The 57,671-nt window shown below is 45.2% G+C and carries 49 protein-coding genes and 3 pseudogenes (1 of these 52 running past the window's edge); 24 read left to right on the forward strand and 28 right to left on the reverse strand.

What is annotated here, in order from left to right; all coding sequences use genetic code 11:
• Nucleotides 1-311 precede the first annotated feature (311 nt).
• Nucleotides 312-1,448 (reverse strand): recombinase RecA, encoded by a 1,137-nt coding sequence (gene recA, locus QUB20_RS09560; RefSeq protein ID WP_333245567.1) that lies wholly within the window; start codon nt 1,446-1,448, stop codon nt 312-314.
• Nucleotides 1,449-1,764: 316 nt separating this feature from the next.
• On the opposite strand from recA, the gene QUB20_RS09565 reads away from it, so the two are divergent.
• On the forward strand, nt 1,765-3,384 hold the full coding sequence (locus QUB20_RS09565; protein WP_333245569.1) for a glycosyltransferase family 39 protein: 1,620 nt from the start codon (nt 1,765-1,767) through the stop codon (nt 3,382-3,384).
• Nucleotides 3,385-3,755: 371 nt separating this feature from the next.
• Complete coding sequence (locus QUB20_RS09570; RefSeq protein WP_333245572.1) at nt 3,756-5,291, forward strand: peptide ligase PGM1-related protein; 1,536 nt, start codon at nt 3,756-3,758, stop codon at nt 5,289-5,291.
• Between the two features lie 172 nt (nt 5,292-5,463).
• On the opposite strand, the gene lepB is transcribed toward QUB20_RS09570, so the two are convergent.
• The gene (lepB, locus tag QUB20_RS09575) at nt 5,464-6,072 is read right to left on the reverse strand and encodes a signal peptidase I (protein WP_333245575.1); all 609 of its coding nucleotides are present in this window, start codon (nt 6,070-6,072) and stop codon (nt 5,464-5,466) included.
• An 89-nt stretch (nt 6,073-6,161) separates the two neighbouring features.
• Between lepB and QUB20_RS09580 the strand changes: the two genes are divergently transcribed.
• Genes QUB20_RS09580 through QUB20_RS09590 form a run of 3 tightly spaced genes read left to right on the forward strand, consistent with a single transcriptional unit; the run spans nt 6,162 to nt 8,213 of the window.
• The gene (locus QUB20_RS09580) at nt 6,162-7,484 is read left to right on the forward strand and encodes a dihydroorotase (protein ID WP_333245577.1); all 1,323 of its coding nucleotides are present in this window, start codon (nt 6,162-6,164) and stop codon (nt 7,482-7,484) included.
• A gap of 60 nt (nt 7,485-7,544) precedes the next feature.
• Nucleotides 7,545-7,871, forward strand: coding sequence for a DUF433 domain-containing protein (locus tag QUB20_RS09585; RefSeq protein WP_333159647.1), 327 nt, complete (start codon nt 7,545-7,547; stop codon nt 7,869-7,871).
• A gap of 3 nt (nt 7,872-7,874) precedes the next feature.
• A complete protein-coding gene (locus QUB20_RS09590; protein WP_333245580.1) occupies nt 7,875-8,213 on the forward strand; it encodes a DUF5615 family PIN-like protein in 339 nt (112 codons plus the stop codon).
• Nucleotides 8,214-8,362: 149 nt separating this feature from the next.
• On the opposite strand, the gene tsaE is transcribed toward QUB20_RS09590, so the two are convergent.
• Together tsaE and QUB20_RS09600 are read right to left on the reverse strand one after the other, a co-directional pair.
• Nucleotides 8,363-8,812, reverse strand: a complete 450-nt coding sequence (gene tsaE, locus QUB20_RS09595; RefSeq protein WP_333245677.1) for a tRNA (adenosine(37)-N6)-threonylcarbamoyltransferase complex ATPase subunit type 1 TsaE — start codon at nt 8,810-8,812, stop codon at nt 8,363-8,365.
• Nucleotides 8,813-8,923: 111 nt separating this feature from the next.
• On the reverse strand, nt 8,924-10,324 hold the full coding sequence (locus tag QUB20_RS09600) for a gluconeogenesis factor YvcK family protein (protein ID WP_333056231.1): 1,401 nt from the start codon (nt 10,322-10,324) through the stop codon (nt 8,924-8,926).
• Between the two features lie 164 nt (nt 10,325-10,488).
• On the opposite strand from QUB20_RS09600, the gene QUB20_RS09605 reads away from it, so the two are divergent.
• The 6 genes from QUB20_RS09605 (at nt 10,489) to QUB20_RS09630 (ending at nt 16,371) form a co-directional block, all read left to right on the forward strand.
• Nucleotides 10,489-11,271 (forward strand): ATP-binding cassette domain-containing protein, encoded by a 783-nt coding sequence (locus QUB20_RS09605; RefSeq protein WP_333066584.1) that lies wholly within the window; start codon nt 10,489-10,491, stop codon nt 11,269-11,271.
• A 93-nt stretch (nt 11,272-11,364) separates the two neighbouring features.
• The gene (locus tag QUB20_RS09610; RefSeq protein ID WP_333245583.1) at nt 11,365-12,855 is read left to right on the forward strand and encodes an MlaD family protein; all 1,491 of its coding nucleotides are present in this window, start codon (nt 11,365-11,367) and stop codon (nt 12,853-12,855) included.
• A 179-nt stretch (nt 12,856-13,034) separates the two neighbouring features.
• On the forward strand, nt 13,035-13,790 hold the full coding sequence (locus QUB20_RS09615; protein ID WP_333245586.1) for a Uma2 family endonuclease: 756 nt from the start codon (nt 13,035-13,037) through the stop codon (nt 13,788-13,790).
• Nucleotides 13,791-13,905: 115 nt separating this feature from the next.
• Nucleotides 13,906-14,058 (forward strand): hypothetical protein, encoded by a 153-nt coding sequence (locus tag QUB20_RS09620; protein WP_333245589.1) that lies wholly within the window; start codon nt 13,906-13,908, stop codon nt 14,056-14,058.
• A 212-nt stretch (nt 14,059-14,270) separates the two neighbouring features.
• Nucleotides 14,271-14,663: a tetratricopeptide repeat protein gene (locus QUB20_RS09625; protein ID WP_333245593.1), complete on the forward strand. Its 393-nt coding sequence runs from the start codon at nt 14,271-14,273 to the stop codon at nt 14,661-14,663.
• A gap of 64 nt (nt 14,664-14,727) precedes the next feature.
• Nucleotides 14,728-16,371, forward strand: a complete 1,644-nt coding sequence (locus QUB20_RS09630) for a glycosyltransferase family 2 protein (protein WP_333245595.1) — start codon at nt 14,728-14,730, stop codon at nt 16,369-16,371.
• Here QUB20_RS09630 and QUB20_RS09635 read toward each other — a convergent pair.
• From QUB20_RS09635 to QUB20_RS09655, 5 genes are all read right to left on the reverse strand, one after another.
• Entirely contained in the window at nt 16,355-17,863 is a 1,509-nt protein-coding gene (locus QUB20_RS09635; protein ID WP_333245598.1) for an FkbM family methyltransferase, read from the reverse strand. The two genes, QUB20_RS09630 and QUB20_RS09635, sit on opposite strands and share 17 nt — an antisense overlap.
• Complete coding sequence (locus tag QUB20_RS09640) at nt 17,782-20,073, reverse strand: O-linked N-acetylglucosamine transferase family protein (protein ID WP_333245600.1); 2,292 nt, start codon at nt 20,071-20,073, stop codon at nt 17,782-17,784. Before QUB20_RS09640 ends, QUB20_RS09635 begins: the two co-directional genes overlap by 82 nt.
• Nucleotides 20,074-20,224: 151 nt before the next feature.
• The gene (locus QUB20_RS09645; protein ID WP_333245604.1) at nt 20,225-20,767 is read right to left on the reverse strand and encodes a type IV pilin-like G/H family protein; all 543 of its coding nucleotides are present in this window, start codon (nt 20,765-20,767) and stop codon (nt 20,225-20,227) included.
• Nucleotides 20,768-20,875: 108 nt separating this feature from the next.
• Entirely contained in the window at nt 20,876-22,207 is a 1,332-nt protein-coding gene (locus tag QUB20_RS09650) for a class I SAM-dependent methyltransferase (protein ID WP_333241992.1), read from the reverse strand.
• Nucleotides 22,208-22,576: 369 nt separating this feature from the next.
• Entirely contained in the window at nt 22,577-23,161 is a 585-nt protein-coding gene (locus tag QUB20_RS09655) for a Uma2 family endonuclease (protein ID WP_333291310.1), read from the reverse strand.
• A gap of 144 nt (nt 23,162-23,305) precedes the next feature.
• Here QUB20_RS09655 and QUB20_RS09660 point away from each other — a divergent pair, with 144 nt between their 5' ends.
• From QUB20_RS09660 to QUB20_RS09670, 3 genes are all read left to right on the forward strand, one after another.
• On the forward strand, nt 23,306-23,494 hold the full coding sequence (locus QUB20_RS09660; protein WP_332984302.1) for a hypothetical protein: 189 nt from the start codon (nt 23,306-23,308) through the stop codon (nt 23,492-23,494).
• 109 nt (nt 23,495-23,603) lie between these two features.
• Nucleotides 23,604-24,221 carry a Uma2 family endonuclease gene (locus tag QUB20_RS09665; RefSeq protein WP_333210418.1) on the forward strand — a complete coding sequence of 206 codons (618 nt, stop codon included), beginning with the start codon at nt 23,604-23,606 and terminating at the stop codon, nt 24,219-24,221.
• Between the two features lie 179 nt (nt 24,222-24,400).
• Entirely contained in the window at nt 24,401-25,576 is a 1,176-nt protein-coding gene (locus QUB20_RS09670; protein WP_333245611.1) for an AI-2E family transporter, read from the forward strand.
• A gap of 258 nt (nt 25,577-25,834) precedes the next feature.
• Here the strand turns inward: QUB20_RS09670 and QUB20_RS28670 are convergent.
• Nucleotides 25,835-26,574, reverse strand: a pseudogene (locus QUB20_RS28670) (Uma2 family endonuclease).
• Nucleotides 26,575-26,658: 84 nt separating this feature from the next.
• On the opposite strand from QUB20_RS28670, the gene QUB20_RS09685 reads away from it, so the two are divergent.
• Both QUB20_RS09685 and QUB20_RS09690 read left to right on the forward strand, forming a co-directional pair.
• Complete coding sequence (locus QUB20_RS09685) at nt 26,659-26,844, forward strand: hypothetical protein (RefSeq protein ID WP_333291312.1); 186 nt, start codon at nt 26,659-26,661, stop codon at nt 26,842-26,844.
• A gap of 26 nt (nt 26,845-26,870) precedes the next feature.
• Entirely contained in the window at nt 26,871-28,046 is a 1,176-nt protein-coding gene (locus tag QUB20_RS09690) for a homocysteine biosynthesis protein (RefSeq protein WP_333242003.1), read from the forward strand.
• Between the two features lie 230 nt (nt 28,047-28,276).
• Here the strand turns inward: QUB20_RS09690 and QUB20_RS09695 are convergent, their stop codons facing one another.
• Complete coding sequence (locus QUB20_RS09695) at nt 28,277-29,521, reverse strand: hypothetical protein (protein ID WP_333245615.1); 1,245 nt, start codon at nt 29,519-29,521, stop codon at nt 28,277-28,279.
• Between the two features lie 582 nt (nt 29,522-30,103).
• Between QUB20_RS09695 and QUB20_RS09700 the strand changes: the two genes are divergently transcribed.
• From QUB20_RS09700 to QUB20_RS09710, 3 genes and pseudogenes are all read left to right on the forward strand, one after another.
• Complete coding sequence (locus QUB20_RS09700) at nt 30,104-31,012, forward strand: tetratricopeptide repeat protein (RefSeq protein WP_333245618.1); 909 nt, start codon at nt 30,104-30,106, stop codon at nt 31,010-31,012.
• A gap of 257 nt (nt 31,013-31,269) precedes the next feature.
• Nucleotides 31,270-31,548, forward strand: a pseudogene (locus QUB20_RS09705) (Uma2 family endonuclease); the annotation flags it as partial.
• Nucleotides 31,549-31,687: 139 nt separating this feature from the next.
• Nucleotides 31,688-32,303 (forward strand): annotated as a pseudogene (locus tag QUB20_RS09710) (Uma2 family endonuclease); the annotation flags it as partial.
• Nucleotides 32,304-32,340: 37 nt separating this feature from the next.
• Here QUB20_RS09710 and QUB20_RS09715 read toward each other — a convergent pair.
• The 5 genes from QUB20_RS09715 to QUB20_RS09735 form a co-directional block, all read right to left on the reverse strand.
• Nucleotides 32,341-32,622: a type II toxin-antitoxin system RelE/ParE family toxin gene (locus tag QUB20_RS09715; protein ID WP_172191064.1), complete on the reverse strand. Its 282-nt coding sequence runs from the start codon at nt 32,620-32,622 to the stop codon at nt 32,341-32,343.
• On the reverse strand, nt 32,622-32,846 hold the full coding sequence (locus QUB20_RS09720) for a hypothetical protein (RefSeq protein ID WP_333245621.1): 225 nt from the start codon (nt 32,844-32,846) through the stop codon (nt 32,622-32,624). Before QUB20_RS09720 ends, QUB20_RS09715 begins: the two co-directional genes overlap by 1 nt.
• A gap of 148 nt (nt 32,847-32,994) precedes the next feature.
• The gene (locus QUB20_RS09725; protein WP_333245624.1) at nt 32,995-34,623 is read right to left on the reverse strand and encodes a hypothetical protein; all 1,629 of its coding nucleotides are present in this window, start codon (nt 34,621-34,623) and stop codon (nt 32,995-32,997) included.
• A 98-nt stretch (nt 34,624-34,721) separates the two neighbouring features.
• Complete coding sequence (locus tag QUB20_RS09730; protein ID WP_333245628.1) at nt 34,722-36,449, reverse strand: succinate dehydrogenase/fumarate reductase flavoprotein subunit; 1,728 nt, start codon at nt 36,447-36,449, stop codon at nt 34,722-34,724.
• A 129-nt stretch (nt 36,450-36,578) separates the two neighbouring features.
• Nucleotides 36,579-36,893, reverse strand: a complete 315-nt coding sequence (locus tag QUB20_RS09735; protein ID WP_333242021.1) for a hypothetical protein — start codon at nt 36,891-36,893, stop codon at nt 36,579-36,581.
• 522 nt (nt 36,894-37,415) lie between these two features.
• Here QUB20_RS09735 and QUB20_RS09740 point away from each other — a divergent pair.
• Together QUB20_RS09740 and QUB20_RS09745 are read left to right on the forward strand one after the other, a co-directional pair.
• A complete protein-coding gene (locus tag QUB20_RS09740; protein WP_333242023.1) occupies nt 37,416-38,141 on the forward strand; it encodes a lysophospholipid acyltransferase family protein in 726 nt (241 codons plus the stop codon).
• A 92-nt stretch (nt 38,142-38,233) separates the two neighbouring features.
• Nucleotides 38,234-39,055, forward strand: coding sequence for an alpha/beta hydrolase (locus QUB20_RS09745; protein ID WP_333242025.1), 822 nt, complete (start codon nt 38,234-38,236; stop codon nt 39,053-39,055).
• Between the two features lie 786 nt (nt 39,056-39,841).
• On the opposite strand, the gene QUB20_RS09750 is transcribed toward QUB20_RS09745, so the two are convergent.
• The 12 genes from QUB20_RS09750 to nadA all read right to left on the reverse strand — a co-directional run bounded on the left by QUB20_RS09750 (nt 39,842) and on the right by nadA (nt 50,525).
• Nucleotides 39,842-40,282 (reverse strand): hypothetical protein, encoded by a 441-nt coding sequence (locus QUB20_RS09750; RefSeq protein WP_333245633.1) that lies wholly within the window; start codon nt 40,280-40,282, stop codon nt 39,842-39,844.
• Between the two features lie 75 nt (nt 40,283-40,357).
• Nucleotides 40,358-41,953, reverse strand: a complete 1,596-nt coding sequence (locus tag QUB20_RS09755; RefSeq protein WP_333291314.1) for a tetratricopeptide repeat protein — start codon at nt 41,951-41,953, stop codon at nt 40,358-40,360.
• Nucleotides 41,954-42,285: 332 nt separating this feature from the next.
• A complete protein-coding gene (locus tag QUB20_RS09760) occupies nt 42,286-42,723 on the reverse strand; it encodes a hypothetical protein (RefSeq protein WP_333291316.1) in 438 nt (145 codons plus the stop codon).
• A gap of 238 nt (nt 42,724-42,961) precedes the next feature.
• Nucleotides 42,962-43,783, reverse strand: coding sequence for an RNA polymerase sigma factor (locus tag QUB20_RS09765; protein ID WP_333245642.1), 822 nt, complete (start codon nt 43,781-43,783; stop codon nt 42,962-42,964).
• A gap of 384 nt (nt 43,784-44,167) precedes the next feature.
• Nucleotides 44,168-44,740 carry a DUF2996 domain-containing protein gene (locus tag QUB20_RS09770; protein WP_333212670.1) on the reverse strand — a complete coding sequence of 191 codons (573 nt, stop codon included), beginning with the start codon at nt 44,738-44,740 and terminating at the stop codon, nt 44,168-44,170.
• Between the two features lie 183 nt (nt 44,741-44,923).
• Nucleotides 44,924-45,811: a hypothetical protein gene (locus QUB20_RS09775; protein ID WP_333245645.1), complete on the reverse strand. Its 888-nt coding sequence runs from the start codon at nt 45,809-45,811 to the stop codon at nt 44,924-44,926.
• A 137-nt stretch (nt 45,812-45,948) separates the two neighbouring features.
• Nucleotides 45,949-46,503 (reverse strand): hypothetical protein, encoded by a 555-nt coding sequence (locus QUB20_RS09780; protein ID WP_333245648.1) that lies wholly within the window; start codon nt 46,501-46,503, stop codon nt 45,949-45,951.
• 340 nt (nt 46,504-46,843) lie between these two features.
• Nucleotides 46,844-46,960: a photosystem I reaction center subunit VIII gene (locus QUB20_RS09785; RefSeq protein ID WP_333042098.1), complete on the reverse strand. Its 117-nt coding sequence runs from the start codon at nt 46,958-46,960 to the stop codon at nt 46,844-46,846.
• 57 nt (nt 46,961-47,017) lie between these two features.
• Entirely contained in the window at nt 47,018-47,527 is a 510-nt protein-coding gene (locus tag QUB20_RS09790; RefSeq protein ID WP_333081456.1) for a photosystem I reaction center protein subunit XI, read from the reverse strand.
• Nucleotides 47,528-47,641: 114 nt separating this feature from the next.
• Complete coding sequence (locus QUB20_RS09795) at nt 47,642-48,358, reverse strand: TIGR04283 family arsenosugar biosynthesis glycosyltransferase (protein WP_333242038.1); 717 nt, start codon at nt 48,356-48,358, stop codon at nt 47,642-47,644.
• A 414-nt stretch (nt 48,359-48,772) separates the two neighbouring features.
• Nucleotides 48,773-49,390 carry a TIGR04282 family arsenosugar biosynthesis glycosyltransferase gene (locus QUB20_RS09800; protein WP_333245652.1) on the reverse strand — a complete coding sequence of 206 codons (618 nt, stop codon included), beginning with the start codon at nt 49,388-49,390 and terminating at the stop codon, nt 48,773-48,775.
• Between the two features lie 166 nt (nt 49,391-49,556).
• A complete protein-coding gene (nadA, locus tag QUB20_RS09805) occupies nt 49,557-50,525 on the reverse strand; it encodes a quinolinate synthase NadA (RefSeq protein ID WP_333245655.1) in 969 nt (322 codons plus the stop codon).
• Nucleotides 50,526-50,862: 337 nt separating this feature from the next.
• Between nadA and QUB20_RS09810 the strand changes: the two genes are divergently transcribed.
• The 3 genes from QUB20_RS09810 to QUB20_RS09820 form a co-directional block, all read left to right on the forward strand.
• Nucleotides 50,863-52,377 carry a restriction endonuclease-related protein gene (locus QUB20_RS09810; protein WP_333245658.1) on the forward strand — a complete coding sequence of 505 codons (1,515 nt, stop codon included), beginning with the start codon at nt 50,863-50,865 and terminating at the stop codon, nt 52,375-52,377.
• Entirely contained in the window at nt 52,367-55,783 is a 3,417-nt protein-coding gene (locus QUB20_RS09815) for a pPIWI_RE_Z domain-containing protein (protein ID WP_333245661.1), read from the forward strand. Before QUB20_RS09810 ends, QUB20_RS09815 begins: the two co-directional genes overlap by 11 nt.
• Before the next feature lie 201 nt (nt 55,784-55,984).
• Nucleotides 55,985-57,671, forward strand: partial view of an RNaseH domain-containing protein gene (locus QUB20_RS09820; RefSeq protein ID WP_333245664.1) — the 5' portion only. Its footprint extends 1,544 nt past the window's final position; the window shows 1,687 of its 3,231 coding nt (coding positions 1-1,687); the start codon lies at nt 55,985-55,987; the stop codon falls past the right edge of the window.

Here is a 57,671-nt window from a genome sequence, read left to right on the forward strand (position 1 = left end):
GGGCGAGCGGACTCGCGCCGCTCGCGCTCGACTATTATAATTTACTTGGGGACAATTAATCCACCCTGCTTACTAAGGGGGGTTAGGGGGGATCGGATTCTATGCAACCTCATAAAAAATTGGTATTACTGGTTTACTGGTTGACTGGCTGTGCCTCTTAACCCATTTAAGCGACAAGCGAGCCGAAGCCGAGCGAAAATTAAATTCGAGGCTCGCTTGTCGCTGTTGAGCGTTACTTTCGTTCTTTGCGAAAGTAACGAGTAAAACGAGTAAACAACCAGTAAACGAGTAATAATTGAGGACTAAAAAACTTAGATTTCTTCGTCCAAAACTTCTACATCATCTACATCATCTACATCATCTACATCATCTACATCATCTACATCATCTACCTCAATAGGAGCGACAGAATTAGCAGAAACCAGAGCACCAGTCTCAAGTTTCTTTTTAACTAGCTCCTCAATTTCATTTTTGAAATCGATGTTTTTCTCCATGTGCTGGATCACTTTGTCTCGTCCTTGAGCTATGTTCTCTCCGTTGTAGCTATACCAAGAACCTTTTTTCAGAATTACTCCCATTTCGTCGGCCAAGTCAGTCAGACAGCCTAAAGTAGAAATGCCTTTGCCAAATACAATGTCAAATTCGGCAATACGGAAAGGCGGAGCAACTTTATTTTTAGCAACTTTAACTTTCGTGCGGTTGCCGTATTCTTCTGTACCTTTTTTCAAGCTTTGAATGCGGCGAATGTCAAGCCGCACGCTGGCGTAGAACTTGAGTGCGTTACCGCCGGTTGTTGTTTCCGGGTTGCCGTAAGTTATGCCGATTTTCTGCCGCAATTGGTTGAGGAAAATGACGGTACAGCCAGATTTGCCGATGTTGCCGGTGATTTTCCGCAAAGCTTGACTCATCAAGCGCGCTTGCAAACCCATGTGGGAGTCGCCCATGTCGCCTTCGATTTCGGCGCGGGGGACTAGGGCGGCTACGGAGTCAATTACTACGATATCGACGGCGACGGAACGGACGAGTTGATCGACTATTTCTAGGGCCATTTCGCCGGTATCCGGCTGGGAAACTAAGAGATTTTCAATATCGACGCCTAAAGCTGAGGCGTAGGTGGGATCGAGGGCGTGTTCGGCATCGACGAAGGCTGCGATACCGCCGGATTTTTGGACTTCGGCGATCGCGTGGAGAGCTAGAGTTGTTTTACCGGAACTTTCCGGGCCGTAAATTTCAATAACTCGACCTTTTGGCAAACCGCCGCCCAAAGCAATGTCCAGTGTCAGGGCTCCGGTGGGAATGGTTTCTACCCTCATGCGAGTGGAGTCTCCCAATCGGACGATCGCCCCTTTGCCAAAGCTGCGCTCGATTTGGGAAAGTACGGAAGTTAGGGCTTTTTGCTTTTCTGAGTTTTCAGTGGAAGTTTTTATAGACGCTTCTTTTTTTGCCATTTGCGGTACGCGGGTAGACCCCTTGCGGAGCTTGTTGATTAACTGTACAACACGTATGTTAGCAGTTATTTTTGGGGTCTGGAGGTTCTGGGAGCATTTGGTTGAAGATTGTTGATTTTGGGGTGGTTCAGCCTGCTCCCGCCTTCAGAATGCCCAAGATGTAGAAGATATTTAACTGGTTCCCCGGCTCTGTCTGGGAACCGATGTAAGCGAGGCTCTGCCTCGAAAAGCTTACATTAAAATTGGAGGCAGAGCCTCCGGATCTGTGTTACCAGGCTCTTCCTGGTAACAAGTAATCGCCACAATTAGGACAAGCATGGGATCTACAACACATCAAGACACATCTGTTAATACCAAAAATTCCGGCTGGTTGATTAACTTATTGGCGATCGGCATTTTACTAGGTATCGGATTTCGGTTTTTTGAGATCGATCGCAAACTGTACTGGCACGACGAAGCTTACACATCAATCCGCGCCGCTGGTTTCACCCGCCAAGAAATCGACAACGAACTATTCCAAAACCGGATTATTCCTGCACCACAATTGCAAAAATATCAGCGGATTAAACCGGGAAGTACAGAAGCAGACACGATTCGTTCTTTAGCACTAGAAGACCCGCAGCATCCGCCTTTATACTTTCTCATGGCTCGTTGGTGGATGCAGCAATTTGGCAGTTCTCTAACAGCATCGCGCAGTTTGCCAGCAATATTGAGTTTGCTGTCGCTGCCTTTGATGTACGCTTTAGCTCAGGAACTTTTCGCCTCGAATTTGGCGGCGTTATTAGCAACAGCACTTTTGGCTTTATCACCCTTTGACATATTGTTTGCTCAGACAGCAAGGCAGTACAGTTTGCTGACAGCCATAGTTATTGGCAGCAGTTGGCTGCTGCTGAGAGCAGTGCGGTTGCGGGGTTGGAAAAATTGGGTATTTTACTCGCTGGCGATCGCCCTTGGTTTCTACACTCACCCTTTCTTCAGTTTAACACTCATCGGACACGGAGTTTTCATAATTTCTTACTGGCTGTTTGTCAAAAAAACAAAATTGCGAGGTCATGTAACTAATTCCCAATTCTTTTTAGCAGTAACAGCAGCTTTAATATTGTATCTTCCGTGGATTTACGTGCTGGCGACTAACCTAGAACGTGCCTCATCTACGACAGATTGGACGCGAGTATCTCCTGGTTGGCTGTATCTTGTCAAATTGTGGACGCTCAGCTTTACAGCTTTATTTTTTGACTTCGACTTAGGCTTTGATAATATCTGGACTTATCTGCTGAGATTGCCATTTTTGCTGTTAATTGCGGCAGCCCTTTACAAAATCTGCCGCCGCACTAGCAGTTCAACTTGGCTGTTTATTGTAACATCAATTTTTGTACCTTTTTTGATACTGGCATTACCGGATCTAATCCTAGGTGGCAAACGTTCCGCCGTCAGCCGCTATCTAATTTCCTGCTTTCCAGGAGTGCAGCTAGCAGTTGCTTACTTGCTCGCCAGTAACGTGAAAATTCAGCAGCGGTTTTGGCAAGTCATTTTAGCCCTGGTTTTTACAGCAAGTATAGCATCCTGTACAGTCAGCGCTTTTTCTGATACTTGGTGGAGCAAAGACTTGAGCTATTTTAATGCTGAAGTTGCGAAAATTATTAACAAAGAGGCGATAGCTAATCGGTCGATTAAAGATACAATTGTAATTAGCGATCGCGGCAACGATTTTACGAACATGGGAGATTTGCTGTCTCTGAGTTATTTGCTCGACAAAGACGTGCGGTTGATGCTGCTGAGCCAGTCGCCAGAAATCGAGATGCTGAACAAATATTCGGCTCCCCTGGTGTTCCGCCCTTCGGAAAAATTGATCTCGGCACTCAAGCAAAATCAACGCCGCTTAGAGCCGATATTGCAGTATGCCAGACTTTTTCGAGTGCGGCGAGCTTCTTCTTAGAGCAGCTTGACATAAATGGACGATCGTCCCCGGTAGGGTACGTCAGTGGATTTTAGATTTTAGATTTTAGATTTTAGATTTTAGATTTATTCCACAGATGAATCTGGGAGATTAAACTTTGGTCTAAAATTTTTGGAGATTCACGATAGGAGTACGTGGCACGGTATCGGTTTTTGGGCGGGGGCAGAAAAAACTGTTTGAATTGCCTCAAATATTTCGACTGACGCACCTTAAATCACTATTTGGGCATTTTTGTCAATATTCCCGGTAAAGTGAGTCAGACAAAAAACTGTGTGAGTTGTCTCAGGTATTGGGGCTGACACACTTGACATCATCAGCAATAATTATTTGAAGAGTTAGGATAAAAAGCAATGCAAGAGTTAAATAATTCATCTTCCGAATCCGCGCAGAAATTTCGCGATCTTCAGACAGAATTACGCGAACGTTGGCGAGCAGTCGAAGAATTCGACGGCGGAGATTGTGACATTATTATCATTCCTTCTGTCAGCTTAGATCAGCAAGAAATGCAGAAAGTTGAGGGTGCTTACCATTACGAAGAGCGGCATTTATTTTCATTGATTCGCCTGCGAAATCCCCGCACGCGCTTAATTTACATTACCTCGGAACCCTTGCACCCGATGATTGTGGATTATTACCTGCAATTGCTGCCGGGAATTCCATTTTCTCACGCGCGCGATCGGCTTTTGCTGTTCAGTGCTTACGATGCTTCTGCCAAATCCCTCACCCAGAAAATTTTAGAGCGCCCCCGCTTGATGGAGCGCATTCGTCAAGCAGTGCGGCCGACAAAATCCTATATGGTTTGTTATAACTCGACGCCCTTAGAACGGGAGTTATCTGTTCAATTGGGGATTCCTTTGTTGGCTAGCGATCCGGATCTGTTATACTGGGGAACCAAAAGCGGTAGCAGGCAAATTTTTAAAGAATGTGGCGTGCCTTATCCTGACGGTTCCGAGTTGGTGTGGAATGCGGAAGATTTAGCGGAAGCTGCGGCGGATTTGTGGGCAAGGCAGCCGCATTTGCAACGGATCGTAATTAAGTTAAATGAAGGTTTTTCGGGGGAAGGGAATGCAATTTTAGATATGAAGTCCCTCGCAGGTAAAACATCTACAGAAAGAGCGAAGGCAATTGGCGATAGCTTCCATAATTTGCGCTTTCAAGCAACGGGCGAAACCTGGGAAAATTTTAGCAGCCGCATTCCCGAATTAGGGGCTATTGCCGAAGCATTTATCGAAGGAGAAGAAAAGTTCTCGCCTAGTGTTCAAGGCAGAATTGTCCCCAGTGGGGAAGTAGAAATTCTCTCAACCCACGACCAAATTTTAGGAGGCCCAGACGGTCAAATTTTCTTGGGTTGCCAATTTCCGGCGGACGCATCTTATCGAATAGCGTTGCAGGAATTGGGATGGAAAGTCGGGAAAAATTTAGCCGAAAAAGGTGCTTTAGAGAGATTTGGAGTAGATTTTCTCGCGGTGCGCCAATCAGACGGCAAATGGGATATGCAAGCAATAGAAATTAACTTGCGGAAAGGAGGCACAACTCATCCGTTTATGGCGCTGAAGCTGTTAACAAACGGTCGGTACGAACGTTCGACAGGATTATTTTACAGCCTGCAGGGCCGTCCCAAATATTATGTCGCTTCGGACAATTTAAAAAAAGAGCGCTATCGGGGATTATTACCGAACGATTTGATGGATATTATTGCTGACAATCAACTGCACTTTGACAGCGGTACTGAGACGGGCAGTGTGTTTCATTTAATGGGTTGTTTGTCTGAGTTTGGCAAATTGGGAGTGACGAGTATCGGCAATTCGCAGCAAGAAGCTGAGGATATGTATAACAAAGTTGTGAAAGTTCTCGATCGCGAAACGTCAGGGGATTTTAGATTTTAGATTTTAGATTTTAGATTTGATCCAGTCAGTCAGCTTAGATCCCCGGCTTCTTGAAGAAGTCGGGGATCTAATATCCCTAGCGTTTTGTATAACAACTGGCAAGACGATTAGGATGTTCTTAATCACCCAAATCATTGCTATTATTGAATTGGCCTTCTTGGTTCCGTTAGAGCTAATTTTTAGCGGGATAAAGGGGCGTGGGGTCGATCGAACCTGTGCGGTTGAGTGGCCAAAAACGCACAATTGCCCTACCAATGATATTTTGCTTGGGTACAAAGCCCCAGTAATGGCTGTCACAGCTTGCGTTTCGGTTGTCGCCGAGCACCAAGTAAGAATTTTGAGCTACAACTACAGGCCCGTAGGGATACTGCGGAATTTCTTCAATATATTTTTCCTGTAGCGGCTGCTTGTTAATAAAAACTTTTCCCTCTCTGACTTCCACAGTGTCCCCTGGAAGTCCGATCACTCGCTTGATATAGGCATCTTTGATCGGTGGCGGCTGTCCCGTGCACAAACTAGCCTGGTCAGGAGGCATAAATACGATAATATCTCCTCGCTGGGGCTCTTGGAATCGATAGCTGACCTTATCTATAATTAATCGATCGTTAATTTGTAAGGTTGGGAGCATCGAGCCGGTGGGAATGTAGCGTGCTTCGGCAACCAGGGTGCGGATACCAAAGGCTAAAAATGCTGCTAAGCCGATCGTCTTAATTCCTTCGATCCAAGGATTTTCGGTGTCTTGCGGAGGTTTTTCGTCGGCTGACTTGTCTAGACGAGTCATAGGGTATTGTAGTGACTGAGCTGGATACGAATTATAAACTTAATAATGCTTCCATGCTAGCACGCTGTTTACTGAATTAAGGATATCTTATGACTACCCAATCAAGTTTGTTAATCCGTCGCGCTCGCATTCTTTTGCCCAATGGTGAGTTTTTGGTAGGAGATGTACAAATATGCGATGGCAAAATTGTCCAAGTTGCTGCGGAAATTGTCGAATCTGGCGATCGAGAAATAGATGCGAAAGGCTTAACTCTGTTACCCGGAGTAATTGATCCCCAGGTACACTTCCGCGAACCGGGTTTAGAACACAAGGAAGATTTGTTTACGGCTAGCTGTGCTTGCGCTAAAGGTGGTGTGACATCGTTTTTGGAAATGCCGAATACGCGACCTTTGACCACAACCCAAGCTGCCTTAGATGATAAACTAAGTCGCGCTGCCGAGAAGTGTTTGGTGAATTACGGCTTTTTTATTGGTGCAACGCCGGAGAATTTGCCGGATTTGTTGAATGCGAATCCGACTCCGGGAATTAAGGTGTTTATGGGTTCGATGCACGGGCAGTTGTTGGTGGATGGAGAAGCAACTTTAGAGGCGATTTTTGCCAAAGGCGATCGACTAATTGCGGTACACGCAGAAGACCAAGCTAGAATCAACCAGAGGCGTCAGGAATTTGCTGGTATTACCGATATTGCAGTTCACTCGCAAATTCAAGACAATCAAGCAGCTTTATTGGCAACTCAACTAGCAGTAAAACTTTCTAATAAATATCAGCGCCGACTGCATATTCTGCACCTTTCAACGGGGGATGAAGCTGAGTTTTTGCGCCAGGAAAAACCGAGTTGGGTGACAGCAGAAGTTACGCCGCAGCATTTGTTGTTAAATACCAGCGCCTATCAAAAAATTGGCAGTTTAGCTCAGATGAATCCGCCTTTGCGCGAGCCCCGCGATAACGAAATACTTTGGCAAGCTTTACTCGACGGCGTAATTGATTTTATCGCCACCGACCATGCGCCGCATACATTAGCAGAAAAAGCTCAAGAATATCCAAATACGCCGTCTGGAATGCCGGGAGTCGAAACTTCTTTGCCTTTGATGCTGACCCAAGCAGTAGAGGGAAGATGTACAGTTGCTCAAGTTGCTAATTGGATGTCGGCGGCAGTTGCTAAGGCTTATAAGATTCCGAACAAAGGGGCGATTGCTCCGGGTTTTGATGCAGATTTAGTCTTAGTTGATTTGGAGAAATACCGCCCGGTGGTCGGCGCAGAGATGGCGAGCAAGTGCGGCTGGAGTTCCTTTGAAGGATGGAATTTAACTGGATGGCCAGTTGTGACTGTTGTTGGAGGAAAAGTTGTTTTTGAGGATGGTAAATTGGATACAAATGTGAGGGGAGAAGCATTGACATTTGACGCTGAGTAAGCATGAATTTAACTCAAGTGTTATAATTGGGTATTCCCGCTCGCCAAGGCGATTTTACCCATGCTTCTCCAAGAACTAGAAACACAACTCCTGGCCTTAACTCCGACTGAGAAAGCTGAAGCCATCCGGCTTTTAACCCAAAGTTTAAACAATAGCTGGCCAGGAATTACCAAAACTCCCGATGTGTGTGGCGGCGATGCTTGCATTGCCAAAACTCGCATCCCAGTTTGGCTGCTTGAAAGTTTTCGCCGTGAAGGTTCAAGCGATGCTGAACTTCTACAATTTTATCCCCATCTCAGCGCGGCCGATCTAGTCAATGTTTGGACTTATGCTGATGCACATCTGGAGGAAATCGAAGAAGCAATCTGCAAGAATGAGGAAGCCTGAGTCATGCTGAATTTGTATGCAGACGAACAATTTCCTTTGCCTGTTGTGCAATTGCTGCGCGCTTTTGGTCACAATATCCTGACTGTTCAGGAAGCAGGAAAAGCAGGCCTTGGGATTCCCGATCCAGAGGTGCTAGCATTTGCTATAAGCAAAGATAGAGCTGTTTTGACATTAAATCGGTTTGATTTTATCGGACTGCACAACCGACAGCCAGACCACTCTGGTATTATTGTTTGTACCAAAAATCGGAATGTAGAAATGTTGGCAACACGCATCAATGATGCTATTGCTGGTGAAGAAACTTTGAGAGGCAAATTGATTCGTGTTAACCGTCCGCAGTAAGTACGCGCTGAGATGTTACACCATTCTCTCTGAACAGGCAAGATGCCTGTTCCACAAAGAGTGAATTTTCTTCTTGTGGAACAGGCATCTTGCCTGTTCAGAAAAGGCTAAGTGAGAATGGTACAACATCTAAATTAAATCGCCCTGTCTCAAATTTCCAATTGCCAATCCAATAACTCGCCATTACCAATTACTTCAATTTGCCGCCCGTTATCTAGATAACTCAAAGAAATTTGCAAATAATTATCGGGTTTGTACTGCAATCTTTCCGCCCATTCGATCGCCACAATTCCCAAATCCATTTCTAACCCGTCCCAATAACTTTCTAAGTGCAAAGCCTCGGCTTCTTGGGGTTCTAGTCGATACAAGTCTAGATGATACAGCGGAATTCGCCCTGTAAAATACTCGTTAATCAACGTGAAAGTAGGACTCTCAATCGAGTCTGAGATTCCTAAACCTTCAGCGATACCTTGAACCAAGGTAGTTTTGCCTGCACCTAAATCTCCTTGTAATAAGATTATAGTGCCGGGGGGGAGCGATCGACCTAACGCAAAACCAAACTTGCGCGTAGCTTCAGCATCTGGAAGTGAAAGTATCATATTAGTCATTAGTCATTAGTCATTAGTTAGCAGTCAACAGTCAACAGTCAACAGTCAGCAGTCAACAGTCAACAGTCAACAGTCAACAGTTAACAGTCAACAGTCAGCAGCTTAAATGTTCTGGGCGCGGCCGTACCAACGCAGCAACATCCCCGCCAACCTTTGCGAATTGTGGCGAATTAAACCCGTATTTTGATCTTCATCCATGACATTGGCGATGACAACTCGTCGCCCCAATTGCGTTACGGCTTCTCGATCGAGCACAACCGGATAAGAATCCTCCTGAGAATAGCGGATCAAAGCCTTTGCAGAAGGGACTTTTCCTTGAACTACTACAGCATCGAACAGCGGCCGGCCACAAGCGCGGTCGATCGCCCGAATGTGGTCTGCAACACTGTATCCGTCAGTTTCCCCCGGCTGAGTCATAATATTGCAAACATAAATGCGGGGAACTTCGCTATTGGCGATCGCATCAGCAATTTCCGGCACCAACAAATTCGGAATGACACTCGTATAAAGACTCCCCGGCCCAATAATAATAAAATCCGCTTCCCGAAGTGCTTGGGCCACCTTGGGCAACGCCGGAGGATTAGCAGGAGTGCAGCCAATTTTGATGATTTTTCCGTTAGCTTTTGTAATGCTGGACTCCCCCTCAATCCTGCGACCGTCCGCCAGTTCTGCCCACAAAGAAACGTCGCTCAGAGTAGCCGGCAGCACCTCTCCCCTAACTGCTAAAACTTTAGAACTCGCCGCGATCGCCTGTTCCAAATCTCCAGCAATATCGCTCATCGCCGTCAAAAACAAATTCCCAAAACTGTGACCCACCAAACCGTCACCAGCCCGGAAACGATATTGAAATAACTCAGTCAATAACTTTTCCTCATCTGCCAAAGCAGCCAAACAATTGCGAATGTCTCCCGGCGGCAATACCCCAATTTCCCGCCGCAGCCGCCCGGAAGACCCGCCATCATCCGCCACCGTGACAATAGCAGTGATTTTGGCGCTGTAATCCTTCAATCCCCTGAGCAAATTAGAAAGGCCCGTACCGCCCCCAATTGCCACAATTTTCGGGCCGCGGTGCAAGCGACGGTGGTTGAGGAGTCGATCGACCAGTTCCTCATTCCCTTCGGGCATCAGCACTTGAGTAATAGAGTTCAAACTGCGAGTTTGTCCCCACAGAATTAATAAAATCCCGCCAGCAATGATGATCGGGCCCGACACGTAATTAGGAACAACTTCCGCAATCCACGCCAAAAAATTTCTCAATAATTGCAATAAGAAGAAAATGGGAGTCATCCCAGTCCAAATCGCTAAACCCAAAGTGGCAAGTACCACGCCGCTGGCACTAATCAGCAGCCACCGTTTCACTAACAGTCCGGGGGCTAACCACTTAAACCACTGGTGAACTCGCCCGTTCCGCAAAGAAGGGGGGTAAGGATTTCTGGATTGGGCAAAAACCTGCTTGGCTTTAGCCAAGACGCGGAGGGCTTTAGGAAGTGAACTAATTGACATGGTTAATTAGTCTTAAGGGTATTGGAACAGCTCGATCTGACAAATTTACAATACAAGAGAGTTTTGATTCTGGCAGTCAATTTAAGTAATTAGTGATTAGTCATGAGTCATGAGTCATTAGGTAGACTGATGACTGATGACTGACAACTTATTGATAACATCCTATGGCTGAGCCACTAATCGAACTCAAGGGGGTAAGTAAGTCCTTCGGCCAGAACCCGATCCTCGATCGAGTGGATCTGAGGATTTATCGGGGAGAGGCCCTGGCAATTATTGGCCCTTCCGGGACGGGGAAATCTACGATTCTGCGGATAATTGCGGGTTTGTTGGCCCCGGATGCCGGTGAGGTTTTTGTTCAGGGACAGCGCAGAGTCGGATGGGTGGACGACGTGGCAGATCCGATCGGAATTGGGATGGTGTTTCAGCAAGCGGCTTTGTTTGATTCGCTGACGGTGGAGGAGAATGTCGGTTTTTTACTTTACCAGCATTCTAAGCTGCCGCGCCGCCGCATTCGGGAATTGGTGGAGGAAAAGTTGGAGATGGTGGGTTTGCCGCGAATTGGCGAACGCTATCCGGCGCAGTTGTCTGGGGGAATGAGGAAGCGGGTAAGTTTTGCCCGCGCGATCATGGCGAATCCTGATAATGACAGGGATAATCCAGAGGTTTTGCTGTACGACGAACCGACGGCGGGTTTAGATCCGATCGCTTCGACGGTAATTGAAGATTTAATCAGGGACTTGCAGGCGGCCCAAGGTGTTTGCAGCACTTATGCGATCGTCACTCACCAAGACAGTACCATCCGCCGCACTGCCGATCGCATCGTGTTTCTCTATCGAGGCAAAGTGCAGTGGGAGGGAACTGTCAATGACATTGCATCGACAGATAATTTACTTATCCGACAATTTTTTAGTGGCAGTGTTACTGGGCCAATTCAAGCGCTGGGATAGTCAGCCAATTTTAGATTTTAGATTTTAGATTTTAGATTGAAATGACCGATGATGAATGACTAATAACCAATGACCAATGACTAAGGAGGTAATATGCGATCGCGAACTGTAAGAGAAGGTTCTGTCGGGTTCTTAATTTTAGTAGGAATCGGTTTATTTGGCGGCTTAGTGCTCTGGCTGCGGGGCGTGCAGGTAGGGAACCGCAGCTACAAATTCGCCGTAGAATTTGCCAGCGCCCAAGGAATGCAAATAGGTACGCCCATCAGGTATCGCGGGGTTGCAGTCGGTAAAATTACCGCCCTCCAACCGGGTTCCAACGGCGTAGACGTGACGCTGGAGATTGCCCCCGGAACTTTAGTGATTCCCAGGGATGTTACGATCGAAGCGAATAAATCGGGTTTAATTGGCGAATCGTCGATCGACATTACACCCAACTCGATTTTGCCAGAATCATTAGTTACCGCCAATCCCGTTAGTGCCGACTGTCCCCCAGAGATTATCTGTCAAAATTCGCGCTTAAAAGGTCAAGCTGGAGTCACTATCGATGAACTAATTAAATCCACAGTCCGCCTAGCTAATTTCTACACTGACCCCGCGCTGTTCAACAATATTAAATCTCTTGCAGAAAATACAGCAAACACAGCTAAAGGTGCAGCTAAACTCACTCAAGATTTATCAAATTTAACTCAAACTGCCCAAGCGGAAATAAAAACTTTAAATCAATCTGTAAGGGGAGACCTTGGGAGTTTAAATCAATCTGTCAAAACCGAAATAGCAAGTTTAAATCAATCATTAAAGGGGGAAGCTAGCAGTTTAAATCAATCATTAAAGGGGGAAGCAAGCACCTTAAATCAATCGCTCAAGACGGAAATATCAGCCGCCGCCGCTGATGTTTCTAAAGTAGCAGCTACTGCGGACACTTCCACAAAAGCCGTATCTGCCGCTGCGATAAATTCTGCTAATTCAGTAACTCAAGCAGCCAATCAAATTACATTAACAGCCAACCAACTCAATTCTTTAGTAACAACCAACCGCGCCAGTTTAGTCTCTACTCTGAATAACATCAATCAAAGCAGTCAGGAACTGCGGGTAGCTGTCAGCAGTTTGAGTCCGACAATAAATCGAATCAACCAAGGACAATTGCTGAACAATTTAGAAGTTTTATCAGCGAATGCGGCCCAAGCTTCTAGTAACTTGCGAGATTTATCCAGCCAGGTAAACAATCCCGCCAATTTGCTATTATTGCAGCAAACTCTAGATTCTGCACGAGCTACATTTCAAAACGTCCAGAAAATTACTTCCGACGTGGATGATTTGACAGGAGATCCGGCTTTCCGCAACAATATTCGCAGGTTATTCAACGGATTGGGAGGCTTATTGGGTTCGACAGAACAACTGCGACAGCAAGTTAAAGTGACTCAAACATTAGCTCCCCTTTCTGAGAAAGTAAATGCGAGTAAAACTGCCAGAAATCAATCAGTAGAGCCGGGATTTCCTCGCTTGCAAAAACCGCCCAAATTGCCTGTTCTACCTTCTCAAACTGCAAGATCAGCAGAACCAGTGGCTCCCGAAAATACTCCTTAAAACAGGGTATTATTGAATAACCGCCAGTGCAATATTCGCGACTTACTCTAGTTAGTAATGTGGGGAATACGCACTCCGATTACAGCTAGTTAATAAAGTGCGGCTTTCGCACCCTGCCTTAAAGTTCTTGTCCAAATCATATTAAGAAAAAACTCATTCTATCGCAACCAGGAAAACCAATGACGCAAACTTTATCGAAACCGGAAGAAACCAAAAAGAAGTATAATATAACTTGGGAAAAATTGCCAGACGACTTTAAATTACCCGACGATCCTGTGGAAAACATCGACCAACCACTTTTAGCTGCGGCCCTGCGAGAAGCCTTGGATCTCGCAGGATTTATCCTAGCTTCAATGCTAATAGCTTCCAATTTTGGACTGTGTGCCAAAGTTAACGACAAAACAGTAGTAAAAGCACCAGATTGGGTGTATGTTCCCTCGGTATTGCCAGCAGAACCAGGAGAAGTTCGCCGCAGTTATACGCGCAATGCTGAGGGAGAAGTACCCGCAGTAGTGATGGAATTTTTATCGGATACTGACGGTAGTGAATATTCAAATAAACCGACATATCCTTACGGAAAATGGCGGTTTTACGAGCGAATTTTGCAAGTACCGATTTATGTAATTTTTGAACCAAAATCGGGAGTGTTGGAAGTGTACAGACTCTCGAATTCGGGAGAATACGAACTGCAAGAACCGGATGCTAATCAGCGATTCTGGATAGAATCAATGGGTTTATTTTTGGGGGTTTGGGAAGGTGAAAAATCTCAGAGAACGGGTTATTGGTTGCGCTGGTGGGATGAGAATGGCAATTTGCTGCTGTGGGGTGCTGAACGGGTGGAACAGGAACGCCAGCGCGCCGAAGAGGAACGCCAGAGGGCCGATCGACTAATGGCATACTTGAGAAGCCAAGGCATCGATCCTGATGGCATTTGAAGGTGTGAAAGGTCGATAGACCTTTCGGCCATTAATCCAATCCCATTTTGATTGCACCATCGAGTCAGCAAGGGCGTTTGAGATTAAAAATAACCACAATTAAGGAGCGATCGGCATGACTGCAACAAAATTAAAAGAAAAATTAGATCGGCTTTCTGATGAATTAGCCTCAGCACTAGAAGCGGAACGCCAGCGTGCTCCTGAACTCACATCTTTGCTACCGCGTTACCGAGCTCGGTTTGGCGAAATCTCAGAGAGTAACGGCTAAAAAGTAAGGGTGCGATCGCGCTTCATCGATCTCGATCGCCCGCGTGTTATTGTCACCTAAATGTCATTGACAAATCTAAGATTTTGTGTAGGGGCTAGAATTGGTTTCAAATTTTAAATTGCGAAGGGCGATCGTTTTGCGATCGAACTTGGGCATTCTAGAGATTAGGTGCTTTGCGAGTGCCTGGAAAACAGCGACACCAAGAGTTAGCAATGGAAAGCACACAGAAAAAATCTAGTGATAGTCGGGTTCATCGGAGCGATCGAATTAAGCAGATTTTTGCGTTAGTATCAATGGTTGGCTTTGGTGGTTCGGCAATTTTTGGTATGGTGAGTCTGTTCGGCAGCGGTTTGAGCAGCCAGCACCAGCAAAAATCTGCTCCGGTAGCAGTTTCTCAGGAATCTTTGCTGGCGGCGCAGGAAAGGGGATATGAGACGGTTTTGCAGCGGGAACCTCAGAATCCGACGGCTCTGGAGGGGTTGGCAAATGTGCGGTTGCAGATGAATAATAAGGTAGGGGCGATCGAGCCTTTGGAGAAGTTGGTGAAGCTAAATCCCGATCGGGCGGATTATAAGGTATTGTTGGGGCAGGCGAAGGGGAAGTAGTAGGCGATCGGTTAATTAAGAATTGGCGAAATCTCAATTTTATTATCTATCCTAGGTATCAATAATGTCATCAAACAATTTCTTTTCTATTATCATCCCTACACGCCAGAGACATGATACATTAAAACATTCGATTCAGAGTGTACTTAATCAAACTCATAAGGAGTTTGAACTGGTGGTTATGGACAATTTTAGTAGTGCAGAAACTGCCGAAGTTGTAGCTTCATTTAATGATGAGCGAATCAAGTATTATCGCGCACATGAAAGACTCTCCATGTCTGACAATTGGGAATTGGGGTTATCTCACGCTACAGGAGAATACATTACTGTTCTCGGAGATGATGATGCTTTAATGCCAGATTGCCTCGAAATTTGTTTAAATCTTCTCCAGGAATATGACGTGCAGACAGTGGCTTGGTCTCGGGGCACTGTATATTGGTGGCAGAGTGCGATCGTCCCTTGGCATAAGAATAAATTGTACGTTCAGTTGCAGGATCAGGTAGCTGTAAATTTTCAAGCAAGACAAAAATTAAAGCAGTTCTATAATTTTGAAGTTTCTTATGGTGAACTCCCCATGCTCTACAATGCTTTTATTCCTAGAGCCTTAATAGAAAAGATTAAATCTGTTCATGGTAAATATTTCATGTCATCTATTCCCGATGTGTATTCGGGTGTGATTAATGCCTATTATTTAGAAAATTACTTATATTCTTTTCGCCCTCTTTCAGTGGCGGGCAATTCTGGACATAGTACGGGAACTTCATCGTGCTACCCCAGCTTGGATGGGAAACCATTTAAAGATTTTTTAAACGATGCCAAAAAAGATACCAAGAAACTGCTGCACGATAGTTTAGTACCATCAATCAACCCATTTATGTGCATTGCTGACGTGCAAGTTAGTACCAAAGAGTTATTTTTCCCGGAGGATGAAGAAATTAAATTTGATATTTTAACTGTCGTAAGGGCTGGTGCTTCAAGTATCAATATGGATATTGGCGAGTACGACACTCGTTTGCAAGAAATTGAAGAATTGGCTAAAAAACATAAAATTCCCCCTTCGCAGTTTAATATTCCTGAAAGACAGACGCATCAGCCCCAAGCATATCAAGGTCCCATGTCGGACGGAAATGGCTCAATAGGTACCTGGGCGATTAATGGAGAGCAAGCGGGAATATCTAATGTGGCTCAAGCGGCGAGGCTGGTATGGGGAATGTTACCTGATTTAAGCTTTTTTCGGGTTAACTATCTGTCTAAAGAGTACAGAAGTGATCTCTACCAAAACCTGAACTTAAGAGAAATCAATTTAATCGTATTTCCAGACTGGAATCAGCCGGAACCCTCTTTAAATGAGGAGTTTGCCCAGGTAATAAGAGCGATAGTAACTCACCCAGACAAAGATAAGATGACTCTGCTGGTAGACAGTAGCCAAATTTCTGATGAAGATGCTAATCTTGCTTTATCTAGTGTGGTGATGAACCTGTTAATGGAAGAGGACTTAGATGTCTCCGACGGGCCTGAAATTTCTGTGATTGGACTGTTGAGCGAAATTCAGTGGGAAGCTGTGAAACCTCGCCTGCATGGTAGAATTGTGTTGCAGTCTGAAAATAAAGAGGCGATCGCCAGAGTACAAGCCCAACACATTCCCACTCGTGAGCTAGACAGCTTAATTATCAGCAACTCCCCTAATGAAATCAGTTCTCCTTCTTAAGGGTATCCTGCGGTGGGCTAGCTCCAAAAAGCCTAGTTCCCGCTTGCTCATATAATTCTCTAGAAAGTGGGTGCAAAAGATTGTATTCTAAAACATTTTTCACAACTAGCAGCAATAAGCCAGAATCTACCTCAGAGGATTGATCCGACTTCAGAAGCTTGATTACGCCCAAAGAATCGAGTTCAGCTTCTGTATAGATCCCCATCCGAATAGACAGGTTAATCAAATGCAATAGATTATTAATGTCTGTCGGATTGATTTCCCGTAGATGATGGCGGATTGTCCAAGTAATTCCATAGTCTCCGAATTTTCCCCGTCGCTCCGCTTCTGTTTGCAGGACTTGCATTAAATCCTTTGTCCACAGATCGACTTGTTCGCTATCTCCTCCCGTCATCCCCATCAGCCATGTCGCCTGAGCTTCTATCTCTTGTGCGTCTAATAGCAACGCCAACCCCAAATACCAATAGTGAAACCTATTATCGGGTTCAGCTTCAATAGCCTCTTCGTAGAGATGGGCAGCTCGGCTGTAATCTCCTTGAAGTAAGTTTTGATAAGCTTGATTCTGGATAGTTTCTGCTTGAGTCAATCCAGTTTTTTGTAAAAATTCAAAGGGCGTCAAATTTTCGATCTGTGCGATTAAGGTTTCTCGATACGCTTTCAAATGCGCCCTCAGTCTTTCTTCCTGCTCGTTTTCTGCCACATAACGGGATTCTTTTGTAAACTGACCTGATTCTTTGACAAAAACCATATCAACCTGAAATAAAGCTAAGTCTGAATAACGACAAGCAAGATTGACAAGATCATAGGCTACAAAACCTTGCTCTTTCATAAAGTTTATAACACTAGCCATCTTATCAAATCTAGCTGTTACATATAAATTAACTTCTACAATTACCAACTCTGTATTTTGAAGAGTTTGAGTTGCACCTGCTAGGACATCTAGTTCTCTACCATCTACATCAACTTTGATTAAATACGGCCCTTCTAACTGGCGAGTTTTACAAATTTCATCCAGAGTAACGGCCGGGATTGTCCTTAGCTCAAAATTTTCGGAGCTAGCTTCACCATCCTCTGAGATGTAAGAGTGGATAAAGTTGCTCACATTCACTTGAAGAGGCACAACTCCTGCCTCTGTGGAAGCAGCAGCAATTATATAGTCTGCTCTTTCAAGATGTTGACAGATTTTTTTTAGATATGGTTCGTTCTCGGCTATGGGTTCGATCAGGAGATATCTGGATTTTGGAAAAGCATAATAAATCTCAAATGTACCTAATCCAGCACCTACGTCAATAACCGTTTCCGGATCAAAACCCAACTGCTTTGCATTCAATAATGACCCCAACATTGAACTTCTAGGAATGTGATTATTCGTCATAGTAATTTTTTCCTCTGTTATGCCTAGGGCAGCATTTAATTGCCAGCTTCTACGTAATTTCGCCACATCTGCTCGTATGCTTTCTCCATCTCTAGCGTAAATTGCTTGCCATTCCACAGTGGAGCCGTTTGTCGTGACTGCCGCAGTTTCCAGGATATATGCTGCCGCAGGGCCGCATCTTTCCCTAAACGAATTCCCCATTCTATATACTCTTCATCTGTCCAAGCAATGCCTTCGTTAATCCCAGCATTCATCATCATTGTGTAGCTGTTGCGAGCTGCAAACTGCTCTCCAACTTTTGTCACTAAAGGAACACCCATCCACAAAGTTTCTAGAGTGGTTGTAGCCCCATTATAGGGATAGGTATCCAAAACTACATCAGCGATACTAAGGTTGGCTCGGTGAACTTCTGACGAGACTACCTCTGGCACAAATCGTAATCGATTAAAATCTATACCCTCTTCTTGTGCTAAGTCATTAAAGAGTTTTTTAATAGACTCTTCCTCACCTGCTCCTTTTATTATGAAATAACTATTAGGGACTTCACTGATAATTTTCATCTGGAGCCGTGCTGTATCAGGATGCCGTTTGTAACCTATCTGAGCACTAAGGTATATGACCGCATCAGTAGGAATATCTAACTGATCGCGTCGCAGTGTTGGTATCCCCACCTCAAAACCATCTACTGCTATGTAGGTTTGAGGTAAACGCCATATCTTTTCAGAATAATAATCCTGAGCTGATTCTGGTAAAACATAAGGATCGGCAATAAAATAATCAATTGTAGGTAGCCCTGATGCGTCCCATCCTAGCCATGTTATTTGCACAGGTGCAGGTTTAAGCGCTATCACTTCATAGCTAACATCTGAGGTGAGGCTGTCAAGATCAACTAGAATATCAATTTCATCTTGAGAAATTTGCTCAGCGATTTCAGTACCGACAATCCCGCACCTATATGCTTTAGACACTTGATTTACGTACCATTCTTGTAGCGGGTCCTCCATATTCCTATAATTAATTAAATAGGCATGCAGTTGAAAACGCTCCCGATCGTGATATTTGATTAGCCATCGAGCTAGCGACCCCACCGCGTGGGTCGCGAGGCAATGAGATAAATAACCGATCTTCAAAGGTTTGGTTAAACTACTAATATTTTTGCGATGAGTAAACTGGCGCTGCCTGTATAGTTCTATCTGCTTTTTAGCAGAGTTTTGAATATTGACTTGGCATATTTGAGCTAATTGGTTACTGATTTTTCTGTATTTTTTGGGTTCATCTCTAAAGTAAGGGAAAAAGAAGGGGGTAAGAAACAGGTTATGAGCTGTAATTAAGTCCAATGAAATTGGCTGTTCAGCTATCAAGGACTCTTGTAGAGATTGGAGGCGATTAACGACTGAGACAGCTTCTTCCCAATATCCACCGGCGCTCATTAACCCCCGAAGGACGAGATGCGTTGCATAGATTTTCACAGGCAAAGATTCTGCTAATGAATATAAAATTTTAGCGGTCTTTATCCCTTCATTATATTGACCTGCATTCTGGTAAAAAACACTTAAAAGACAGATAATATCTAGATTGTTTGGATCTAAGCGTAAACACAATTCAGCAAAGTGTACTGCTTGCCTGGAGTTTTTCCACAAAGTTGCCAGTCCAAAAGCCGTTGGTATTACAGAGTTAATATATAGTTGGCAGTCACAGACATGAGTAAGGCAGGCTTCTGCCAATTCCAAGGATGATGGGTGCAAAGGATCGTATTCTAAAATGCTTTTTAACACCTGCATCAATACCTCGAAGTTTACTTCTCCAGATTCTTCTGATTTAAGAAGTTTAATCACTCCTAGAGAAGTCAGTTCCTCAGCCGTAAAAGTCCCCAGCCTGACGGAAAGCTCAAGCAAGTATAACAGGTTGTTAATATTTGTGGGAGCAATCTCCCGGATGTGGTGCCGAATTGCCCAAGCAATCGAGTCCTCTTTCAAAGCCTCCCTGCGTTCTGCTTCTGTTTGCAGAACCATTATCAGCTGATCAGTCCATTGCTCAATTTGTTCTGGCTCACCCTCTGCCATGCCTAACAGCCAAGTAGCTTGAGCTTCTAGCTCTTGCTCCTGCAATAATAGCATTAGCCCCAAATTCCAGTAGTGAGACTTGGTATCTGGTTCCGTAGCAATTGCTTGCTCATATAGGTTGGCCGCCAGAGTGTACAGTCCTTCAGTTAAGTATTTATGTGCTTGTTCTTCCAAGGCTGCTAAATCTGTAGACGAGGTGTTTTCTAAAAATACCACCATAAGTAAGTCTCCTTTTTTATCCTTATTGTTATGATCTTGCTGCAAAAAAATACTGCAAAGAACATACCTAAACAAAATAACTATTTAGTGATAATTTGGCTACAAGAGTGGGTAGCGTTCAGAACACTACCCATTGTTGCATCAGCTTCTGATGAGGCTTGCAGGAACAATTCTAGCTTTAAAGGCTAGATCAAGCCTACTTAGAAACTTCCGTCCATGCGGTACCTGTACAACCCAAACTGGCAGCGGCAACCGTTGCATAGCCCGTTACAGGTCCTGCGCCGGCCGCAGTTCTTTCGCACAATACCGCCGCAGTGGTTCTTTCAGTTGCTCCTGCAGGCTGAATTAAAGCTACTTTTCCTGCGTATGCTTTGAGCGCTTCCCCTATGGGTTGTGCGACATTTCCCACCTCAGTAGCATTTGTAGCAGGTGCTATGGGATCGAGCGCGTAGTTATAGTTTTGAGTCTGCGTTTTTATGCCAAGATTCAACTCGCCAACAGATGTGGCAAATCTACCACTTTCTGCGAAGGTAGCTTGTTGAGACCTGTTCATGGAACCGATATACTGCTTAGCTTCTGACTGCTTAGCTTTGTTGGCTTGGTTCAAGAAGGAGGGTAAGGCAATGGCCGACAAAATTCCGATGATGATGATAACCACCAGCAGTTCAATTAAGGTGAAACCCTTATCCCGCTTCTGATTGAGGTGTTGTAGAAATTTCGCTTTCAATTCAGTTTTCATGTTTTATTTCTCCAAATCGCGTGAGATGCTTGATTTTTGACTCCTAAGAGTAACTTACCCCTTTTCAATAACTTTCATATCACTCGCTAACCAAATTTTTGAGCAGCCTCAAACCAAACGCTCGAAAAGTATGTATAGAAAGACTTCTAGGCTACTAAGGAGTTCTTTAACTTCCTCAAAAGCTTTTTCTGGCTTAGCTTGCTCAAGAGTGATAGGATGTAGGGGTCTGAGTTTGAGCCAACGCTCTACAAGACACATGACCGACTGTGGCCGATCAGTTTCCCACAAAGGTAGTAGGCTAGCCGCCATCATACTATCTACCGTAATTGGTACTCGCGTAGGCAGACTTACGTAGCGGCTTATCTCGAAAACTTTGTGATTAGTGATAGCATTCACTAGATCGTTTTTTAACTGAGGTGTTCTGAGTTGAGGGTGCAGATAAACTCGAACTTGCTGCCAGTCAGATTGCGTCCATTCATACACCTCTCTAAAAGAGTGAGCTTGATTAGGATGACCACACCAAAAGTCAATCAATCGGTTGACCGGGTGAAATAACTCAAATAGGTGTAGTCGGAGTTCAACAGGAAGATCCGGCAAGCTCATCGCCAAAAATGCGGGCAAGTTTTCGGGATTTTTGAACAAGTCTGCTAACTCCCATTGTCGCCAATTCACCATGCTGATGAATTCTAAATTCGCTTCCCTTAAAGCTGCAAAAACTTCTGGAATCGTGTAGCCTTTATCGCCTTGAAGGAGATAGTTGGCCAGCAGCCATTCTTCATTTTTTTCTACTGGCAAATTCCAAGTTCTTGCCTTGATCGCTACATTATCTTGTAATTCTTCTATAATTTCTTTAGCGATACCTATTTCCATTTCTCGGGGGTTTTCTTCTAATAAACCCATTATCTTAAATACTTTTTGAACTGCATAATAAGAAGCGCGTTGGAGAGAACTATGAAGGTTAGCGCGAATGATGCCATCGGGCTTTAAAACGGCTTGCATTGCCTGAAGACCGACCACAGGATCGGGTACTAAATAAAGGACATCATCACAATTGATATAGTCAAACTTTAAACCTAAATCGGGTAAATCCTCAAGGGGTAGAGCATAAAAATCAGTGTTATTGAAACCGTGATATTGTAACCGCTGTCTGGCCAACTTGACCGACTCCTCAGATATATCTACTCCTATAATTTTTGCCCCCGGATTTGCTTCTGCTAACATCAGAGATTTGTAGCCACTGCCACAGCCCGCATCTAAAATAACTTTACCTTCAGTATCTATAACTTTTTGATTTCTTAAATAGTAAGCTGTTACCAGATTATGAATATAGAGAGATTGATACTCTGTTTTGGGAGAGTGGTCGAGGGGAATTTTAGGGTAAGGAGCTTTGTCAAATTGTTGACGAATTTTCTCGATTAACTCTGATTCTTGGTTATCCATTCTCAATCAAGCCTAATATTACCAAATTACCTGGTGGGACATTCCTATTCTAAAATAGAAAGGCATCCGAGCCGCGCCGTCTTGGGCCAAATCTATTGCCCCCCAATTTTCCCACCTGCTGCCATATTGTATCACCAAAGACCTATTCTATAAACACCAACACCGCATTTATCCTGAAAGTATTCCCGATCTCGATCGCCCTCTCCTCGCCATTAAGTACGGCGGCCCCATTCTATCCATACCCTCAACGGCTGCGATCGCTCTAATCGCCGTGTTTACCCGTACTATTATCCTTGCCGCACTGCTAAGCTGGCGATCGCCCCAACCTACTCAAATCAAGTTAAGCATAAAAAAATAGGTGCGATCGCCCTAACCAGAAATGCCTCTCGTAAACTCCCTCATCGCTTCCACACTCGAAGCCATCAGCAAGCAGCGACACAATAAGTTAATATCTAAATCTGGCAAAACCACACTTGAATAAATTTTGTCATAACCCTCAGAACCCAAGCGATACATAGCCAATACACCATCCTCCCAGAACCAGACTTCAGAAACTCCCAATACTCGATAGCGCTGCAATTTTTTGACATTACCGCTAGTGAAGATAACTTCGATACATAAATCTGGGGGAGAATTTGGGGTTATGCGTCGGCCAATAAAGTAAGATTCATCAGCTTGTGCAGATACTACCCCTTCCTTTTCTTGGGTAAAACTTCCCGTAGGTGAAAACTCAATTTCATTTTCGGCGCAGTAGATAGACAGCAGCGTACAAATTGTCCTACTAAAAAATTCGTGTTCTGGGGAAACTGCCAAGATTTCTACCTCTCCTTTGTAATAAAACAACCTGATGCCAGGGGAGTCAGAAAACCCCTGTTCAATTAGCTTGAACTGTTGCCAGCTAATCCCGGAGTGAATGAACCGTTGGTCTTGTGGCTGTAAAAGTGTCTGTGTCATCATGCGAACCTCAATCAAGTTCTGGGTTTAAAACAACATTCATCGCCTCTTTCCTGTTAAAAACTCTAAGGCGCGATCGCACCCGCAACACAATACTTGCGATAATAGTCTCAATCCTTAATTATACAACCAACTACCACGTCCATGAACACCAACATCAGCCCCATCCTCAAAGTATTCACCCTATCCGCCGCCCTTTCCCTGGCCATCAAATATGCAGGGCCTAGCTTATCCATACCCTCTACCGACCTCAACGCCCTAATCGCCGTCTTTACCCCCAGTATCATCCTAGCAGCTATCCTCGGCTGGCGATCGCGCCAACAGCAGCAGTAGAGACGGAATCAAAAAGTGCGATCGATCTACACTAGGTCTAAAGACTATGTTTTAGCCAAAATCTTAATTCCCCGTACAGCTTATCAAAACCAAAGTTTAGGCACTCACCATGATTCAAATTATACCTGAATTAGTAACATTCGATGAATTCATTGACTGGTATCCTGAGAATTCCGAACACCGCTACGAACTACACAATGGAGAAATTGTTGAAATGCCAAAAGCAACAGGCAAACATTCTAAAGTGGCCGGTTTTACCAGCGGCTGGTTATTTCTCGAAATAGAACGCTTAAACCTACCCTACTTCATCCCCAAAGAATGCGTCATCAAACCCATGCGCGAGGAATCGGGATATGAACCAGATATTATTGTACTTAACGAACAAACCATTGGAAACGAGCCACGATGGGAAAAATCATCAATTATCACAATGGGTTCATCAGTCCCCCTAATCGTCGAGGTAACTAGCACTAATTGGGGTGATGATTATGCCCTAAAGCTTGAGGCATATGAGTCAATGGGTATTCAAGAATATTGGATTATAGACTATCTAGGATTGGGCGGCAGACGGTTTATTGGCAACCCCAAACAACCCACTTTTTCGGTTTACCAACTAATTGACGGGGAATACCAAGTCAAACTGTTCAGAGGCGGCGAGGGTATTGAGTCCCCAACTTTCCCAGAATTGAAGCTGACAGCGCAGCAGGTGTTCGCAAAAGGGAATTGAGGAGGCTGCTTGTACTAATGTCCGAGTAGGGGTATCCGATTAAAGATGCGATCGCCCGCATCTAAGGTATCTTATAGAGATGCGATTTATCGCTTCTGGGCTGCAGAGCAATTACCAAGCTGCAATTCCCAATACCCTATTCCTCAATCTAAAATCTAAAATCTAAAATCTAAAATCTAATGAAGCTAGGACAGTGGATGGGCTTATTAGCCCTCATCGCATCTTGTTACATCCTGTGGCAAATCAGGCAGGCCCTACTGCTGTTGTTTGCGGCCGTCGTCTTAGCCACCGCCTTAAACAGACTAGCACGCTACTTGCAAAAATTCGGACTCAAAAGATCGATCGCCGTACTCTTATCAGTTAGCTTCCTAATCCTCGTATTCGTAGGCTTATTCCTGATAATTGTACCGCCCTTTACCCAACAGTTTCAACAACTTACCCAAAGAGCCCCTCAAGGAATAGAAAGATTAAATCAGTGGATCGATCAATTTGAAGGTCGTTTTTCGGGACAATTTGGTCAGCGACTGCCAAATCTTGATGTTAACGACATCATGCAACAACTGCAACCTTTATTCAACCAACTCGTCGGCGGTGCAGGAGCCTTTGTAGGCAACACATTAGGCGTTATCCTCAGCTTTTTGCTCGTCATAGTTTTGACATTGATGACATTAGCAGAACCTCTATCTTACCGCAAAGCATTCATCCAACTATTTCCCTCTTTTTATCGGCGACGAGTCGATGGCATCTTAGATGAATGCGAAATAGCTCTAGGTCGATGGGTCATCGGGGCTCTCATTAGCATGAGTGTGATTGCTTTTTTGAGCTTAATTGGTCTGTCAGTCTTGCAAGTTCCCCTACCGCTAGCTCACGCTGTAGTAGCAGGATTTCTTAACCTAATTCCCAATATAGGCCCCACTCTGAGCGTCATCCCGCCAATGACGATCGCACTTTTAGATTCTCCCTTGCAATCCGGTTTTGTCTTCATCCTTTACTTTTTAATTCAACAGTTTGAAAGTAACGTCCTCACCCCCTACGTCATGGCACAGCAAGTATCACTGCTGCCAGCAGTAACATTAATAGCTCAAGTATTCTTCGCCACCTTCTTTGGATTTTTAGGCTTATTACTAGCCCTCCCCCTCACCGTTGTAGCTCAAGTTTGGATTAGGGAAGCTCTAATTAAAGATATTCTCAACCAATGGAGTGCCAGTCCTAAAACCTTAGCAGCAATCGATTCTGCTATCAATGAAAAACAGGAATCTATAGGAGTCGCCGAAAGCCTCCCAGAAAAATATTTACCAGAACAGAAACCCAACATCCCCGATCATTCTGACAATGAGGCTCCTGAAAATCAATAGTTAAAATTCATAATGACCGAAAGCATCCATGATACAAGCCCCCGGATTCATCCGTCCAGAAATAAAAAACCTGTATCCGATGAAACTTGCCCCCCGAATTTATCCGTGGGGTCAAGGCTTCAATTCTTTAATCTTTAATCTTTAATCGATTGACTTCACTCCTGATTCATTCCCAGTTATAGGACAGAAGTATTCACTACAAAGTTAGGAAAATTGTGGTACGAACGCCATCAAATAACTATCTTCTAGCCTCGCATTTTATACCGTATCTCTGCCGGCACTAAAAATCTGTTGAACCGTCAAATTTAACTGCGGAAATGTGGGCGACAAAACCCGCTCGTTCCCTCTAAACTGACTGACTTGATACTCACCGTCAACCAACTGGTAAACAGAAAAAGTAGGTTGTTTAGGATTGCCAATATAGCGTCGCCCACCAAGTCCCAAATAGTCCGCAATCCAGTATTCAGAAATGCCCAAAGCTTCGTAATCCACCAATTTGTAGCCATAATCATCCCGCCAATTGGTACTGACCACTTCGACAATTAGCCGGACAGAACTACCCATTGTAATGATAGATTCCTTTTTCCATCTCGGTTCGCTGTCCGTCCCTTGCCTATCCAAAACGATCGCATCCGGTTCGTAACCAGATAACTCATACCATTTTAGATTTTAGATTTTAGATTTTAGATTTTAGATTAGCCATGAGTTACTGGATATGGGTTTGGAGCTTGCCTGCAGTGACATTATTTTTTTGTGAAACTTGTATCATAATTGGTGGCGACAACGCATTCTTTGGGAACGAAGTAAGGAAGTCCTAGTCGTCGGATTTCAAAGTTGAGTTCAGCGACAAGGAAGCCCGCTACTTCTGAATGTTCTCCGGTTGCTTTAGGCATCTCAACAATAGCTCCATTGTGCAGTTCGTAACGGTTTTCAGAATTTTCAGGATACCAGTCAATAAATTCATCGAAGGTGACTGGTTTTAATATCGCTTGAGTCATGGCGATCGCCCTTTATTTGATCTATGATATTGTTATTGTATCCGTTATAATTTACATCTTGCATCATTATCAAGAACAGGCAAGATGCCTGTTCCACGAAGAGTGAATTTTATTGTGGAACAGGCATCTTGCCTGTTGATAAAAGGCTTGTTGAGAATGGTGCAACATCTCAGTTATAATATATTGATTTTATCTCAAACAACCAGCTCGATCGACATTCCATCAATCCCAAATCCAAATTACTCCAAAATCAATCAATTCAAAATCTAAAATCCAAAATCTAAAATCTAAAATATATGAGATCGATCGACGAAATCAACGATAAAATCAGCCAGGGCAAAGCCACAGTCTGGACAATCGAAGAGCTCAAAACTAGAGTTCAAGAAACCAGCATTACCCAAGCAGCCAAAGAAGTCGATGTGATTACCACCGGCACCTTCGAGCCGATGGAATCCTCCGGTGCAATCATCAACCTCGGCCATACCGACCCGCCCATAAAAATCCGCCAGTGCTGGCTAGACGGCGTTTTAGCCTACTCCGGCTTCGGGGCAGTAGACCTGTACCTGGGAGCCACCCAAGTAGCCGAAGACGGCGAAGAATCCCGCGAACGGGGAGGCGGACACGTCATCGAAGACTTAATAGCCGGCAAACCCGTGCAGTTGCGAGCCTTGGGACAAGTAACAGACTGCTACCCGCGCGCCTCCTTTGAAACCACAATTACCCGCGATACAATCAACCAGTTTTATTTATTCAATCCCCGCAACGCATATCAAAACTTTATTGTTGGCGTCAACGGGGGCGATCGCCCACTGTTCACCTACCTCGGCCCCCTGCAACCAAACCTCGGCAACGCCGTCTATTCGAGCCTAGGAGCCATGTCTCCCCTGCTCAACGACCCCGACCTCGAAATTATCGGCATCGGCACCCGCATCTTCCTAGGAGGCGCCACCGGCTACATCACCTGGGAAGGAACCCAGCACTTCCCGCTGCAAAAACGCCAGCCCAACCGCACCCCCATCGGCCCCGCTGCCACCCTCGCACTAATCGGCGACGCCAAACAGATGAACTCCAAATGGGTGCGGGGCTGCTACTTCAAAAACTACGGCCCATCCCTGATGCTGGGAGTCGGCATCCCCTTTCCCGTCTTAAACGAAACCGTCGTCGCCCACTGTGCAGTATCAGACAAAAAAATAGTAGCGCCGGTGGTAGATTTCTCTATCCCCCGGCGCGTTCGTCCCACCTTCGGTTTAGTTAGCTATGCTCAATTAAAGACTGGCCGCATCCTCATCGAGGGCAAACCAGTGCGGGCAGCCCCCCTTGCGAGTATGTTTCTCTCCCGGCAAGTAGCATTGGAATTGAAGCAGCAAATTGAAGCGGGTCAATTTACCCTCACGGCCCCAGTTGCTCCCCTACCCACCGACAGAGTATTTCTCCCCCAAGATTTGTGGGGCGCACAAGTCCGGCTCGAATAAAGGATTTTAGATTATTTGTGGACGCACCAGGCCTGAGAAACCTGGTTTCTTGTCGCCAGCGCGGGCCTGAAAGCTTGGGTGGTTGGTCAAGAAACCCGGTTTCTACTCCCGGCGAGTGCGTCCAGGATTCTAGATTTTTGATTGAAGAATTCTGGTAAAAAACTGCACAGATTGGAAACTGATGCACTCACCTAAAATCTAAAATCTAAAATCTAAAATCTAAAATTGGTTCATTCCTCGATCGGCTTAGGCTTCTTAACCGGCTTAGGAAGAGGTTCCTTCGGGACAGGCGGTGGTGCTGCTGCGGACTTGATGGTAGGACGCCCTACAGGAGCACCGTCACCCTTCGGCTTAGGAGTAAACGGACGCTTCCCTCCTCCTTTGAAGCCACCGGGCGGCTTGCTGCCGGGGGGGAATTTCCGCTTTTTAATCGGCAGGGCACCAATATTATTAGCCTGCTCAATCATCAGACTCTCAGCTTTCAATTTGACGTGGAAATCCCAAAAAAACCCGATCGCCTTTGTAGCTAAATCTCCCTTGAGTTTCAACTTAAAAAACTTCATCTTGTCGTCATTCTTGCGGGGAGCTTGCTTGATTTTGACGATGACATACTTTTCTTCGTCTTGGGATTGATAAATCACCTCACCTCTAATCGAAAAATAGCCATCTTCAACATCAGGTTCCGAGGGAGGCAAAGATGCGGTCGATGCTTCGCCGCTAGCCTCAATCTCCGCTGCTTCCTGATTTTCCTCATCAGAGGACAGTTCGGGAGGTTTCTTGAGCGTTTCCGGCTCCCAAACTCCCATAATCTGGGCGTGCAAGTTGCCGTCTTCTTGCCTGGTGCGGGGATAGACCACCCACAAGTGTTCTTGTTCCAGCTCCAGGTGATTTTTGACTAAACTCATGACTCTACCCAGCAAAACTGCGTCGATGGCAGTTCCGTCGGCAGCTATCAGCATACCCCGGGTGAATTGCTCTTCTGATGGCGTGTAGCGGCCCCGCACCAAACCAACAGCTCGGTACTGTCTGGGTTCGCTGGGGGGGGGAATGGGATGTTGGCGCATGACGAATGGTATGTCCTCAGCGGCCTGACTTTCGTTAGCGGCAGGCTCGGCGTTTGCCGGCGGTGCGACTGCTAGGGCTGGAGTATCGCTGACAGGTGTCGAAGACGCTGCAGACGCCGGGGGGGCAGGAGCATTGCTGGGCTGGTCTTGTGGCTTTGTTTTGTCCTTGTCGAGGGCAGAACTGTAGCGTGGTCGTTGCAGCCTATCCTTGGACGCTGGGGCGTCTGTTGGTGTTGCGGGTTGATTTGGGTCAACAGGTGCAGCCAACGCCGAAGGCACCGAACTTTCGTCTGGTGTCTCAGCAATGGAATCTGTATCTTTAGGCGGATTGACGGCCAGTTCGCTGGGCTGAGCCTTGCGAGTTGAAGTAGATTTGGACGATTTGGAAGACCGGTTGGGAGAGGGGTTCATAAAAACTCCTTGCAGCGGAGACACATCCCTTAAGGGAAATTAGGAATAAACTGAAGAAACTGCTTTAAAAACTACTAGCACCTGACAGGCGGGCTTGCGCCCGGAGGTCTGGTTGTGACCCGTCAACGCCAACTTTCAACGCTACGAGTGCCGATCGGTTCGCTGGCTGCTACAATCCTTGCGAGCAAGGACTTGGGCAGTTGCTGACCGCTCGATCCTGCGATCGCGCTGAGCTGGAGTTGCTGGCTAATAGCATTTAGGATATTCAGCTTGCCTATTTTACTTAATCCAATTACCTAACGGCCTGATCCGCCATATTTTCGGTAATTTTTAGCTTGACCAGACTAAATTGGACAGACACCGCAGTCCTTGGGGCTGCGGGTCTGAGTGTCCAAAATTGTTTAGCTAGCATGGAGTTGTGGGTCTGTTACCATATTAGCTGCAAGTAAAAGGCTGCTTTGTCCGTTGGGACTTTGAAGTTAAAAACGTTTACGGTTGCACCGATCGAGCTAAATGGCAGATGCCCCCGGCAATGCCTTAATTCTTAGAAAATAGTAGATTTTAAGCTGGGATAGTTGAATTATGGAAAAAGCAAACAAGCGTCGTGGGTTGATTACTGTGGTGGTGGTGCTGTCGCTCATCGCTTTTTTGGGATTTTCCCTTGTGCCAATTTTAAACAGTATTCTCCAGGCCAGCCAAGCGCAAAGTCAGTCAACTCCAACACCTACTCAGACGGCCCAGTCTGGGGAGAAGCAATCAGAGTTGCTGCAAGCTCAGGCTAGGGGATACGAATTAGTTTTGCAGCGGGAACCTGACAACGTAACGGCTTTGCGGGGATTGTTGCAGGTGCGACTGGAGTTGATCGGACAAGGAGTGGGCGACATTAAGGATGCGATCGCTCCTTTGGAAAAGTTGGCTGCGCTGAATCCTGAGACTACTGAATACGGGATTTTGCTGGCTCAGGCTAAGGAACGCACGGGCGATCGCGAAGGGGCTGCTCAAGCTTACAGGTCAATTTTAGCGTCTAAGCCTGGGGAAATTAAGGCTTTGCAGGGCTTGGTGAATTTGCTGCTGGTGCAGCAGCGGCCGGAAGCTGCGATCGGACTGCTGCAAGATACGCTGAAGGCGGCTCCGGCTGCAAATCTGGCGAAACCGGAAAGTGTGGATGTAACTTCAGTGCAGTTGATTTTGGGACAGGTTTATGCTGTGCAGAAGCGCTACGAGGAGGCGATCGCCATTTACGACGAATCTGCTAAGGCTAATCCAAAAGATTTTCGCCCCACTTTAGGAAAGGCGATCGTGTTTCAGGAACAGGGCAAAACAGATGAGGCAAAAACGCTGTTCGATCGAGCTACTGAGTTAGCTCCTCCTAACTATAAAGACCAAATTAATCAGTTAGCTAGTGGCACTCCTTCGCCTTCTCCTGCGGCTACGACGACTCCCCAACCGGCTGCTTCTCCTACTCCTGAAGGCGCGCTACCGAAACCTTAAGGAAAGTTTGAAGTAAAAGAGTTTTGAGTTGTCAGTGAAAAATTATTAAGTTAAAAACTTAATAATTTAAACTCAAAACTACTCGCTTTATTCCTAATTACGCAGGACTTACGAAAAGAAATCCGGTTTCTAAGATAAATCTTGGTTGAACAACGACAGATACATAAATAAACCGGGTTTCTCAGTCCTCGCGCGGAGCGTCCTGTTACCGATTACCAATTACTAATTACCAATTAGGTAAGACCTCGGAGGGAATTATGACCCAAAGCGTTGACCGCGTTGTTCTACCTCCTGCTTTTCCAGACCACACTCAATTACCAGACTCCGACGGTATTTTTGTTAAAAATTTTCAGGAGCATCCGCAAAGTTTAATTTTAACAGATTCGATCTGGTCAATTATGCAGGCACGGCATCGTGACGGACAATATGCGATCGGTCAAGACTGCGGCATTTACTGGCGCGAAACCGAGCCGCCGGAAAAAGGTGCAGAAGCTCCTGATTGGTTTTATGTTCCCAATGTACCTCCTAATTTAGACGGTCATTCGATTTTAGATTTTAGATTTTAGATTTTGGATTGACCCCACGGATAAATTCGGGGGCTTGAGGATTTTAGATTTTAGATTTTGGATTGATTCCACGGATAAATCCGGGGGCTTGTACCATCAAGAAATTCTTGGTCAAATTCGCCGTTCCTACGTGCTGTGGCGAGAACACATAGCACCATTAATTGCTTTGGAATTTGCTAGCGGGAACGGGGATGAAGAGCGCGATTCCCTTCGGGATAGCTTCGCTTCACGTACTCCTTTATCTCGCACCGATGAAGGGCTAGTCACTAAACCTGGAAAGTTTTGGGTTTACGAGCGGGTGATGCGAATTCCCTATTACGGCATCTATGAAATTAACAGCGGTCGATTAGAAGTTTATCGGTTGATGGAGGGGTATTATCAACTGTTAGAACTCAATCAACGCGGTCATTTTCCCATTGCACCTTTAGGCGTAGAATTGGGACTTTGGCAAGGCAGTTATCAAAATCAAACCCTGCTTTGGCTGCGGTGGTGGGATGAGGAAGGTAATTTACTGTTGATTGGCGATGAAAGAGCACAATTAGAGAGATTGCGAGGGGAGCAACAGCGGGAAAGAGCCGAGAGTGCAGAACAAGCACGACAAGCTGAATTTCAGGCTAGAAGGGATGCAATTCTCCGGTTGTTGGGAATGGGGTTGAGTGCCGAACAAGTGGCGGATGCCTTAAGTTTATCCGTCGAAGAAAGTGACGGAGAATGCAGGAGAGTGAGATAGTGAGAGAGAATTGGGGAAAAGGGCGATCGGTCTTAATAGACTTCATCATGAGAACCCATTTTGAGCAATAAAATCGCTTCCTCCTCATCTTCTGGATCCGTCACAAACTCAAATAAAATCCGATAATCATAATCTATTGAACACGACCAGATACCCGATAAATCTCCTGTCAGTTTGTGAGTTCGCAAGCTGGGGTTAAAGCAGTCTTCAGACAAAAGTTCAAGCGTAGCTTCAATTAAAAGCCGAAGCTGAGGATTTTTACGAACTAACTTTTTGAAAGTACGAATAGATTTGGGAGTCCAACCAATTTTCATCAATCATCCAACTCCGCCATAAAATCGCCTACCGACCCAAATTTAACATTGCCCTCAGCATACTCTTGACGAACTTCTGCCACTTCCTTAAGTAATTCATTTCGTCGCTGTTGTCGCAGACGATTCTGAAGAATCTCTAGAAGCATAGCTTGATCTTCTAATGATAAAACTTCTACAGCTTCAAGAGCTTGCTGGAATTGAGATGTCTGTGTCGTTTTACTCATATATTATTTTCAACTGTTTAGAACTACGAGATTTTTTATGGTTTTAGCAAGATTTATCCTAGGCTATAGCCCAATACGGTTCAGTTAAGGAAAATTGTAGCGAAAATGTTGGGCGGAGTGAAACGGAGGGTTCGTTCCTCAACCCAACCTACGCACTTCCTGAAGATGAATCCTCCAAGATATCTAGTAAACTAAGCTGTATATTTTGGCCGTGAGACGATTTTTTATTTTCCATTTCCTTGCCAAAATATCTGTCTCGCAGTTCTTTATGCCGTGCTAGGAAACGTTCTAATTCTAGCCGAGACCACCAATCTATTTCAATACCTCTGTTACGAGCAACACCTTCTAGCTTGTCATAAAGTGTACTATCAATAACACCGCTGGTCATCACACAGAATCCACCCGCTCCATATTGATCTACTGGATCGGCAACTTGAACCTTGCTTCCCGCCAGCGAACTACCATCTCTAATCAACTTACACTGTACAATCCATTTTACAGGCGGTTGACCCGCGCGCCCTGTTGTGTGAAATACTATATCTCTACCACCATCGCGGGAGCGAGATTTTCCCATTTTTAAGATTTTACTGGGCTGATGGCGGTAATTAACAACATCATAACAAAGCTCCTCAAACTGATTGTCATCAAGTTTATCCCAGGGACACGCGATCTCGGTAGTTCGTCCAATGAGTGTCCTTAGACTCTCAGATAGCTTTGAAATTGATTCAAGATATTTTTCTCCATCTTCTGGCTTAATTTTTTTTAGGGTTTTGGGAAATAATACATACTGGGCTATCCGATCTTGTACTATCAAGACATCGCCTTCTATAGAGAGTAAAATTTTTTGAATTTGGGTGCGATTTTCTTGATTAACATAGGAATTTAGTAAAAACGGTATAGTTGTTATATCTATACCTAGCTGGATAATCTTTGCGCGCATATTATCTCTAATTTTGTCGCACTCCGGACTTTCAAACCACATATATTCTGCACATTTCTGAGCTTGATATACGTCTGACTCTGGAAAAATTATCAAATTTTTATTTTGAAAAGCTATGGGTGGGCAATTCAATAATGACAAATACTCTGCTGCTTCTAGATCGGGAACTTCATTTTTGAAACCACCATATCGCTTCAGCAATTCTTTTATATCTACACCTAGCGGAACAATCCAAGATTCCTGAGAAACATAAAAGTCGTAACCTACCTCATTACTAAGAAAAGATCGCCAAAAATAATGAATTTGTTCAGAATATTTACTGCGTAATTCCCTAAAATATTCTTCTTCATTGTTACAATTATCCGCTGATTCTTGTTGTCCATAAACACAATTTCCTAGATAAAAATCGGCAATTTCAGGAAATTTTAGTATCCGGCTTTCCAAATTTTGACGAAAGTCAAGGTACTCATTCTCTAAATCATCTAATAAATCATGATAGTCATCGTCTGAATCTAAGTCACAGAAAGGAAACAGCCACGCAAGTTGCTTGGCTAATCCAGGTATATTGTTTGGTTGAAAGCCAAAATAAATTGGCTCTCTATAGCTGAGAATTTCTTTAACATAAATATTTTCACAAAACTCTGCTATCTTTTCCCCTATGAATAAAGCACCGCAAAAAACTTCTGCTTGATCTAATGATGAGTATAAATATCCTTCTTCACCGGGAATTTCCAAGATAATGTCTTGTTTAGCGTTTTCAAGAATATGACATAAATCATCGCAAGAGCATTGGCAAATTTGGGAGGGATTCAGTGTTATGCTAATTTCTTGGCTCATTTATTTAGCCCCATAATTAGGAAACTAGATTCGTGGATTTTTAAATAGCAAGTTATCTCACTCATTGAAGAGTAAGATAACTACCATAGCACATTAGCTTAATACTTCCTCTCCTGCGGCTCAAACATCGTAATCGCCACCGGCATATAAGCCAAATCAATCCCCGCTGGCGAATAATAGGCCAGCGTATGCTTTAAAAAATTCCCATCATCGCGCTCAGTAAAATCTTCCCGCGAATGAGCTCCCCGACTTTCCTGCCGATTCAAAGCAGAAGTTAAAATCATTTTCCCAACAATTATCAAACTCCGCAACTCCAAAGCTTCCACAATTTCCGTATTCCATAACTTGCCTTTATCGTCTAAGTAAACCTCCTCATATTGTCGCTCTAAATCCTCCAATTTCTTTAAACCTTCCTGCATCAATTCGGCGCTACGAAATACACCACAATACTCAGTCATAGTATCTTGATACTGCTGCCGTATTTGATTGATGCGGTATTTTCCCGGACGTTCTAAAAGTGCCTGAATTTGCTCTTTTGCTTCCGTAATATAACGCTGTTCGTCTACTGTCGGCAACTTGCGATTTTGTACGAATTGTGCTATGGTTGCGCCAGTAACTTTGCCGTAAACGACGCATTCTAAAAGCGAATTGCTGCCCAAACGGTTGGCGCCGTGAACTGACACGCAAGCTGCTTCGCCCGCTGCAAAGAAACCGTCCACCAAACCTTCAGGACTGCTGCGAACTTGCCCGCTAACATTAGTAGGAATTCCCCCCATTGAATAGTGAACGGTAGGGCGCACGGGCATCGGCTGATTTACGGCATCAATTCCTAACAAACGGTGGGCTTCTTCCCAAGCAAAAGGAATTTTGCTCATGATTTTTTCGCGTCCCATGTGCCGCAAATCGAGGTAGATAAAGGGGCCGCCGGCACTACCATCAACATTAATCCCTCGGCCGGCGCGAATTTCTATGGAAATTGACCGCGAAGTGATATCTCGGGGCGCTAATTCCATGCGCGAGGGGGCATAATTAGCCATAAATCGATCGCCCTCTGAATTAATCAAATAAGCGCCTTCGCCCCGCACAGCCTCCGAAATCAACACTCCCACGGGATACAAACCAGTCGGGTGAAACTGCACGAATTCCATATCTTCCAGCGGCAATCCAGCTAAAGCCGTCATCGCCAAACCGTCTCCCGTCGAGGCATAATCGTTCGACGTGGTATTGTAAACTCGGCCGTAACCCCCCGTAGCAAACATCACCGCTTTAGCGCGCACGACCTCAATTTGACCGTCTAGCAGGCTGTACATAACTACGCCCTTGGCTTGGCCTTCTTCCAAAATCAGGCGCGTAACATACCACTCCTGATAGATGTGAACTCCGCAGCGGCGCAGATTGTTGACTAATTCGTGGAGGATGGCGTGACCGGTTTTGTCGGCGGCGTAGCAGGTGCGGCGGTGGGAATGTCCGCCGAAAGCGCGCTGGGCAATTCTGCCGTCTGGGAGGCGGGAGAAGAGGACTCCCATGTGTTCTAAATCTATGACTACACCCGGTGCTTCGCGGGTGAGGATTTCTACCGCGTCTTGGTCGGCTAAATAGTCTGAACCTTTTACCGTGTCGAAGGCGTGGGCTTTCCAACTGTCTTCGGGATCGACATTTTGCAGGCTGGAGGCCATCCCACCTTGGGCTGCGACGGAGTGCGATCGAATCGGGTGAGTTTTGGCGACGACAGCTACCTTTAAACTGGGGTCAGTCCGGGCAATTTCTACTGCGGCGCGGCAACCTGCTAAACCGCCGCCTACAATGATTACGTCGTGTTCTAGCATCTTTTTGAATTATTTTGAGTGTTCTGCTCAACTTATCGTGACGCAAAAAAAAACTTCCTACCAAAAGAGCAGGAAGTTTTTTAACTTTTGATTTGAATGGGAAATCAAAAGTTAAAATTTCACATTGGACTAGCCGGCGCTTTCGACAGGCTGCTGATTGGACTGATTTCCCGTTGCAGAAGGTTGAGTTTCCGTACCGGGTTCTACAGCAAGCACTTCAATGTTATTTAGCAGAGTTGTAACGAAAGCAAACAGCAAGAAGGGCAGAGACAGCACTAAAATCAAGCCGACGGTAGCCAAGGCGAAGATTTGGCGGGCGCTACTCCACAAGGCGAGTGCCGACGCTAGACTTAGGAAGATGACTATCAGCCAAACAATGATTTGACCGTAAATGTCGCCAAAGGTGAGCGTACATCTAAGGCGATAGTTTTGGATGTTATTCATTTGATGCCTCGCGAGATTGCTATTACGACTTGTCCAAAAATACTTTGACAGTGCGTCAATGCCCACTGTAAATTTCTAAGTTTAGCTGCCGCAACCTGGTTTTAGGGCTGTTTTAAACATTTTTATAGAAGTTTGCAACAACACTTTATGAATTTTTGTTTCTGACTGGGAAATTTGGCCGAAACAAGACTTACGCACTCCGACAAAGAAACCGGGTTTTTTACTGTTTTGGCGGGCTGTAACGCGTCTTTTCGCAAAAAACCCGCTTTCTGGCAACCCCTGCGTCCAGGACTAAGCTGTTCTGAATCTAAATCGTATTTTTTGTGCGGGCTATAAGCCCAACCCCTACTCCCCACAAGAACTTTATCAAATTTTAGTTCACAGTTTAAATGTCCAACAGCTTACGAAACAAAGGCACAAGGGGAAAGTCTACTTTTTGAGGGAGCCCCGACTTGGTAAAGAAATGTTAAGCTGCGTGGAAATGGAATCAACCTTTATAGCGTCGCACCTGTCTTTTCGCCCATGTCTTCAGAGAGCAAATTGCTGATTTCGCGCTGTTTCCTGGCTGGTTTGGGAACGCAGATGTTTATGTATCGCGAAGACCGGATTCCCCAAGAGAGTCCGGTTCTGGTGGTGAGCAATCACCGCAGTTTCTTAGATCCTGTGCTGCTGACGGCGGCTTTGGGTCGATCGATCCGCTTTGCTTGTCATCATTACATGGGTCAAGTTCCGGTGATGAGGGAAGTGGTCACGACTTTCGGCGCTTTCCCCTTGGAAGCACCAGAACACCGACAGCAGCATTTTTTCTCTCAAGCAACAGCGCTACTGCAAGGCGGGGAGATGGTGGGGGTGTTTCCAGAGGGTGCAGAACCGATGGTGAAGCTGACTGGCCCGAATACTGTGGGGAAGTTTCAGCGGGGATTTGCTCATTTGGCTTTGCGGGCGCCGGTGCGGGATTTGGCAGTTTTGCCGGTGGCGATTAGTTCCTTTGAGGAACAGTCAATACGATCGGGTGTACCGCTCAAGTTGTTGAGTTTGTTTGATCCTTCGGAACCGCTGTTCGATCGCTCTGGGTGGCATCCTGTGATAATTTATCAGCGAGTTAATGTTTTAATCGGCCAGCCTTACTGGATTACTGTCGAGAGACAGCAGCAATATCGAGGCAAAAAAGCCAAAGCAGTTGTGGCTGAACTCACAAACCACTGTCAGGGAGAAATTGCCGAATTACTCCAACGAAATTGTTTGTAAGTTTGTTGACTGTTGACTGTTGACTGTGGGCTGGTGTCAGATTTCCAATCTAAAATCTAAAATCTAAAATCTAAAATCGCTTGACTTGAATCATGGCAAATGCTAACAACAAGATTCGTTTCCTAACCCCCAAACCGCCGAAACCCGATCGCCCTTTATTTGTATTTTTGCCCGGTATGGATGGCAGCGGTTTGCTCCTGCGGCCGCAAATTTCTAAATTAGCAAATGATTTCGACATTCGCTGCTTAACAGTACCCGCTGACGACATGGCTAGTTGGGAGGTACTGGTTAGCGAAACAATTGCCTTAATTGAAGCAGAAAAGCAAGCCGGAAAGCCGAAGCGGCCGGTTTATCTGTGCGGCGAGTCATTTGGGGGCTGTTTAGCGATGAAAACTGTTTTAGAAGCTCCTCAATTGTGCGATCGATTAATTTTAGTCAATCCAGCTTCTTCGTTTCGACAGCAGCCTTGGGTGCAGTGGGGCTCGTATCTGACTCAGTGGCTGCCGGCCAACCTTTATCCGCTGTCGGTAATCGGTTTATTGCCGATATTAGCATCATTAGGAAAGATTGGGCGCGACGATCGCCGCGCTTTGCTAGAAGCGATGCAAGCGGTACCGCAAAACACGTCTGTGTGGAGATTGGCCTTAGTGCGATCGTTTAATGTTGACGAAAATCAGTTGCGCGGCATCAAACAGCCGACGCTAGTAATTGCTAGCGGTGCCGATCGGCTGCTGCCTTCTCTAGTAGAAGCGAAGCTTTTAGTCAAGGTAATTCCCAATGCTGAAATGGTGCTGCTGGCTAACAGCGGTCATGCTTGTTTGTTAGAAACAGATGTTAACCTTCATGGGATTATGCAAGCTCGCAATTTTTTGACAAAATCCGAAGAAAATCGGTCATTAGTCAGCAGTCAATAGTCAATAGTCATTGGGCATGGGGCATTGGGCATCTCCGAAAAACAATCTTATCGGCATCAGCAATTAGCAATTAAGTAGATGAGTGGGAAAATACATAAGTATGTCATAGCTGCATGAAACGAAGTGAAACGAAGCAATCGCAATGGTTCTGGCAGATTTACATTCCGTTACATAGCGAGGTTTCTTTGCGCCTACCTACTTAATACCTCTTGGATGTCGATGGTCAGGAACTGCAATAATAGCTTCAATTAAGTTCAGAGACTGTTGGCGAATTAAAAAAGGGTAATACCCCTCATAGGTAAAATGTAGATAGTGTAGGTTGGGTAGAGCGCGAGCGAAACCCAACTCTTTTAAAATAATGTGTTGGGTTTCGCTGACGCTCTACCCAACCTACTACATCTATGTGAGAAACACCGCGAGTGCTGGTTTTAGAGGTGAGGGGTGAAACCCTATGTGAATTCGCCAACAGTCTCTTAAGTTCATTAGCGATACACCGAGTTAGGATAGTATTTGCGATCGGGTCAGACCCGATCGCAAATACTATGATACATTTAAGTAGATGAGTGGGAAAATACATAAGTATGTCATTGTTAGTTAAACGTCGCAATTGCTTACGGTTCTAGCAGCTTTACATTCGGTTACACAGGAAGGTTTATTTGCGCCTAGCTACTTATCCTCTGACAATAAATCCACCCTGCTTTACTACTCGTGAAACATACTTAGTCTGGTCAGATTCTGACTTTTTCAAGCCTAGGCCTTTAGATGTGCGCTTCCTGACGTAATTCTTTATTCCTGCGTCGCACGTACACGAACAGATCGACTAAACTCAGGCCTATTTCTTTGCATATTTACTACCTTTACCGGATATATACCCATTCTTTTGGATATACATTGTTCTTTAGGGCTAGCCCGTAAATCTTCTATTTTTACGTCTATTCCCCCCACCCTGTCGGTGATATAAAGCAATTTTAGGTTACCCACTAAGTTATCAGTTGTCTGGAAGCAAAGCGTTATATTCCTCATATCTTTTGGCATTAAGTTCAATGTCTCTTGAGGACCGAGAGTCTTCTCTCCTAATAAAATCGTTTCTGCTAAGGCTGCACCGGCGAAACTAAAAGAGATGCCAACAGCAGCGATTAAAACTGCTGGTAATTTTTTGACAAAACTCATACGACAATACCTCGTTTGTTGAAATTTACGTTGATTGGTGGTTTTTTCTTCCCACATCTTTTAGACGTTTCCCGATCCCAATTTAGTAATTTTTCGAGTTACGAGGAAATTTTCTCCCCCAAAAATCCCCCCTCAACCCCTAGAACCCTTCCCCTTCTTACCTTTCAACCGCAGCAAACTTTTCTCAACTTCCCCACGCGCTGGATACAACAACTGCTGACTCAAAGCACTTTCATAAGCCTGTATCGCCCCCAACTGATCTTTCAACCCCACCAAGGCTCTCCCTAACCAGTAGTCAGCCATAGCCCCGTTAAACGCTCTCAATTCCTGACATCCCTCACCGGCAACTTTCCACCAGCGCTGACTAGCCCCAACATCCCCCAGCACCTGGTAACTCTCCGCCAGCCACAACGCCGTCGGCACGAATTGCAGAGAAATTCCCGCTGGTAACAACTTCCATCCTTTCTCCAACGCCTCTACCGCTTCTTGATGTTTAAGCGCCAAAGCCAACACCCGCCCATGACGAAACCAAGTATCAACTAACTGCGGCTGAAGTTTTGTGCCCTGCTCAGAAACACTACATCCTCGTTCAATCTCTTTGAAGTGTTCCACCAACACCCGCCCCGCAGTCGCCCAAACACTCCAACGTTCAGGAAATCGTTTCAGCATCTGTTCTACCACAAAACGCAATTCTTCCCAGCGTTTGGCTGCCGGTAAAATTTCACACAATACCTGATAAATTGCACAATTATGGGGATACAGTTGATAAGCATTCGCCATCATCTGTGCTGCTTTTTGATAGTCTCTCGTGTCGTATAAGCACCGGCCATAGTAATACCAACCATAAGGATAATTGGGGTGTTCGGTGGTAAACTCTGCTAACACCTCCACACCTTGCCGCCAATCTCCCCGGAAAATGTGATAATAGCCCAGAGAATTGTGAGCCTCAGCCCCATGAGGAGTTTGTAGCAGTAAAGAGGTAATCATCTTTTTCGTCAGTTTCCCCTCTTCACCAGAAACTAATCTCATCTGAAGACGTTGCTCAATTTGTCGTTGCAGTACCCTAAAATCATTCGGAAATAGAGCTATAAGCTTGCTCAACTGCTCTGTTGCGGCGCTCATATCCCCCACCGCCAGATTCGCATCTTGGCTGTAAATCAACGCCACAACATCATCTGGGTTGATTGCCAAAATTGGCTCCACAGCACTGAGCACGCCAAGATGATTTTCTATCTGCTGATACACCTGTGCCAAAGCCAGCCGGTGAACGACTATTTCAGGTTCTAAATGAGTTGCTAAATTAAAGGCAATAATTGCTTGGTTACTCTCACCCCGACAAACTGCAATCAATCCCTTGATATGATGCTGAGTCGCTTCGTTTTCGTACCACGACAAGGCTTTTTCATAGACTTCTATTGCCTCTTTTTCTCGTTTCATTAGCTGCAATAGTTTCCCTAGTTGCAGCCGCACACCCATTAATTGCGCTTGTCGCTCAATCACTTGATGATATTCGGCAACGGCTTGCTGCCAGTCTCCCATCTGGTAAAGCAAATTAGCTAGTTCTAATCTTTTTTTCCATCCTTGGGGATATTTCTGAACATACTTACTTAAAGTGTTCAATTTCTGCTCTTGTCTAATTGGCTTTTCTTCTAAGAAAAAGTGAACATTCATCTCTAGCCCAGAGGATGGGCAGAACTGCACCAATGATGTGGCAAAGTGTCCAGACATAATTTAGACTGGCTATAGATAAGGGGAAATAGAATAACTTACGTTGATCAGATTATGTCTTAGTTACTCAAACTAAACAAGCTATAAAAGATTAATTATTATCAAGGAAAATCAATGCGATCGCGTCAATCAATGGCTCTCTCGTAAACAAAAAGCGATATCTACGAGGGGCGTTGCCTACGCACTCCGAAAAAAAGCGATCGCGCCCTTCGTCGAGTGGCAAGATCGCTTTTTCTTCAAGTTTTTGAACACTGAAATGGAGCCGCACTAAGTTGGTAATGTCCCCAAAGTCAAAGAGATTTCACTCTCACGCATTATGGATTATTTTACCTTTACATTTTTCTGGCTTCATCAAATATATTGTTTAGCTCATCGGAGTCCTTACGGTTGGCAGATTCCCCTGTATCGTCTGCCCAAACTGTTAGCATTCTAAAACATAGCTTAACTGATAACACTTTTTGAGTGTTGCAGTAATCAAATAATCTTTTCTTCCTGTCTGCTGGATTCTTCCATATCTCGTCAAATGCTTTGAACGTGGCATATCCCCCAGGTACTTTACTCAGCATATCCCTGAACTGACCAGCAATTAAATAAGTATCTGGTGTTAAATTTAACTGCCTAGATGGAAGACTTTCAACAGGAAGTTTTACCGTGTCTGACTGAAACTTTTCAGAGGTAATCGAGTTGGTAGCAGCAAAACTGCTTATGGATGTAGATGACCACAGGAGACTTGCCACGAGTGCGATCTGGATTTTGTGGGATGTACTCATTTTTTGTTAAGAAAGATGTAACTAATGCCTGGACTCTAAGCGGTTTTATCTGACCGCTTATTTATTAGTTAGACGTTTTCCCACCCTAATTTGGGAATTTTTCGAGTTACGAGCAAATTTTCTCCCCCAAAATCCCCCCTCAACCCCTATAACCCTTGCTCCTCTTAGCGTTGAGCCGCTGCAATATCCTCTCAACTTCCCCAAAGGCGGGATAAACAACGGCTGACTCAACGCACTTTCATCTCCAGACTGGAACAGTAGTAGAGAGGTAGGAATGATGGGGTAAAGTTTCCAGACATAGTACGGTGACTTGATAGCTAATTTCTTCATCCTGGCTTTTTGGGGGAATTAGTGATTCCCAATTGCATTGGGGTTGAGACTTTTCTGGCAAAGGAATTACCAACTTTAAGGCGGGCGAGGAAGAATTTAGAGGAGTATCATCTTCACCGGCCAGATATTTGGTTAAATGCCTTCGCAGAAAACGTCCGGCTTTGCTCACGCATTTGCGGACGTTTTCTTCAGAGCATAGAAATAGCTTGGCAATATCTTGATAAGATTTATTTTGGTAGTGGTATAAGACAAAAGTATCGCGGATTCTGGGAGGCAAGGAGTCAATTTGGTGGTGGATATATGCCTCCAATTCTAGGTTCATAATATTAGGTTCAGTAAATCCTAAGTTAGAATAAAGTGCTGGATAATCTTCAAGTTTAATCTCGTCTATGTTTTCAATTATTAGTGCATCTCGTTTCCGTTTTCGATGCAAATCTATGCAGAAGTTATAGAGAATTTTAGTTAACCAAGCTTTAGGATATTTAATTTGACTTCCATAGTTTTGCCATTCTGTCCAGGCTTTAAGCATTGCCTGACTCAATACTTCTTCGGCATCGAGTGGGTTTGAGTTCATCCACTTGAAACTGCAATGGGAAAGATAATCTTGATGCGCCTGCCATTCTTCCCAAAAAATTGTATTTTTATCTTCAGTTTCATCCCACAGGATTGATGCCGCCACTGATTGAGAAGATGACCTGATTTTTTGAGTTCTATGGCTATTGCTTTCCATTTACATTTACAGCAGATTCCACATTTATGAAGTACACCCGCCTATCGTGAGCTTCCCCGTAGGGATACTCCAAGATCCCAAGGAGTGTCAACTTAAGGTCAAACCCATAGTCCGGCGGGGGTTGAAACCCCCGCCTCAAAGCTAAAGTCCTCTAAAAGAGGACTGAAGAGAAGAATTTTCAACTCATTAGTCCTCTTTGAGAGGACTTTAGCTATTAGACAGGGGTTTCAACCCCTGGCGGACTCCGGGCCCACAGACGAACTTGGCGGGCTTTCAGGCTTAAGTTGACACCAATGGACACTGCCGTGTCCCTACAATTCACAAACCTCGAATACGCTGTATTTCAGCTTACACGGCTCCTCCTCTTCTTATCCCGAACTCAGGTTAATTAAGATTTAGCCATTTTTGAGCGTTAAGCCGCTGGACGACCCCAAACACCATGAGGTCTAGTGTTACCTTACGCTCATCTATCAAAAAAGGCTCTAAAGTGCTGGTTTTGGTATTATTTTCAGCGCAGGAAAACGCCCTTTGACTTTGAATATTTTCTTGAGGAAAATACAGGTTAAATTGGCGCTGACCTTCTTGGAATTTGCCAATTACCTGCCAGCAATCTCCGGCGGAACTCATGCCAGCAACTGGGAGTTTTTGCTTTGCCAAACTCACCTCTAAATCCTTAACGCCCTGCTTAGTCAAAGCAGTTTGCAAAGCGGGCAAATAATCTTGTTGAATAAATTCCGCAAAGGGCTTGTCTTCAACAGCAGGTGCTTTTTCCTTCTTAGCTTTAGCTGGGGGCTTGTCGCCTTCGGCCTTGGCTGGGGGCTTTTTAGCAGCCGCTGGAGGCTTGTCAGTGCTGGGTAAGTCGCTTGTGTCTGGTTCGTCGGAACTTGGGGCGTGATCGATCGCAGCACTGGGAGTTTCGGATTCGCCAGCGGTAGGATTTTTCGGTTCTTCTGACATTAACGCTTCCTGGTAAAAGTGATTGGGTAAGGAGTTGGGAGTTGAGCAAGCGGGCGATCGACTTTCTTGAGGGCACACATTTTATCGAAAACCCACCTGAGAGAATGGCTAGTCAAAAAAAATTGAACTGAAAACACTCTCACAGGGCGATCGTCCGCCAAGATCACAACTCCTTTGGTTATTCTAAATCTCAGCGACAGCTCGTTCAATCAAGCGGCGGGCGAGAGTTTGAACACCAGTGTGTTCGTAGTAGTTGGTAGTGATATCGAGGAATGCGCCCACGTAGTCCACCTTGTCGGCAGAAATGTCTACAAAATTCTGCAAGTGGCCGAGTACGTTTTGGGGAGTCAAACCTCGATCGCTCACAAAAGAGCTCATCCAGCCAGAAACCGAGTTAAAGCTTTCGCCGATAAAGCCGAGTTGACCTGCGGGAGAGCCCCCAGGAATCATGCCCCCGATCGACTTAAAGGCCGAATTATCTTGCAAATCGCTGGGGGAGAGCCTCTGAATCCAAGACTGAGTTGCCATGATAAAGTCCGGGCCCAGGGGAATCAAACCGTCAAAACAAACCAAAGCTGCCATCCGCATCAGGGATTCGCCGCCGTAGTCGCCCAAGGAAGCGGCAAAATCGCCGATGCTGTCGCCGGGAATACCGTTGATTTGGCAAAAAGCGAGCAACTCAGTGACTAACTTCAGAGAAAGGTCGATCGTTTGAGCTTTTTCCGGCTTGGGAGTGAGATTGCCCAGAAGGGACAAAAACGGCACATTTTGGGAGACTTTGTTAGCGAGGGCGGCAGTACCCAAAGCCTTGTCGGCGTTGTCAATAGTTTGGTAGAGCCAGAGAGCGCGCTGGTAGCCCTCAGATTTATCGTTGTACAGGTAGATGGCGCGCTCGCCAATTTGCTGGATCAGTTCTTCGTCAGTTTCGCCAGTAACGGTGCGAATGGTATTTTCAAAGCCAACTAAATTGTTCCACTCGCCGGGAACCACAAAGTCAAGCGCTCGCAGGGCTTTGACAGTCATGTTGTCTTGAGGCAGTTGATCGACTAATTCAAAGACTGTTTTGCTCACAAAAAACTCCTTATGCTGAAACGAAAATCAAAGGTATTACTTTTGGCAGATTGCAAAACTTCACAGTCTCATAGTGGCAGACTTAGTTCTGATAGCGCCAGACTTGAGTCGGGCGCGGAGTTGGAAAAAAGACATTGCTACTTGAGGCGGGCGAGGCCGCCCAGGTTAAATTTTGACAGCCAAGCTTCCCTATCGCTAGCGGTAAAAGAGGAAGTCCGGGATTGAACTTTCACCTGATAGCGATTTGCCACTAAAACAGCAGTGATATTAGCACCTTGATTAACTGCGGGATAGCCGCCTATTTTCTTGGTACTTTGCTGGAATTTTGCACCTGCGCTGGGGTTGCCGGCGATGTCGTTAATTGAGAGAACCGCGACATTTTTACCGTCTTTGTTCAACTTAGCTTCAGCAAAACCGGATTTTTCTTGAGCAAAAACGCGATCGAATCCACTCCCAGAAGACGGGAAGTATTTATTTAACTTACCGCCTGCAACTGCCTTTTTGGGCAGGTTTTGATTACTAGCACTTGATTTGTCAGCAGTTGTCTGCTGTGCTTTACCAGGTTTTTGGGTGCTTTCCTCCTGGGCTTTGTCCCAGCGTGATGGGGCTTGGGTTTGGCCGCAGGCGGTCACCAGCAGCAGTACCGAGATCAGGAATGGAGCTAAGATGCGGCGTGCGGGGAAAAATTGCATCGCTGTCTCCTCATTAGTAGGTTTCCATAACAATTGTGGCTTAGAATTTGGCAATTTGTGTCCTCTGAGCGGATGATTTGTCTTCTTTGTAAAAAAATCCTCTGCCTGCAGGCGGAGGATTTTTTTGCAATTATGAGTTTTGAAGGAAGAAAACTGAAAGATTGCTCCACAGATAAATTCTGGGGATGGGAGTAAAGAAACTAAGTTTTCGGATAGCCAGCAATCTCAAAACAATTTTTGCTAATTTTCCCTAGATTTATCTAGAAATGTCAGAGCAATTGTTCGTCAATCGTCTTATTACTTCGGCTTTCCAACTTAGGTCTTACTTTAGAGGTAAGGATCAGGCGTCGCTTTCAATGTAGATAAACAACAAACCCATTACCACAACTGGCATCACCCAGGTAATTAGGGGAATCAAAATCCAAGGCAAGAAAGAGGCAGCGTAGGAACCTGTCATATCAAATTCTCCAAACTAAAGTTAGTGTGTTCCAACAGGGATATGTGGGAGTCGAGTCTAATTGTTGACTAAACCCCGGAAAATGGCATCAACGCCGTTAAAGTTTTCGAGTAAGAAGTAGGCAACAAAGACACCACCCATTCCACCAATGAAGAAACCACCGGTAAACTGGCTCCACCCTTCAGCATTTCTGAGGGCATCAGGGGTCATGGGATTAGCGCTAGGGTAGCTGGTGTTGTCTTGTTTGAAAGAGACTAAACCGTAAGCAGACATACCTAGTGTGCCAAGCAGAACTAAGACGAGGGCTGTATATAATCCTCCGAGATTAGCTGCTTCTGGATAATCCCGCAGGGGTCCGAAGACGATTTCGGGGCCGACGAGGAAATAACCGTGTGCCAAACCAATTTCTAGGCCTCGAATTAGGGGCGAGAGTCCTTTGCGGTAGACGGGCAAGTTCCCAATGAATGCTTTTGTGAAATCAGAAGCACTGATGGGAGTTGCGAGATGACCCGTGAAGGGGTCGCCGTTAAAGGGTTTAATCAGCTCTGCATCTCTGGGATCGGCCATATTCTCTTTTTCCTCGCTGTGCGTAAAAGTTGAGGCGTTCAAGTCATATTTTACGCAGGGACGTGTTTCCTATTTGCATAATTGGCAGCGAGCTTTAGAAAAGTTCACTATTCTTTAGTTTTTGGAAGAATTTTTCTTTTGCCTCTTATACCAGAAAGCGAGTCGATCGGGCGACACTCCCAGGAAATAAGCGATGATTACTATTTGATTAATGGCGGTGGTGTGGATCACCCCAAGCTGCTGCCAGCGACGGGCGGAGGTCAGGACTGGCTGGGGTACTATTTCAATGCGACCTTGTTTTTTCAATCGGCGCACGAATTCAAAGTCTTCCATGAGGGGCAAGTCGGGAAAACCGCCGATTTGGTCAAAAGTAGCTGCGTTGAGGAAAATGGCTTGATCGCCGTAGGGCAGTTGCAGAAAGTTCGATCGCCACTTTACCCCTGTTTCTACCAGCCGGAGGCTGAGACTGCGGGCGTCAATCTGGAGTTGAAAGGCCCCCGCTACAGCAGACGGGTTAGCTAGTACCCGACGCGCGCTATCGTCGTACCCGCGAGGCAACAGAGTGTCTGCGTGGAGAAACAGCAGGATATCTCCAGCAGCAGCGGCGGCACCTGCATTCATTTGAGTGGCGCGGCCTGGGGCGGTGGAGATAACTCGGACGCCAAAAGATTTTGCTATATCTGTAGTACCGTCGCTGCTGCCACCGTCAGCGACAATTATTTCGACATTTTGGGCCTCAAGGGCGGTGGAGATGACTGAGGCTATTGTAGGTGCTTCGTTTAAGACTGGAATGATAATGGAAATTTTGAGATTGGGATTTTCTGGCGACATACAGACTTAAGCAACCCGTGAGAGAGAGGGCGGGTTTTGTACAAAGCTGATTTTGCCCATTTCTGACCCCAGGCTCGCCCCTACATTTTGCCTTAAGGTGGGAGAGTTTGGTAAAAAACCAAGCTATTAGTTGCTCATTTTTTACACCTCGCCCGCGCCTACATTGGGCTTTCATCTGGCGGGGCGGGTTTTGTACAAAGCGGAGCTGTTAGTTGCTAATTTAGTTGGGAATTTTTGGCTTTTTCTCGCGCCTGGGACTATTGTCCCAAGCGCTGTCTAACTGCTACTGAGATTCAGCATTTGGTTAGACAAATACACTTACTATATTATGACCTTATGGTTTCACAATCAAGTAGTTTTATCTAATTAAATATGACAATTACTAATGTTTGAAAGAAATTAAATATAGTTTAGTTATTTCAACATATTAATATCTAAACCGAGGAGGTCTTCAGGTCGATCGATATCTGCAAGAGTGGGAAGATAAGCAATATTGAGAGCGAGCTTTTGGGCGATCGCCCGCGTACAAGCAAATACTTCACTGGTTCCCCACTGAATGCCACCGAATAATTCCGGAATCGATCGCCGCAGCCCGATCAGATAATAACCTCCGTCTTTTGCCGGGCCCAAAACTAAATCGTGGTGGCTCAGTGCCTCAAAAGCTTGTGCCATGATTTCTGCTTTCAAACCAGGACAATCAGTGCCGATAATTGCAGTTTTCTCAACCCCTGAATTAAAAGACTTTTGAAACGCTGCTGTCATTCTGGCGCCCAAATCACCGTCTATTTGATTTTCACAAGAAATATCACTTCCCAGCCACTCTTGCATCAGTTGTTTGCTGCCGCCGGCTCGGTGAATTTCTACCGATAATCGGCGGGTTTTTTCGAGAGAGAGCGCGCAGGCGATCGTCCGTTGGGCCATCAAACGGTGAAGGTTAGCAGCGCCTGTTTTTCCCAGCACCGGAATTAGTCGAGTTTTGGTTGTTCCCGGTTCGGGATAGCGGGTGAAAACAATCAGTTTTTCCGACATCATTTATTGTTCATGAGTTTTAAAGGCAGGCACCGCAGAGGAAAAGAAGAGAAAGAGTGGACAACTGATTCACAGATTGCCGATCGATCTTTGTGGGTTAGGCCAGGACTTAATTTAATCGCCGCGCCCAACCCAGCATACAATCTATTTACTGAAAAATAGCCAGCGATTAGCTCATTTCTAGCATTCGCTGGATCGGCTGCAAGGCTGCTAGTTGAATATTTAGGGGCATGGTAATTTCAGGGGTTTGATTTTTCATAGCTAGATACAATTTTTCCAAGGTATTTAATCTCATGTGCGGGCATTCGTTGCAAGCACAACTATTATTGTTGGGAGGAGCGGGGATGAAGCGTTTGTGCGGAGCTTGCTTTTGCATTTGGTGAATGATTCCCGGTTCAGTCGCGACAATAAAAGCTTGGCTGGAACTAGCTTGAGAATATTTGAGCAAAGCAGTGGTAGAGCCGATGTAATTAGCGTGGCGCAGCACGGGAGGTTCGCATTCGGGGTGGGCGATTATTTCGGCTTCGGGATTCTCGATTTTGAGTTGAACTATCTTTTTTTCTGAGAAGTTTTCGTGGACGATGCAAGCTCCTTGCCAAATCTCCATGTTTCTGCCAGTTTGTTCCATGACGTAGCGACCGAGATTGCGATCTGGCCCAAAAATTATCGGCTGATTTTCGGGAATTTGGTTGACAATTTTAACCGCGTTAGAACTGGTGCAAATTATATCGCTCATTGCCTTAATTGCGGCGGTACAATTAATGTAGGAAATTACCAAATGTCCTGGTCGAGCCGCTTTGAAAGCTGCAAAGGCTTCGGGAGGGCAACTGTCGGCGAGGGAACACCCAGCATTTAAGTCTGGCAACAATACTAATTTGTCGGGATTGAGAATTTTTGCGGTTTCGGCCATGAAATGAACTCCGGCAAAAACTATGACATCGGCGCTGGTGTTGGCGGCTTTGCGGGCAAGTTCTAGGGAGTCGCCAATGAAGTCTGCGATGTCTTGAATCTCGGAGTCTTGGTAATAGTGGGCGAGAATGACGGCGTTTAATTCTTGTTTGAGGGCGTTAATGGCTGCAAACAAGTCGTCGGGCAGTCGGGTTTGAGTAAAGTTCGGAGCAGGTGCGGTGGTAAACACAGTTAGAATATTCCGGGGAAGGTGCGGGCTGGACTCAAGTGTATTTTGAATTATAGTTGAATTCACCAAAAACGGTGGGCAGTTGGGCCAGAGGTAGAAAATTTGCCATAGGTTAACCGACTGACTGGCAGTGGGAGCAAGATTTTGCGATCCAAGAGTGGACTCAGCTAAGTTTTTACCTGACTCTAATTAGACTGAAAGCTTGATCCAGCAAGATATTCACAGGTAAATGACTACCTTGAGCCACGAGTATTTTGAGTAGCCTCTATTGACATCCTTTGTTTACATCGTTTAATGTAATCACTACACGATGTAAAGTGTTTGGTTTTATACATCTATGTACTTTGAGGATATTCGCCAGTGGCAGGGAACTGCTGAGTTTCTGACAAAAGAACTAAAACGACGGATTGAGCAGCTTGGGCTATCTGTGGAACCACCAGCCTTACGAACTGTGCGATCGTGGAGATCCAAGCAACTCCTGTCACAACCCAAAGGGCAAGAATTTAGATTTCGCCAAATTCTGGAGGGATTGGCAGTGGCGCTGCTGCTGAAGCGCGGCTGGACGCTGGCGGCGATCGCTCAAGTTTTACCCTCATTCCCCGACGCAACTTTGGAGCAACAAATTCTTGCCGAGGCTGATGGTCAAGACCCAAGCTGGTTGCCACAAATGCAAACAACGACATTGCCATTACCCACAGGACACGCCAGCACGATCGATCTCGCTGAAGATACTGTTATATTGCTAGCCCAGGGAATTCTGCGACAGTACACAAGAATTCTCAATCGAGACATCGTTCGCCAAGACGATGATAGTATGCCATCGGAACTTTATCGGGCTATGTGCAAGTTAGGCAGGCTATATATCGAATCTGGAAAAAGCGATCGCGCCGCTTGCGTGCATACGGTTTTGGAACGTGCTAGATATCCCCTCGATAAGTGGGAATTAGATATTTTTTGTCACGCCGATTTTGACTCTGGTCAAGTAATTCTCATCGATCCAGACTTGCGAGTGCCAACCCCAGATTGTGCAGTAATTGCCAACAGTAAAGGTACTTTTGGCGAAGATAATATCATCGAACACCGCCTGTACCAACGGTTGCGCGACGCAACTGAACGATTGGGAATTCGCCGCCAGCACAAAGCTTATACGGCTTTGCGATCGCTATTTGGCAGCCGATCGCTCATCGGAGAACACCAACTCTTAGAGTATTTACGTGACAACGATTTAACACCTTTACAGGGAATGATTGTTGACACCTTTTTTGATAGCGTGCCGGATGTCTGGTTAATTGACGGACACGCTCATCGCTGCGCGTATTGCGGTACGCTGATGCGCCCCTATCCCAATAAAGAACTTTTTCCCGATGGGCGATGTCCGATTCGCCAATGCCTCGGTCACAACTCCTCAACAGCAAAAGTTTCGGAGAAATTAGACCCAAACCAAGACCGATTGCTGATTGCCCAACCGCAAATTTTAACCTATTGGACTGGGCCGGCGATCGACGAATTAGCAATTTTTAAGGCAGCCATAAAAAACGGACTAGATGCCGAACTTTACCCAGAATCAGACCTATGCGATGTAGCAATTAACGGTCGCAATATCGGCATTGATGCTAAGTCATACACCAGTCCTGTCTCCCTTGCTTTGCGCCTCAACCGCACTGGCATCGGAGGGCTGATTCACTACCGCCGTCGCATTATTGCGGTTAGCGACCAATTAATTGAGGAGCGGCCAGATTACCTCTCTACTTTCCAGTCAGCGATCGATAAAAAAGGCGATCCTGCTACTCTCGAAATTATGTCTGTTTCACAAGTCATACAGTTCTTAAAGAAAATCAAATATGAGAATTAAACCAGATTTCTGGACGGGAATAGATCGCATTTGCTGGCTGTGTGTCTTGATGGCAGAATTTATCGAAACTAATTCCCTAGAATATGCCCCTTTAACGATATCGGGAATGGCGAGTATCATCAATGCACCCGCGTTGACAAAAGCCCGCCAAGCCATTTTCAATATGCGCCTGATGTCGCTGGCTTACGTAACAGAACAGTCAGTGAAACACGCAGTTGCTATTTATAACGATCGCCACTACCGCAACAAAACTCAAGGAACCTATAAAATTAACTTAGAAACACTTCACTTTCAACGCACAGACCCCCTAGAAGACCCTTTAATTGCCCAAGCACGTCAAATTCTGGGTCAGCCTTTAGCACACCAATTTTACAGCGCCACCTTTGCCGATCCCCGCCAGCCAATGGCCGTTGCTTTAGGTGAAGAAACAACAGCCGCGAGAGTGCCAATTGGGCCGATCGCAGCCCCACTTGCGCCGCGCCGCACCCATTCCCTCGATCGCCTGCCGAAAGCAAAAATCCGCATTCCCCTTTCGGAACTGTACGAGTTAGCAGTTGAGATGGATGAACGCGAAGCAAATCACCCTGAAAAAAGACAGGGTAACTGGGTAAAACGGTTTCAACATTTTGCGCTTCAAGTGCCAGAAATTGGTAAAGGTTTGCGGGAAGAAATAGTCATCGAATTAGAAGGCATCAAGCACTTAATTGGACTGCCTGGATCGGGCAAAACAACTTTGCTCGTATTGATAGCTGTGTGGTTGGGAAAACGCGGTTATAAAGCGATGTTTGTGTTTCCCTCTATTGAAGTTGCCAGACAGTACATGGCAGAACTAGCATTTCATGAAATTAAAGTGGGAATGCTAGTCGGTCAAAGCGATGGAACTCGCCGCCGACACGCTAACAATATTGCCGAGGCGATCGCAGCATCAGGGGGAAATGGCGGCTTTGGCTATAGTTTGGAACAGGCAGAAACTTTTGGCTTAAATTGCGTCTTACCTGCGTTTTCTACTGCTGATACTTCGATGTGGGGATTTGGTTATGCACCCTGCAAGGAAATTTTACAAAGCGGTGGCAAAAAAGGGCAGATGAAAAAGTATCTTTGTCCGGTTTGGACGATGTGCGGCCGCCACAAAGCACCCCGCGATTTGCTAGATGCCGATATTTGGGTCGGTCACGTTCTTTCAATCGATACTGAAGTTCCACCTCATGCTATTCGCGATCGCATTCGTTATTTTGAATTAATTGCCCGGACATTCGATGTCGTAGTTTTTGACGAAGCAGATATGGTGCAATCAAATCTGGATGCTTACGGTGCTGCAACTTTAAAGCTTTCAGGTGCGGCAGATTCTATCCATTTAGTCATTCAAGAACAAATTCACAATCGTTTTGCTCGTGGCGAAAATTATCGATTGTTCGATCGAGATGTAGAACTTTATAGCCGCGATCTAGCAGAATTTGGCAATCACAACACATCATTAATTACTGCCGTTCAAAATATGCCCTCATCGCCGCGAGTGAGCCAACGCTATGAGAATCAGTTATTAACCGTTCTGAGAATAGTCAGCGATTTGTTGGATGGCTATGAGAAAACTTCTAAACGCGATCGCCTTGACGAAGAGGAAGTCAAACAGGGATTTAGCAAAAGTCGAGCCTTGAAAGAATTCTGGGAAACGGCTGCTTACCATGCTTTTTACGATCGCACGGGCATTGAACCGCACGATCGGCTAAACATGGATCTGTGCGCTCAAAGGCTGGGAATAAACGCCGACACGCTCAAACAGCAATGGGAAACTCAAATTCTTTATTTTCGTCGTTATTTAGCGGAGAATCTGATCGAACGGCGCGATAAAATAGTCAAAGAAATTGCCGAATTGTTTTTGCCTTTGTGTTTTAAGGATGCCACTGCATCAGGCGAAGCTCAGGATACGATTACCTTACTTGTTTGCGTTACTTTTGTGATTTTAGGCTATCAGCGTATCGTACCGCAAACTAGAACAATGGTAGCAGAAGGACTGCTTCGGGAACCGATTGTCGAATCAACGGCAACACCGGAACTGCGACAACTGATTCCTGAGAATATTTTGGGGTCTTTTTCGGGCGTGAAATACAGTTGTGAATCGGCACAAACTACTCGCTCTCAAGCCCGAAATGTGGAACTGTCTTATATTATTTTTGTGGGCGCGCCTCGGATGTTAATGCACCGTTTTCATCAGTTATTTGAGGCAGATGGCGAACTGACAGCGCCGGCAGTTTTAATGACTTCAGCTACCTCATTTCTCGAAGCAAGTCCTGCTTATCACATTAACTCTGGGCCGGATTATCTGCTGAAACCGCGGCAAACAGAACACGAACCCAAAAAGAGCTTTTACCGCTTCAAATGGCTGCCCGATCGCGAATCGCGCGATGAACCTCTCCGATATAGCGGTGCAGGCGAATTGCGCGATCGTAATTTAAAAAAAATGGTAGACGCGCTGGTGCAAGGAGGAACCAAGAAATCTGAAATTTACAAATCCATCCTCAACTTTGACGTGCAACATGGTATTTACCGCAAAGCTGCCTTAATTGTTAACAGCTACGAACAAGCTCGGAACGTTAAGAATTTTATCAACGATTACCATCCAGAAATCGGCAAAAGAACCAAAGCAGTTGTTAATTTTCTCAAAAACGGAGAGCAACCCACAGATTTCGTTACCACGGCTCAGTGCGAGGCTTTAGGAGATGATGAAACTTGCGATATTATCATTTTTCCGATGTTGGCAATTGGTAGAGGCGTGAATATTGTTTTTACCAAAGGAGATAGGCAACTCGATGCAGCCATTGGTACAATTTATTTCCTCACCCGTCCCCATCCCACGACTGACGATACGCAACTTTTGTACAGTCTAGCCGGAAAAGCTACCCAAGAATTTGACAGTCGAGTTTTTACTGAATCAGAAGACTTGCCAGCAATTTATAATACTTGGAAACAGTCCCGAAAACAACTCTGGAAAACGGCTAATCGGCTGTTACGCGAACCTCTCATGGCTAGCCGTTTGGGTGAAGATTTATTTAAACCGTTTACGGCCAATCAGATGGTTGGGATTTTGCAAACAATTGGGCGCGGGATGCGAAATGGGTGTCCGGTACAAGTTTACTTTGTCGATGCAGCTTGGGCAATTAAATCTACTAAAAATGAACCTGACTCCGGGCGGGACAGTATGCTAGTTCAGATGCGAATTATTTTAGAAGAATGCGTCAAGCATCCCGATCCAGTGATTCGAGAAATTTATCAAGAACTTTACGGTGCATTTCTGGATCCCCTGCGGCGCATTAATGGCATAGTTTACCCGGAAAGTTTACGCGATTCAGAAGGTTTGACAGAGGAAGAAGACGATTTTAATGATTTTTCGCCTTTATTGGAGATGTAAGCATGAACGACGAAATTTTGGACGAAATTGAATTCGATGATGACGGCGAAGTAAAGCACTCCTGGACGCATTCAGACCAAAGAAACCGGGTTTTTTACCGCATCTACGGGCTGTAACGAAATATTTTCGTAAAAAAACCCGGTTTCTGGCCCCCATGCGTCCAGGACTATAAAGGAAACGACTATTATTGGAGATGCAACCATGAACGACGACATTTTTGACGAAATCGAATCCGATGATGACGAAGAAACTGAAGCTACTGTGGTTTCAGACACTCTTTACATTCCTCTTGCGAATAAGAGTCTGAAAGAAATTACCCTAGCTTTTACCGTGCCAGATAATATCGAGCCAGTAACAGTCAAAGGCTTGACACTAGGTTGGACAAAATCTGCTTTACATGAGCTTTCGACCATCCAAAAAGGTGCTTGCAAGGGCGATTCAGCCATGAAAAATCTCCCTTATGCCTCGCTGCGAGGTTTGTTAGAAGTAGGACTTGACAGTGCCGCACGGATTCAGTCAAATGTAGGTTTGAGTAACTATTCGTTGAATTCTAAAAGTGTAAATGAGCCGGAACCATTTGCTTACTTAAATTCCGAAAGTACACAAGATATCCAGAAAGCGTTACGCCCAATTATCAACGAGTGGATAACAAATTTCCTAAAACCTTTTGCAGAAAAAGAAGATGGGCAAGTGGAAGTTATCGACCGTTTGGAAGATTTGCACGATCGAAAGGAGTTGTTAACAATTACTCCGTCTGAGTCTCAAGTTTTACCTTGGAAATGGAATCCAAATACAGGAACTACAAAACACAGCAACAATTATGATTATCGCGTGTTAGTCGATTATGCAGCTCGTGCGATCGCGGGAAAAGAGATTTTTCAGGGGCTAGGAACAATGAAGCGGGTTATTTCCAGCAGTGGTAGCCTCACAACTGGGATGGCAGAATTGATTACCGATCCCATTACTCTACCCGACACTACAGGAACATTCAGTCTGGTGGTACGCTTAGAAGTTGTAACCTATCCTTCTTTGCACCAGCCTTTATTGAAGATAGATGTTTCCAAACGCCGCTGGTTAAGTGGGTTACAACCTGCACGCTATAACTCAGCAAATATTAGCGGCTTTGTCTTTTCTGATGATTATAGCGATCGCGCATTTCGCTACACGGTGCTTTCCGATTCCGAAAAACCGGAGAAAAATCAACAGGACAAAAAGAAAAATTGGTTTTGGGCGATCGATAAAGATTTTGAAGCCTTGCGCGGCAAGCTAAAACTCCCGCTGAAAACCCCTAACGATCAAAATATTGATGGTTCCCAAATTGCTTTGGGGAAAGCTTCAACGGATAGCTGTAAAGTAGTATTAACTTACCGCAACGGATTGCAAGAAGGGAAACACGGAATTGACGCAGGCGTACCGGAGATTGATAAATTAGAAGCTTTTGAGGCGATAGCCAAAATTCTTGAACCTATCGGTTTTAAAGCTTTTGATAATTACTATCCTGTAAAATTTAAGAGAGGTGAAAGCCACAAATTAGATGATACAGCTTCACGCATGATTAATTTGCCTACTCTGTTAGGTGCTGCTTTAGAAGTTCTCGAAAAAGACGACTGCTATGATTTGACTCCCAAATATCTAGAAAGCTTTGAGGACAATGAGTTAAACAGCTTGCTCACTAAACACCTTGATATCAATTTAGATAATATTGCAAAAGGCAGAAAAGCCCTTAAATTGGTTTGTCAATTAAAAGAACTCAAGGCGATGATTCAGGCAAACCAGGAAGCTATGCGTCGGCTATATCCTAACGAAAGACTGTTGCTTGTTGTCTTTTACGAAGAACAATGTCAAACCGAAGTGAAACTGCTGCAAGCAATGATTCCAGTTCTCTGGG

It is taken from the genome of Microcoleus sp. B4-C2 (assembly GCF_036705265.1).
GTDB lineage: Bacteria > Cyanobacteriota > Cyanobacteriia > Cyanobacteriales > Microcoleaceae > Microcoleus.

Coding starts and splice junctions, on each gene's coding strand:
- recA (WP_333245567.1), bottom strand. CDS start 1,448: ATGGCAAAAAAAGAAGCGTCTATAAAAACTTCCACTGAAAACTCAGAA.
- QUB20_RS09565 (WP_333245569.1), top strand. CDS start 1,765: ATGGGATCTACAACACATCAAGACACATCTGTTAATACCAAAAATTCC.
- QUB20_RS09570 (WP_333245572.1), top strand. CDS start 3,756: ATGCAAGAGTTAAATAATTCATCTTCCGAATCCGCGCAGAAATTTCGC.
- lepB (WP_333245575.1), bottom strand. CDS start 6,072: ATGACTCGTCTAGACAAGTCAGCCGACGAAAAACCTCCGCAAGACACC.
- QUB20_RS09580 (WP_333245577.1), top strand. CDS start 6,162: ATGACTACCCAATCAAGTTTGTTAATCCGTCGCGCTCGCATTCTTTTG.
- QUB20_RS09585 (WP_333159647.1), top strand. CDS start 7,545: ATGCTTCTCCAAGAACTAGAAACACAACTCCTGGCCTTAACTCCGACT.
- QUB20_RS09590 (WP_333245580.1), top strand. CDS start 7,875: ATGCTGAATTTGTATGCAGACGAACAATTTCCTTTGCCTGTTGTGCAA.
- tsaE (WP_333245677.1), bottom strand. CDS start 8,812: ATGATACTTTCACTTCCAGATGCTGAAGCTACGCGCAAGTTTGGTTTT.
- QUB20_RS09600 (WP_333056231.1), bottom strand. CDS start 10,324: ATGTCAATTAGTTCACTTCCTAAAGCCCTCCGCGTCTTGGCTAAAGCC.
- QUB20_RS09605 (WP_333066584.1), top strand. CDS start 10,489: ATGGCTGAGCCACTAATCGAACTCAAGGGGGTAAGTAAGTCCTTCGGC.
- QUB20_RS09610 (WP_333245583.1), top strand. CDS start 11,365: ATGCGATCGCGAACTGTAAGAGAAGGTTCTGTCGGGTTCTTAATTTTA.
- QUB20_RS09615 (WP_333245586.1), top strand. CDS start 13,035: ATGACGCAAACTTTATCGAAACCGGAAGAAACCAAAAAGAAGTATAAT.
- QUB20_RS09620 (WP_333245589.1), top strand. CDS start 13,906: ATGACTGCAACAAAATTAAAAGAAAAATTAGATCGGCTTTCTGATGAA.
- QUB20_RS09625 (WP_333245593.1), top strand. CDS start 14,271: ATGGAAAGCACACAGAAAAAATCTAGTGATAGTCGGGTTCATCGGAGC.
- QUB20_RS09630 (WP_333245595.1), top strand. CDS start 14,728: ATGTCATCAAACAATTTCTTTTCTATTATCATCCCTACACGCCAGAGA.
- QUB20_RS09645 (WP_333245604.1), bottom strand. CDS start 20,767: ATGAAAACTGAATTGAAAGCGAAATTTCTACAACACCTCAATCAGAAG.
- QUB20_RS09650 (WP_333241992.1), bottom strand. CDS start 22,207: ATGGATAACCAAGAATCAGAGTTAATCGAGAAAATTCGTCAACAATTT.
- QUB20_RS09655 (WP_333291310.1), bottom strand. CDS start 23,161: ATGACACAGACACTTTTACAGCCACAAGACCAACGGTTCATTCACTCC.
- QUB20_RS09660 (WP_332984302.1), top strand. CDS start 23,306: ATGAACACCAACATCAGCCCCATCCTCAAAGTATTCACCCTATCCGCC.
- QUB20_RS09665 (WP_333210418.1), top strand. CDS start 23,604: ATGATTCAAATTATACCTGAATTAGTAACATTCGATGAATTCATTGAC.
- QUB20_RS09670 (WP_333245611.1), top strand. CDS start 24,401: ATGAAGCTAGGACAGTGGATGGGCTTATTAGCCCTCATCGCATCTTGT.
- QUB20_RS09685 (WP_333291312.1), top strand. CDS start 26,659: ATGCCTGTTCCACGAAGAGTGAATTTTATTGTGGAACAGGCATCTTGC.
- QUB20_RS09690 (WP_333242003.1), top strand. CDS start 26,871: ATGAGATCGATCGACGAAATCAACGATAAAATCAGCCAGGGCAAAGCC.
- QUB20_RS09695 (WP_333245615.1), bottom strand. CDS start 29,521: ATGAACCCCTCTCCCAACCGGTCTTCCAAATCGTCCAAATCTACTTCA.
- QUB20_RS09700 (WP_333245618.1), top strand. CDS start 30,104: ATGGAAAAAGCAAACAAGCGTCGTGGGTTGATTACTGTGGTGGTGGTG.
- QUB20_RS09715 (WP_172191064.1), bottom strand. CDS start 32,622: ATGAAAATTGGTTGGACTCCCAAATCTATTCGTACTTTCAAAAAGTTA.
- QUB20_RS09720 (WP_333245621.1), bottom strand. CDS start 32,846: ATGAGTAAAACGACACAGACATCTCAATTCCAGCAAGCTCTTGAAGCT.
- QUB20_RS09725 (WP_333245624.1), bottom strand. CDS start 34,623: ATGAGCCAAGAAATTAGCATAACACTGAATCCCTCCCAAATTTGCCAA.
- QUB20_RS09730 (WP_333245628.1), bottom strand. CDS start 36,449: ATGCTAGAACACGACGTAATCATTGTAGGCGGCGGTTTAGCAGGTTGC.
- QUB20_RS09735 (WP_333242021.1), bottom strand. CDS start 36,893: ATGAATAACATCCAAAACTATCGCCTTAGATGTACGCTCACCTTTGGC.
- QUB20_RS09740 (WP_333242023.1), top strand. CDS start 37,416: ATGTCTTCAGAGAGCAAATTGCTGATTTCGCGCTGTTTCCTGGCTGGT.
- QUB20_RS09745 (WP_333242025.1), top strand. CDS start 38,234: ATGGCAAATGCTAACAACAAGATTCGTTTCCTAACCCCCAAACCGCCG.
- QUB20_RS09750 (WP_333245633.1), bottom strand. CDS start 40,282: ATGTGGGAAGAAAAAACCACCAATCAACGTAAATTTCAACAAACGAGG.
- QUB20_RS09755 (WP_333291314.1), bottom strand. CDS start 41,953: ATGTCTGGACACTTTGCCACATCATTGGTGCAGTTCTGCCCATCCTCT.
- QUB20_RS09760 (WP_333291316.1), bottom strand. CDS start 42,723: ATGAGTACATCCCACAAAATCCAGATCGCACTCGTGGCAAGTCTCCTG.
- QUB20_RS09765 (WP_333245642.1), bottom strand. CDS start 43,783: ATGGAAAGCAATAGCCATAGAACTCAAAAAATCAGGTCATCTTCTCAA.
- QUB20_RS09770 (WP_333212670.1), bottom strand. CDS start 44,740: ATGTCAGAAGAACCGAAAAATCCTACCGCTGGCGAATCCGAAACTCCC.
- QUB20_RS09780 (WP_333245648.1), bottom strand. CDS start 46,503: ATGCAATTTTTCCCCGCACGCCGCATCTTAGCTCCATTCCTGATCTCG.
- QUB20_RS09785 (WP_333042098.1), bottom strand. CDS start 46,960: ATGACAGGTTCCTACGCTGCCTCTTTCTTGCCTTGGATTTTGATTCCC.
- QUB20_RS09790 (WP_333081456.1), bottom strand. CDS start 47,527: ATGGCCGATCCCAGAGATGCAGAGCTGATTAAACCCTTTAACGGCGAC.
- QUB20_RS09795 (WP_333242038.1), bottom strand. CDS start 48,358: ATGTCGCCAGAAAATCCCAATCTCAAAATTTCCATTATCATTCCAGTC.
- QUB20_RS09800 (WP_333245652.1), bottom strand. CDS start 49,390: ATGATGTCGGAAAAACTGATTGTTTTCACCCGCTATCCCGAACCGGGA.
- QUB20_RS09810 (WP_333245658.1), top strand. CDS start 50,863: ATGTACTTTGAGGATATTCGCCAGTGGCAGGGAACTGCTGAGTTTCTG.
- QUB20_RS09815 (WP_333245661.1), top strand. CDS start 52,367: ATGAGAATTAAACCAGATTTCTGGACGGGAATAGATCGCATTTGCTGG.